The sequence below is a fragment of the Candidatus Skiveiella danica genome, assembly GCF_022705245.1.
In the GTDB taxonomy this organism is placed as follows: domain Bacteria; phylum Pseudomonadota; class Gammaproteobacteria; order Burkholderiales; family Burkholderiaceae_C; genus Skiveiella; species Skiveiella danica.
This window is the reverse complement of the sequence record NZ_JAKJEW010000025.1, coordinates 1-56,694: the sequence shown is the minus strand read 5'-3', so window position 1 is coordinate 56,694 and position 56,694 is coordinate 1. Positions and strand designations below refer to the sequence as shown.

General features: G+C 66.1%; 48 protein-coding genes, 1 other RNA gene and 2 pseudogenes. 25 read left to right on the top strand and 26 right to left on the bottom strand.

Going from position 1 to position 56,694, the window contains the following annotated elements; all coding sequences use genetic code 11:
• Window positions 1-45 precede the first annotated feature (45 nt).
• A complete protein-coding gene (locus tag ACMUOY_RS14555) occupies window positions 46-2,256 on the top strand; it encodes a sodium-translocating pyrophosphatase (RefSeq protein ID WP_413893449.1) in 2,211 nt (736 codons plus the stop codon).
• 124 nt (window positions 2,257-2,380) lie between these two features.
• Here ACMUOY_RS14555 and ACMUOY_RS14550 read toward each other — a convergent pair whose 3' ends face one another.
• Together ACMUOY_RS14550 and ACMUOY_RS14545 are read right to left on the bottom strand one after the other, a co-directional pair.
• Complete coding sequence (locus tag ACMUOY_RS14550) at window positions 2,381-3,694, bottom strand: glycerate kinase type-2 family protein (RefSeq protein ID WP_413893448.1); 1,314 nt, start codon at window positions 3,692-3,694, stop codon at window positions 2,381-2,383.
• 116 nt (window positions 3,695-3,810) lie between these two features.
• Window positions 3,811-4,398 (bottom strand): TetR/AcrR family transcriptional regulator, encoded by a 588-nt coding sequence (locus ACMUOY_RS14545; protein WP_413893447.1) that lies wholly within the window; start codon window positions 4,396-4,398, stop codon window positions 3,811-3,813.
• A 158-nt stretch (window positions 4,399-4,556) separates the two neighbouring features.
• Here ACMUOY_RS14545 and ACMUOY_RS14540 point away from each other — a divergent pair, with 158 nt between their 5' ends.
• Window positions 4,557-5,381: a metal-dependent hydrolase gene (locus tag ACMUOY_RS14540; RefSeq protein ID WP_413893446.1), complete on the top strand. Its 825-nt coding sequence runs from the start codon at window positions 4,557-4,559 to the stop codon at window positions 5,379-5,381.
• A gap of 50 nt (window positions 5,382-5,431) precedes the next feature.
• Window positions 5,432-7,282: a YhgE/Pip domain-containing protein gene (locus ACMUOY_RS14535; RefSeq protein WP_413893445.1), complete on the top strand. Its 1,851-nt coding sequence runs from the start codon at window positions 5,432-5,434 to the stop codon at window positions 7,280-7,282.
• 11 nt (window positions 7,283-7,293) lie between these two features.
• Here the strand turns inward: ACMUOY_RS14535 and ACMUOY_RS14530 are convergent, their stop codons facing one another.
• Entirely contained in the window at window positions 7,294-8,517 is a 1,224-nt protein-coding gene (locus ACMUOY_RS14530) for an MFS transporter (protein ID WP_413893471.1), read from the bottom strand.
• A 99-nt stretch (window positions 8,518-8,616) separates the two neighbouring features.
• On the opposite strand from ACMUOY_RS14530, the gene ACMUOY_RS14525 reads away from it, so the two are divergent.
• From ACMUOY_RS14525 to mgtA, 7 genes are all read left to right on the top strand, one after another.
• Window positions 8,617-10,050, top strand: a complete 1,434-nt coding sequence (locus ACMUOY_RS14525) for an aldehyde dehydrogenase family protein (RefSeq protein WP_413893444.1) — start codon at window positions 8,617-8,619, stop codon at window positions 10,048-10,050.
• Window positions 10,051-10,167: 117 nt separating this feature from the next.
• Window positions 10,168-10,929: an SDR family oxidoreductase gene (locus ACMUOY_RS14520; protein WP_413893443.1), complete on the top strand. Its 762-nt coding sequence runs from the start codon at window positions 10,168-10,170 to the stop codon at window positions 10,927-10,929.
• A gap of 44 nt (window positions 10,930-10,973) precedes the next feature.
• A complete protein-coding gene (locus ACMUOY_RS14515; RefSeq protein ID WP_413893442.1) occupies window positions 10,974-11,537 on the top strand; it encodes a glutathione peroxidase in 564 nt (187 codons plus the stop codon).
• Between the two features lie 58 nt (window positions 11,538-11,595).
• The gene (moaA, locus tag ACMUOY_RS14510; protein WP_413893441.1) at window positions 11,596-12,750 is read left to right on the top strand and encodes a GTP 3',8-cyclase MoaA; all 1,155 of its coding nucleotides are present in this window, start codon (window positions 11,596-11,598) and stop codon (window positions 12,748-12,750) included.
• Between the two features lie 48 nt (window positions 12,751-12,798).
• Window positions 12,799-13,422, top strand: a complete 624-nt coding sequence (mobA, locus tag ACMUOY_RS14505; protein ID WP_413893440.1) for a molybdenum cofactor guanylyltransferase — start codon at window positions 12,799-12,801, stop codon at window positions 13,420-13,422.
• Window positions 13,419-14,759, top strand: a complete 1,341-nt coding sequence (gene glp / locus ACMUOY_RS14500; RefSeq protein WP_413893439.1) for a gephyrin-like molybdotransferase Glp — start codon at window positions 13,419-13,421, stop codon at window positions 14,757-14,759. Before mobA ends, glp begins: the two co-directional genes overlap by 4 nt.
• Window positions 14,760-14,851: 92 nt before the next feature.
• Window positions 14,852-17,605, top strand: coding sequence for a magnesium-translocating P-type ATPase (gene mgtA / locus ACMUOY_RS14495; RefSeq protein ID WP_413893438.1), 2,754 nt, complete (start codon window positions 14,852-14,854; stop codon window positions 17,603-17,605).
• A gap of 13 nt (window positions 17,606-17,618) precedes the next feature.
• On the opposite strand, the gene ACMUOY_RS14490 is transcribed toward mgtA, so the two are convergent.
• Complete coding sequence (locus ACMUOY_RS14490; RefSeq protein WP_413893437.1) at window positions 17,619-19,004, bottom strand: phenylacetate--CoA ligase family protein; 1,386 nt, start codon at window positions 19,002-19,004, stop codon at window positions 17,619-17,621.
• Window positions 19,005-19,218: 214 nt separating this feature from the next.
• On the opposite strand from ACMUOY_RS14490, the gene ACMUOY_RS14485 reads away from it, so the two are divergent.
• On the top strand, window positions 19,219-20,994 hold the full coding sequence (locus tag ACMUOY_RS14485) for a PHA/PHB synthase family protein (protein ID WP_413893436.1): 1,776 nt from the start codon (window positions 19,219-19,221) through the stop codon (window positions 20,992-20,994).
• Here ACMUOY_RS14485 and ACMUOY_RS14480 read toward each other — a convergent pair.
• The 4 genes from ACMUOY_RS14480 to ACMUOY_RS14465 all read right to left on the bottom strand — a co-directional run bounded on the left by ACMUOY_RS14480 (window position 20,982) and on the right by ACMUOY_RS14465 (window position 27,081).
• Window positions 20,982-24,185, bottom strand: a complete 3,204-nt coding sequence (locus ACMUOY_RS14480) for an efflux RND transporter permease subunit (RefSeq protein ID WP_413893435.1) — start codon at window positions 24,183-24,185, stop codon at window positions 20,982-20,984. The two genes, ACMUOY_RS14485 and ACMUOY_RS14480, sit on opposite strands and share 13 nt — an antisense overlap.
• A gap of 24 nt (window positions 24,186-24,209) precedes the next feature.
• Window positions 24,210-25,637 carry an efflux RND transporter periplasmic adaptor subunit gene (locus ACMUOY_RS14475; RefSeq protein ID WP_413893434.1) on the bottom strand — a complete coding sequence of 476 codons (1,428 nt, stop codon included), beginning with the start codon at window positions 25,635-25,637 and terminating at the stop codon, window positions 24,210-24,212.
• 171 nt (window positions 25,638-25,808) lie between these two features.
• Window positions 25,809-26,258, bottom strand: a complete 450-nt coding sequence (gene rnhA, locus ACMUOY_RS14470; protein WP_413893433.1) for a ribonuclease H family protein — start codon at window positions 26,256-26,258, stop codon at window positions 25,809-25,811.
• Window positions 26,245-27,081, bottom strand: coding sequence for a class I SAM-dependent methyltransferase (locus ACMUOY_RS14465; RefSeq protein ID WP_413893470.1), 837 nt, complete (start codon window positions 27,079-27,081; stop codon window positions 26,245-26,247). Before ACMUOY_RS14465 ends, rnhA begins: the two co-directional genes overlap by 14 nt.
• 31 nt (window positions 27,082-27,112) lie before the next feature.
• On the opposite strand from ACMUOY_RS14465, the gene gloB reads away from it, so the two are divergent.
• The gene (gloB, locus tag ACMUOY_RS14460; RefSeq protein ID WP_413893432.1) at window positions 27,113-27,883 is read left to right on the top strand and encodes a hydroxyacylglutathione hydrolase; all 771 of its coding nucleotides are present in this window, start codon (window positions 27,113-27,115) and stop codon (window positions 27,881-27,883) included.
• Between the two features lie 5 nt (window positions 27,884-27,888).
• Window positions 27,889-29,445, top strand: a complete 1,557-nt coding sequence (locus ACMUOY_RS14455; protein ID WP_413893469.1) for a transglycosylase SLT domain-containing protein — start codon at window positions 27,889-27,891, stop codon at window positions 29,443-29,445.
• A 46-nt stretch (window positions 29,446-29,491) separates the two neighbouring features.
• On the opposite strand, the gene ACMUOY_RS14450 is transcribed toward ACMUOY_RS14455, so the two are convergent.
• From ACMUOY_RS14450 to dnaX, 5 genes are all read right to left on the bottom strand, one after another.
• Complete coding sequence (locus ACMUOY_RS14450; protein WP_413893431.1) at window positions 29,492-30,541, bottom strand: ABC transporter substrate-binding protein; 1,050 nt, start codon at window positions 30,539-30,541, stop codon at window positions 29,492-29,494.
• Between the two features lie 130 nt (window positions 30,542-30,671).
• Complete coding sequence (locus tag ACMUOY_RS14445; protein WP_413893430.1) at window positions 30,672-31,097, bottom strand: MAPEG family protein; 426 nt, start codon at window positions 31,095-31,097, stop codon at window positions 30,672-30,674.
• Between the two features lie 90 nt (window positions 31,098-31,187).
• Window positions 31,188-31,778: a recombination mediator RecR gene (gene recR, locus ACMUOY_RS14440; protein WP_413893429.1), complete on the bottom strand. Its 591-nt coding sequence runs from the start codon at window positions 31,776-31,778 to the stop codon at window positions 31,188-31,190.
• Between the two features lie 139 nt (window positions 31,779-31,917).
• Window positions 31,918-32,250, bottom strand: coding sequence for a YbaB/EbfC family nucleoid-associated protein (locus ACMUOY_RS14435; protein ID WP_413893428.1), 333 nt, complete (start codon window positions 32,248-32,250; stop codon window positions 31,918-31,920).
• Between the two features lie 30 nt (window positions 32,251-32,280).
• On the bottom strand, window positions 32,281-34,152 hold the full coding sequence (dnaX, locus tag ACMUOY_RS14430; protein WP_413893427.1) for a DNA polymerase III subunit gamma/tau: 1,872 nt from the start codon (window positions 34,150-34,152) through the stop codon (window positions 32,281-32,283).
• A gap of 204 nt (window positions 34,153-34,356) precedes the next feature.
• On the opposite strand from dnaX, the gene ACMUOY_RS14425 reads away from it, so the two are divergent.
• The 4 genes from ACMUOY_RS14425 (at window position 34,357) to ACMUOY_RS14410 (ending at window position 37,009) form a co-directional block, all read left to right on the top strand.
• Entirely contained in the window at window positions 34,357-34,599 is a 243-nt protein-coding gene (locus ACMUOY_RS14425) for a hypothetical protein (protein WP_413893426.1), read from the top strand.
• A 5-nt stretch (window positions 34,600-34,604) separates the two neighbouring features.
• Window positions 34,605-34,701: signal recognition particle sRNA small type (gene ffs, locus ACMUOY_RS14420), an RNA gene on the top strand.
• Window positions 34,702-35,031: 330 nt separating this feature from the next.
• The gene (locus ACMUOY_RS14415; RefSeq protein ID WP_413893425.1) at window positions 35,032-36,474 is read left to right on the top strand and encodes a coniferyl aldehyde dehydrogenase; all 1,443 of its coding nucleotides are present in this window, start codon (window positions 35,032-35,034) and stop codon (window positions 36,472-36,474) included.
• A 154-nt stretch (window positions 36,475-36,628) separates the two neighbouring features.
• A complete protein-coding gene (locus ACMUOY_RS14410) occupies window positions 36,629-37,009 on the top strand; it encodes a hypothetical protein (RefSeq protein ID WP_413893424.1) in 381 nt (126 codons plus the stop codon).
• A gap of 73 nt (window positions 37,010-37,082) precedes the next feature.
• Here the strand turns inward: ACMUOY_RS14410 and ACMUOY_RS14405 are convergent, their stop codons facing one another.
• Window positions 37,083-37,778 carry a crotonase/enoyl-CoA hydratase family protein gene (locus ACMUOY_RS14405; RefSeq protein ID WP_413893423.1) on the bottom strand — a complete coding sequence of 232 codons (696 nt, stop codon included), beginning with the start codon at window positions 37,776-37,778 and terminating at the stop codon, window positions 37,083-37,085.
• Here ACMUOY_RS14405 and ACMUOY_RS14400 point away from each other — a divergent pair.
• From ACMUOY_RS14400 to ACMUOY_RS14385, 4 genes and pseudogenes are all read left to right on the top strand, one after another.
• Window positions 37,777-39,111, top strand: a pseudogene (locus ACMUOY_RS14400) (CaiB/BaiF CoA transferase family protein). The gene ACMUOY_RS14405 and the pseudogene ACMUOY_RS14400 overlap by 2 nt on opposite strands.
• Before the next feature lie 105 nt (window positions 39,112-39,216).
• The gene (gene folE, locus ACMUOY_RS14395) at window positions 39,217-39,843 is read left to right on the top strand and encodes a GTP cyclohydrolase I FolE (protein WP_413893422.1); all 627 of its coding nucleotides are present in this window, start codon (window positions 39,217-39,219) and stop codon (window positions 39,841-39,843) included.
• A gap of 67 nt (window positions 39,844-39,910) precedes the next feature.
• Entirely contained in the window at window positions 39,911-40,702 is a 792-nt protein-coding gene (locus ACMUOY_RS14390) for a glutathione S-transferase family protein (RefSeq protein ID WP_413893421.1), read from the top strand.
• 31 nt (window positions 40,703-40,733) lie between these two features.
• On the top strand, window positions 40,734-41,228 hold the full coding sequence (locus ACMUOY_RS14385) for a VOC family protein (RefSeq protein ID WP_413893420.1): 495 nt from the start codon (window positions 40,734-40,736) through the stop codon (window positions 41,226-41,228).
• 48 nt (window positions 41,229-41,276) lie between these two features.
• On the opposite strand, the gene ACMUOY_RS14380 is transcribed toward ACMUOY_RS14385, so the two are convergent.
• The 3 genes and pseudogenes from ACMUOY_RS14380 to ACMUOY_RS14370 form a co-directional block, all read right to left on the bottom strand.
• Window positions 41,277-42,101: a crotonase/enoyl-CoA hydratase family protein gene (locus tag ACMUOY_RS14380; protein WP_413893419.1), complete on the bottom strand. Its 825-nt coding sequence runs from the start codon at window positions 42,099-42,101 to the stop codon at window positions 41,277-41,279.
• Between the two features lie 72 nt (window positions 42,102-42,173).
• Window positions 42,174-42,554 carry a nuclear transport factor 2 family protein gene (locus ACMUOY_RS14375; protein WP_413893468.1) on the bottom strand — a complete coding sequence of 127 codons (381 nt, stop codon included), beginning with the start codon at window positions 42,552-42,554 and terminating at the stop codon, window positions 42,174-42,176.
• 96 nt (window positions 42,555-42,650) lie between these two features.
• Window positions 42,651-44,681, bottom strand: a pseudogene (locus ACMUOY_RS14370) (FAD-dependent oxidoreductase); the annotation flags it as partial.
• Window positions 44,682-44,812: 131 nt separating this feature from the next.
• On the opposite strand from ACMUOY_RS14370, the gene ACMUOY_RS14365 reads away from it, so the two are divergent.
• Window positions 44,813-45,379, top strand: coding sequence for a PadR family transcriptional regulator (locus tag ACMUOY_RS14365; RefSeq protein WP_413893418.1), 567 nt, complete (start codon window positions 44,813-44,815; stop codon window positions 45,377-45,379).
• Here the strand turns inward: ACMUOY_RS14365 and ACMUOY_RS14360 are convergent.
• From ACMUOY_RS14360 to ACMUOY_RS14345, 4 genes are all read right to left on the bottom strand, one after another.
• Window positions 45,352-46,539, bottom strand: a complete 1,188-nt coding sequence (locus ACMUOY_RS14360; protein ID WP_413893417.1) for a glutathione S-transferase family protein — start codon at window positions 46,537-46,539, stop codon at window positions 45,352-45,354. The two genes, ACMUOY_RS14365 and ACMUOY_RS14360, sit on opposite strands and share 28 nt — an antisense overlap.
• Window positions 46,536-46,745 (bottom strand): rubredoxin, encoded by a 210-nt coding sequence (locus tag ACMUOY_RS14355; RefSeq protein WP_413893416.1) that lies wholly within the window; start codon window positions 46,743-46,745, stop codon window positions 46,536-46,538. Before ACMUOY_RS14355 ends, ACMUOY_RS14360 begins: the two co-directional genes overlap by 4 nt.
• A complete protein-coding gene (locus ACMUOY_RS14350) occupies window positions 46,742-47,923 on the bottom strand; it encodes an alkane 1-monooxygenase (RefSeq protein ID WP_413893415.1) in 1,182 nt (393 codons plus the stop codon). Before ACMUOY_RS14350 ends, ACMUOY_RS14355 begins: the two co-directional genes overlap by 4 nt.
• Window positions 47,924-48,051: 128 nt before the next feature.
• Window positions 48,052-48,870: an enoyl-CoA hydratase/isomerase family protein gene (locus tag ACMUOY_RS14345; RefSeq protein WP_413893414.1), complete on the bottom strand. Its 819-nt coding sequence runs from the start codon at window positions 48,868-48,870 to the stop codon at window positions 48,052-48,054.
• 95 nt (window positions 48,871-48,965) lie between these two features.
• On the opposite strand from ACMUOY_RS14345, the gene ACMUOY_RS14340 reads away from it, so the two are divergent.
• Window positions 48,966-50,039: a helix-turn-helix domain-containing protein gene (locus ACMUOY_RS14340; protein ID WP_413893413.1), complete on the top strand. Its 1,074-nt coding sequence runs from the start codon at window positions 48,966-48,968 to the stop codon at window positions 50,037-50,039.
• Here ACMUOY_RS14340 and ACMUOY_RS14335 read toward each other — a convergent pair whose 3' ends face one another.
• The gene (locus tag ACMUOY_RS14335; RefSeq protein ID WP_413893412.1) at window positions 50,040-50,972 is read right to left on the bottom strand and encodes a Bug family tripartite tricarboxylate transporter substrate binding protein; all 933 of its coding nucleotides are present in this window, start codon (window positions 50,970-50,972) and stop codon (window positions 50,040-50,042) included.
• A gap of 323 nt (window positions 50,973-51,295) precedes the next feature.
• Between ACMUOY_RS14335 and ACMUOY_RS14330 the strand changes: the two genes are divergently transcribed.
• Both ACMUOY_RS14330 and ACMUOY_RS14325 read left to right on the top strand, forming a co-directional pair.
• Window positions 51,296-51,808, top strand: a complete 513-nt coding sequence (locus ACMUOY_RS14330) for a tetratricopeptide repeat protein (protein ID WP_413893411.1) — start codon at window positions 51,296-51,298, stop codon at window positions 51,806-51,808.
• A complete protein-coding gene (locus ACMUOY_RS14325) occupies window positions 51,727-52,059 on the top strand; it encodes a heme-binding protein (RefSeq protein ID WP_413893467.1) in 333 nt (110 codons plus the stop codon). Before ACMUOY_RS14330 ends, ACMUOY_RS14325 begins: the two co-directional genes overlap by 82 nt.
• Window positions 52,060-52,133: 74 nt before the next feature.
• Here ACMUOY_RS14325 and lpdA read toward each other — a convergent pair whose 3' ends face one another.
• The 4 genes from lpdA to ACMUOY_RS14305 all read right to left on the bottom strand — a co-directional run.
• Complete coding sequence (gene lpdA / locus ACMUOY_RS14320) at window positions 52,134-53,993, bottom strand: dihydrolipoyl dehydrogenase (protein ID WP_413893410.1); 1,860 nt, start codon at window positions 53,991-53,993, stop codon at window positions 52,134-52,136.
• Between the two features lie 36 nt (window positions 53,994-54,029).
• Window positions 54,030-54,614 carry an MFS transporter gene (locus ACMUOY_RS14315; RefSeq protein WP_413893409.1) on the bottom strand — a complete coding sequence of 195 codons (585 nt, stop codon included), beginning with the start codon at window positions 54,612-54,614 and terminating at the stop codon, window positions 54,030-54,032.
• The gene (gene aceF, locus ACMUOY_RS14310; protein WP_413893408.1) at window positions 54,611-56,278 is read right to left on the bottom strand and encodes a dihydrolipoyllysine-residue acetyltransferase; all 1,668 of its coding nucleotides are present in this window, start codon (window positions 56,276-56,278) and stop codon (window positions 54,611-54,613) included. The genes ACMUOY_RS14315 and aceF overlap by 4 nt, the downstream gene beginning before the upstream one ends.
• Before the next feature lie 18 nt (window positions 56,279-56,296).
• On the bottom strand, window positions 56,297-56,694 hold a 398-nt coding region (locus ACMUOY_RS14305), incomplete at its 5' end, for a transketolase-like TK C-terminal-containing protein (protein ID WP_413893407.1).

Sequence of the window (56,694 nt, the reverse complement as noted above, 5' to 3'; positions counted from 1 at the left end):
GCGTTGAGCCCCTTCCACGCGAAACAACGACTCGAGGAGTAATACATGACAGGCAACTCGGCGCTCATTCTGGCGCTTGTCTGCGGTCTCATTGCCGTGATTTACGGTTTCTGGGCCCGTGGATGGATTCTTTCCCAGGACGCGGGCAATGCCCGCATGCAGGAGATCGCGGCCGCCATCCAGGCCGGTGCGGCGGCCTACCTGGCCCGGCAGTACAAGACCATCTCCATGGTCGGCGTCGTGCTGGCGGTGCTGATCGGCGTCTTCCTGGACGGCAAGACCGCCGTGGGCTTCATCATCGGTGCGGTTCTGTCCGGCGCCTGCGGCTTCATCGGCATGAACGTCTCGGTGCGCGCCAACGTGCGCACCGCGCAGGCCGCCACCCGTGGCATCGGCCCGGCTCTGGACGTGGCCTTCCGCGGCGGCGCCATCACCGGGATGCTGGTGGTGGGCCTGGGCCTGCTGGGCGTGGCCGGTTTCTTCTGGTTCCTGGTCGGCAATGGCAACCTGACCCCGGACAAGAAACTCGCCGACCTGCTGAACCCGCTGATCGGCTTTGCCTTCGGCTCCTCGCTGATCTCGATCTTCGCGCGTCTGGGCGGCGGCATCTTCACCAAGGGCGCTGACGTCGGCGCCGACCTGGTGGGCAAGGTGGAAGCCGGCATCCCCGAGGACGATCCGCGCAACCCCGCCGTGATCGCTGACAACGTGGGCGACAACGTGGGCGACTGCGCCGGCATGGCTGCCGACCTGTTCGAAACCTACGCCGTGACACTGATCGCCACCATGGTGCTGGGCGCCCTGCTGGTGGCCACGAACCCGATGAGCGCCGTGATGTACCCGCTGGCGCTGGGCGGCGTGTCCATCATTGCCTCCATCATCGGCTGTTTCTTCGTCAAGGCCTCGCCGGGCATGACCAACGTGATGCCCGCCCTGTACAAGGGCCTGGCCGTGGCCGGCGTGCTGTCGCTGATCGCCTTCTACGGCGTGACGATGTGGATCATCCCCGACAACGCGATCACCGCCAGCGGCAGCCAGATCAAGCTGTTCGGCGCCTGCGCCGTCGGCCTGGTGCTGACGGCCGCCCTGGTCTGGATCACCGAGTTCTACACCGGCACGCAGTACTCGCCGGTGCAGCACATCGCCCAGGCCTCCACCACCGGTCACGGCACCAACATCATCGCCGGCCTGGGCGTGTCCATGCGCTCCACCGCCTGGCCCGTGCTGTTCGTCTGCATCGCCATCATCGCCGCCTATTCGCTGGCCGGCCTGTACGGCATCGCCGTGGCGGCCACCTCCATGCTGAGCATGGCCGGCATCGTCGTGGCGCTGGACGCCTACGGCCCGATCACCGACAACGCCGGCGGCATTGCCGAGATGGCCGAGATGCCCGCCAGCGTGCGCGACATCACCGACCCGCTGGATGCCGTGGGCAACACCACCAAGGCGGTGACCAAGGGCTACGCCATCGGCTCGGCCGGTCTGGCCGCACTGGTGCTGTTCGCCGACTACACCCACAAGCTGGAAAGCTACGGACGCGCGATCAGCTTCGACCTGAGCGACCCGATGGTGATCGTGGGCCTGTTCATCGGCGGCATGATCCCTTACCTGTTCGGCGCCATGGCCATGGAGGCCGTCGGCCGCGCTGCGGGATCGGTGGTGGTCGAAGTGCGCCGCCAGTTCCGCGAGATCAAGGGCATCATGGAAGGCACGGCCAAGCCCGAATACGGCGTGGCCGTGGACATGCTGACCAAGGCCGCGATCAAGGAAATGATGATCCCGTCGCTGCTGCCGGTGGTGGTGCCGATCCTGGTCGGCCTGATCCTCGGTCCGAAGGCGCTCGGTGGCCTGCTCATGGGCACCATCGTGACCGGCCTGTTCGTGGCGATCTCGATGTGTACCGGCGGCGGCGCCTGGGACAACGCCAAGAAGTACATTGAAGACGGCCACCACGGCGGCAAGGGCAGCGAGGCGCACAAGGCCGCCGTGACCGGCGACACCGTGGGTGACCCCTACAAGGACACCGCCGGCCCCGCCGTCAACCCGCTGATCAAGATCATCAACATCGTGGCGCTGCTGATCGTGCCGCTGGTGGTGAAGTTCCATTCGGGCGACGCGGCCGCCGCGCATGCCCCGGCGGTCGCAACGCCCCCGGCCGTGACCGCCCCGGCGCCCGCGGCCCCCGCTCCGGCCGCGGCACCCGCTGCCGCGCCGGCGGCCGACACCGCAGCGTCCGCTGCCTCGGCCGCGAAGTAATCCGGGCGCCGCGTGCGCCCCAACAAAAAAAGACCCGCTTCGGCGGGTCTTTTTGCTTCTGAATCCGGAGCAGTTACTGACCATCCCACGCCGGGATGGCCGGCTTCTGATGTGTGAGGCGGCCTCAGGGCTGCTGCGCCGGGCCACCTTCGCCACCTTCGATCAGAATGGCCCGGAAATCGTTCACGTTGGTCAGCGTCGGGCCGGTGATCACCGAATCGCCCAGCGCCTGGAAGAAGCCGTGGCCGTCGTTGGCGTCCAGGCTGGCGCCGGGGTTGATACCCGCCGCCCAGGCCCGCGCGAGCGTGTTGGGCGCCAGCACCGCACCGGCAATTTCTTCCGCCCCGTCCACGCCGTCGGTATCGCCGGCCAGCGCGTACACGCCGGCCAATCCGTCCAGCGCCACGCCGAGCGCCAGCAGGAATTCGACGTTGCGCCCGCCCCGCCCCTGGCCACGCAGGGTCACCGTGCTCTCGCCGCCGGACAACAGCACGCACGGCGCCTGGAACGGCTGGCCATGCACCGCCACCTGGCGCGCGATGCCGGCCAGCGCCTTGCCCAGGTCGCGCGCCTCGCCCTCCAGGCTGTCGCCCAGGATATAGGGCGTGATACCGGCCGCACGCGCCACCTGCGCAGCGGCTTCCAGCGCCATCTGGGGCGCGGTGATCATGCGGGTCTCGGCGCGCGCCAGCCTGGCATCGCCGGGCTTGACGCTCTCGCCCTCTGCGCGCTGCAGCAGCGCGCGCACGGCGGGTGGCAGCTCGATGCGGTAGCGGTCGATGATGGCCCGCGCGTTGGCGCAGGTGGTCGGGTCGGCCACGGTGGGGCCAGAGGCGATGTCGATCGGGTTGTCACCCGGCACATCGGAGATCAGCAGCGTCAGCACCACCGCCGGGTAGCAGGCGGCAGCCAGGCGCCCACCCTTGACCGCGGACAGGTGGCGTCGCACGCAGTTCATCTCCGAGATCGTCGCCCCGCTCTTCAGCAGCGCGGTGTTGACGGCCTGCTTGTCCTGCAGCGTGAGGCCGTCGCCCGGCGCCACCAGCAGCGAGGAGCCGCCCCCGGAGATCAGCGCAATCACCAGGTCGTCGGCCGTGAGGCCGCTGACGAGTTCCTGGATGCGCTGCGTGGCGCGCAGACCGGCCGCATCGGGCACCGGGTGCGCGGCCTGCACGATCTGAATGCGCTGACAGGGCACCTCGTATCCGTAGCGCGTGATGACCAGGCCCTCCAGCGGGCCGTCCCAGTGGTCCTCCAGGGCGCGGGCCATCGCGGCCGACGCCTTGCCCGCGCCGATGACGATCGTGCGGCCCTTGGGCCGGGTCGGCAGGTGCGGTGGCAGGCACAAGGCCGGCTGGGCCGCGGCGACAGCCGCGTCAAACAGGCTGCACAACAGGCCGCGGCGGTCAGCGGTGGAGGACGTGGCAGAGGCGGTCACGGTTGAAACCTTTCAAGAACGTTGGGCCGGCAGATTGCTTCAATAAACGTAGCAAACGAAGACCATTTTACGCTGGGAAAAGGCAACTAAAACGCTGAAATTGCGGCTGGTTCCGCTCAGGCGGCCCGCCCCTGCACTACCGCCAACAGCAGGCGCCCTGCGGCAGCCGACAAGTCCGGCAAGGCCTGTGCCCGATCCTGCTCGATGGCCTGCAGCACCAGCTCATGGATGCCGCCGACCACGGCCAGCGCCATCGGCCGCTCCAGGCGCGCGGGTTCGCGCCCGGCATTGATCACATCGAGCATGAAATCGGCCATCTGGTCGTGCACGCGGCGCCGCGCGGCCAGGCCGGTGGCCCCGAGGCCGAGAATCTCGACGAACAGCGTGCGCAGCAGCACCGGGTTCTGCGCCAGGCTGCCCAGGTAGGCGCTCAGTGCCTGGTCCACCTGGGTCTGCCAGTCGCGGGCCGGGTCTATGGATTCCCGCAGCACGCGCAGGCCGCGAAGGCTGGCGGATTCGTACAGCGCAATCAGGGCCGAGGGCTTGTCGTCGAACTGCTCGTAGAAAGTGCGGCGCGACACCCCCGCCTCACGCACGATGTCGGCAATGGTGGTGTCGGCATAGCCCTTGGTCGCCACGGATTGCGCAAGTCCCTGCAGCAGGCGGGTGCGGTGGTCGGTAACGGGCGAATCTTCGGTTTGCATGGCGCCTCGGTGCGCGTTTCGTGGGTTGAACCTGTAATGTGCCATGCGGGGCGCGGGTGCCGGCTGTTGACATGGGTCCGGTCTTGCAGGCCGGAATTGGTACGTTAAAGTACCATCCAGACTTGCCCCCCCCCCCTTGAACCGATCCGAAACACCCCATGACCGACCTTGTTGTCCGCCGCCTGCTGATCGATCTCGAATCCCCCGTGCAACGCCACTGGTGTGGCGGCGACGCGTTTCGCAGTGCCTTCTTCGGGGCGCTGTCGATGAGCTTTCCGATCGGCGAACAGTTCTTCATCGACTCGGTGCGCGCCGGCCTGAAGGCCCTGCCGCCCGAGCAGCAGGCACGTTTCAAGGACGAGGCGCAGGGCTTCATCGGCCAGGAGGCCACGCACCGGCGCATTCACGCCCTGTTCAACGAGCAGATTCAACAGCATGGCCTGGTCAATGACTGGGAGCCGCGCGCGCGAAAGCGGCTGGCCCTGATCACCAGCCTGGACCCCCGCCACGGGCTGGCCATCACCGCGGCCAACGAGCACTTCACCGCCCTGTTCGCCGAATGGATGCTCAGCCACCCCGAGTGCCTCGACGGCACCGAGCCCCGCCTGAAGACCCTGTGGCTGTGGCACAGCGCCGAGGAAGCCGAACACAAATGCACCGCCTTCGACCTCTACCAGGCGCTGGGCGGCAGCGAGCACTGGCGGCTGAAATGGATGCGCCGCGTCACGGTCATCTTCCTGTTCGATACGCTGCGCCAGACGCTGAACAACCTGCAGCGCGACGGCACGCTGTGGCGCTGGAGCACGTGGACGAGCGCGGCCCGTTTCCTGTTTGGCCCGCAAGGCATGATCCGCGCTAGCATCAAGCCCTGGCGCGCCTGGTTCCAGAACGGCTTCCATCCCGCGCAGCAGCACAGCACGCTGTCCGAGAACTGGCTGCGCGAGAACGCACCGAGCTATTCCGTGGTCGGCCAGCGCAGCTGAAGCCTCGCGCAGGCACGTACTAGACTCGGGCGAACCCCGGGTCACGCTTCATGCTCCATTTCTTCCTTGTCGCCCTGCGCGCAGTGCGCGCCGATCTGGCGTTGGTACGGGGTTCGCGCATGCTGCGGCTGGCGGTGCTGGGCGTTTCGATCGTGCCGGCGATCTACGCGTTGATCTACCTCTCCAGCGTCTGGGATCCCAACGCCAAGACGAGCGCATTGCCGGTGGCACTGGTCAATCTGGACGCGGGCATCCACTACCAGGGCCACGACATCAACGTCGGCTCGCAGCTCGGCGCGGTGTTGATCGGCAAACGCATGTTTGGCTGGCAGACCGGTACCGATGCCGAAGCGGCGCGCCAGGCCGTGGCCTCGGGCCAATTGGCTTTTGCCGTCATCATTCCCGCAGATTTCAGCGCGCAGGCCGTGCCGGGCGCTGTGGCGGGCGGCGGCAAAATCCGCGTGATCCTGTCCGAGGGCAACAACTACTCGTCGGCAGGCTTTGCCCGAAGATTTGCGGCAGAGCTGGGTCATCAGGTCAATGAAACCCTGAACGAAAAGCGCTGGGAGCTGGTGCTGTCCACCGCGCTCGGATCGCAGCAAAGCCTGGCGCGGCTGAAGTCGGGCATGGAGCAGGTGCGCAACGGCGCCAGGACGCTGGCGCAGGGCGCAGGCCAGTACAGTGCAGCCGCCGCTCAGGTTTCCGGCGGATTCAGCCAGGTCGCCTCCGGCGTGCGCACCCTGGAGACCCGCCTGCCCGCCGATGGGGACCTGAAGGCACTGGCTTCGGGCTCCAGGCAATTGCTGGCCGGCCAGCGTGAACTGGGCGCCGGCCTGGAGCAGTTGCAGGGTGGCGCGGCACGCCTGACGGACGGGGCACGCCTGCTGCAGACCCAGAGCGCCGACATCCCTTTCTACGGAAGCACGGTGGCCAAGGGTGCCGGCGATCTCGCCGCAGGCGCCAGCCTGCTCGGCGAGGGTCTGGGGCGCGCGCGGGATGCCAACAGCCAGCTGGTTCAAGGGGCCACGCAGCTGGACGCCGGCGTTGCCAGCCTGACCGATGGCCTGGCCGCCATGGGCGGCGGTGTGCGAACGATGGCGTCACGCCTGCCCGCCGACGACAAGCTTGACGCCTTCGCTGCGGGCGGAAAGACCCTGGCCAGCGGGGCCGACCATCTGTACGCCGGCATCAAGCTGCTCGACGCCGCCCTTCCTGCGACGATGGACAAGCTCGACGGCAGCGCGCGCGGACTGGCCGATTCGGTCGAACCCGAACTGGAGAACCTCGCCCCCGTGCCGAACAACGGCAGCGCATTCGCGCCCAACATGGTGGCCGTGGCGCTGTGGATCGGCGCGGTCATGGCCGCCTATCTGTTCAACCTCAACCTGGTGCCGGCCAGCCTGGCCCATGAACCGCGCCTGGCCCTGGCCGTCGGAAAATTTGTGGTGCCTGCCAGCGTCACCGTGCTCCAAACCGCGCTGGCCTACCTGATGCTGGTCTTCGGCCTGGGCGTGCAGGCGCCCTCGTCCGTCAACCTGCTGCTCACCATGGTGGTGGCGTCGTGGGTGTTCCTGGCCATGTTGTTCGCGCTGCTGCGCGTGTTCGGCGAGGCCAGCAAGCTCTTGGCGGTGCTGCTGCTGACCCTGCAGCTGGCCGCCGGCGGCGGCGTGATCCCGGTCGAACTCAGCGGCGGCCTGTTCCAGACGGTGCACCACTGGCTGCCGTTTACCTGGGTGGTGAAGGCTTTCCGGGTCAGCCTGTTTGGAGCCTACGACCATGGCTGGGCACAGGCCTGGGGCACGGTGATCCTGGCCGGTTGCGCCGCCCTGCTGCTGGCCGCCTTCGTGGGACGCTGGAAGGTCGTGCCGGACGCCGACTACCGCCCCGGCATCGAGATCTGATTACCGGGAATTCAGGCGGGCTGCAGCCGCCGGTGGCGCACCAGAAGGCCCGCCATCGCCAGCACACTGAAGGTCGCGCCCGCGCCGAAGGTGGTCGCTGCGCCAAACACCTCCCACAGCGCCCCCGCCACCACACTCGCTAGCAGCATGGCCAGGCCGCTCACCAGGTTGAAAAAGCCGTAGGCCGTGCCCCGCAGGTCGATCGGTGCCACGTCGGCCACCATGGCCGCCAGCAGGCCCTGCGTCATGCCCATGTGCACGCCCCAGAGGCCCACGCCCACCAGCATCACCGCCCAGTGCGTGCTGGCCGCCAGCACGGCGTCGGCCGCCACCAGCACCGCCAGGCCCGCCAGCAGCAGCCGCGTGTGCGACATGCGGTCTGACAGCTTGCCGAACGGATAGGCGCTGGCCGCGTACACCAAGTTCATCGCCACCATCACCAGGGGCACCAGCGCCACGGCCACGCCGGTCTGCTGCGCCCGCAGCACCAGGAACGCCTCAGAAAAGCGCGCCAATGTGAACACCGCTCCGATTCCCACCACCCACCAGTAGGCCGGACTCAGGCGTTTGAGGTTGGCGCGTGAAATCGGGTTGACCCGTGGCGCCCCCGGCGCGCGCTGCGGCTCACGCACACCCACCACCAGCAGCAGCACGGCCAGCGCCGCCGGGATCACCGCGACGGCGAACACCGCCCGGTAGTCATTGGCCCACAGCAACATCAGGCCCACCGCCATCAAAGGGCCGACGAAGGCCCCGACCGTGTCCAGCGCCTGGCGCAGGCCGAATGCGGCGCCCCGCTGCTCGGGCGGCGTGATATCGGCCACCAGAGCATCCCGGGGCGCACCGCGAATCCCCTTGCCGACCCGGTCCAGCATGCGCGCCGAAAATATCAGCCCCGGGCCAGTGGCCAGCGCAAACAGCGGCTTGGTCAGCGCGCCCAGCCCGTAGCCGATCACCGCGAGCACCTTGCGCTTGCCGACATAGTCGCTGATGACGCCGGAGAACACCTTGGTGATCAAGGCCGTGGCCTCGGCCAGACCCTCGATCAGCCCGACCACGGCCACGCTCACGCCGAGCGAGCCCACCATGAACAACGGCAACAGGCTGTGCACCATCTCGGACGATACGTCCATCAGCAGGCTGACAAAGCCCAGCGCCCAGATGCTGGCCGGCAAGCGGCTCAGGACAACGGGTTGTCCGGGCGGGCCATCTGGCGACGAATGGGGGGAAGGCATGCTCATGAGAGAGTCCGCAAACCTGGCGGCCGCTCATGCTAACCCGTTGTGGTCACCCGGCACACCGCCGACCGGGCGGGATTGCGTCAAAATGAAGCCATGCAGCTCAATTACATCGCCAACGCCTCCACGCCCTCCTCGTCCGGCCGCACGATCCCGGTGATCGACCCCTCCGACGGGCAGGTTTTCGACGAGATCCAGCGCAGCAACGCCCAGGACATCGATGACGCGGTCCACGCCGCGCGCCAGTGTTTTGATGCCGTCTGGCGCAAGGTCAGCGCCGCCGAGCGCGGGCGATTGCTGATGAAGCTCTCCGCCAAGGTGGCCGAGCACGCCGACGAACTTGCGGCCATCGAGCAGCGCGACTGCGGCAAACCCACCAAGCAAGCCAAGGCCGATGCGCTGGCACTGGTGCGCTACTTCGAGTACTACGCCGGCGCCTGCGACAAGCTGCACGGCGAGACCATCCCCTACCAGGACGGCTACAGCGTGCTGACCTGGCGCGAACCGCACGGTGTCACCGGCCACATCATTCCGTGGAACTACCCGATGCAGATCTTCGGACGCAGCGTGGGCGGCGCGCTGGCCGCCGGCAACGTCAGCGTGGTCAAGCCCGCGGAAGACGCCTGCCTGAGTCTGATCCGCGTGGCGCAACTCGCGGCCGAGGTGGGATTCCCCGCCGGCGCCATCAACATCGTCACCGGCTACGGCCATGAGGTCGGCGACGCCTTGGCGCGCCACCCTGGAATCGACCACATCAGCTTCACCGGCAGCCCCGGCGTGGGCACGATCATCCAGCAGGTGGCGGCGGAACGCCACTGCCCGGTCACGCTGGAACTCGGCGGCAAGAGCCCGCAGATCATCTTCGCCGATGCCGACCTGGACGCCGCCATTCCGATGGTCATCAACGCCATCGTGCAGAACGCCGGGCAGACTTGCAGCGCCGGCTCGCGCGTGCTGATCGACGAGCTGATCTACGAGCCCCTCCTGGAGCGCCTGGGAAAGGCCTTTGAGAAGCTGCGTGTGGGCCCGGCCATCCTGGATCTGGACGTCGGCCCGCTGATCCGCCAGAGCCAGCAGCAGCGCGTCTGGGATTTTCTGAGTGATGCTCAGGTGGCCGGCATCCCGATGGTGGCGCAAGGCCAGATCGTCGACGAGGCACCCGAGACCGGCTTCTACCAGGCGCCCACCCTGCTGCGTGATGTGCCGGTGAATCACCGCCTGGCGCAGGACGAAGTTTTCGGCCCGGTGCTGTCGGCCATGCGCTTTCGCGATGAAGACCATGCCGTGGAACTGGCCAACGCCACGAGGTTCGGGCTGGTCGCCGGCGTCTGGACGCGCGACGGCGCGCGCCAGTTCCGCATGGCCAAACGCGTGCGCAGCGGCCAGGTCTTCATCAACAACTACGGCGCCGGCGGCGGCGTGGAACTGCCCTTTGGCGGGGTGAAGTCATCGGGCTACGGGCGCGAGAAAGGGTTCGAGGCGCTGTTGGGGTTCACCACGCTGAAGACCGTGGCAATAAGGCACGGCTGAGCGCTCCAGACACCCTTTGGCGCCTTCCCGGGCAGTAATTTGAATCAAACTGGCCTTTTCCCAGCGTGGATGGGTCATTTTCAGCTATCACTTCAGAAGCAAACAGGAGATTCCAGCATGCGAGTCAAGAACAAATCCATCATCGTCACGGGCGCCGGCGGCGGCATTGGCGAGGGCATCGCGCTGCGGCTGGCGGCCGAAGGCGCGCGCGTCATCGTCAATGACATCAACGAAGCGCTGGGCAACAAGGTGGTCGAGGAAATCCTGCGCGCCGGTGGCGACGCGGCCTTCTTCAAGGCCGACGTAACGAAATCCGCTGAGGTCAAGGCGCTGGTGAACGCCGCTGTGCAGCGCCACGGCAAGCTCGACGCGATGGTCAACAACGCTGGCTGGACGCACCGCAACCGCCCGGCGCTGGAGGTCAGCGAGGACGAGTTCGACCGCTGCTACGCGGTCAACGTGAAGAGCATCTATCTGTCCACCATTCACGCCGTGCCCGCCTTCAGGGCCAACGGGGGCGGCAGCTTCATCAACATCGCCTCCACCGCTGGCGTGCGCCCGCGCCCGGGCCTGACCTGGTACAACGGCTCCAAGGGCGCTGTCATCACCACCAGCAAGTCGCTGGCCGCCGAACTGGGGCCGGACAACATCCGCGTGAACTGCATCAACCCGGTGTTCAACCCGACCACGGGGCTGGCCACGGAGTTTGCCGGCGGCGAGCTCACCGAGGAACGCATGGCGAAGTTCCGCGCCACCATTCCGTTGGGGCGTTTTTCCACGTCGCTGGACGTGGCCAACGCCGCGCTGTACCTGGCCAGCGACGAGGCGTCCTTCATCAGTGGCGTGTGCATCGAGGTGGACGGCGCTCGCTGCGTATGACATGCCTGCGGGCAGGGCTTCTGGCGGTGCCCTACAGTGCCAGCATGAACCGCGCACCCACCCTCGCCCTTCCCCTGGCCGCCTGGCTGCTGCTGGCACCCGGCGGCGCCCAGGCCGCCGGCTTCTGCGCCGGGCTCGACAGCTACAAGGTCAACCCGATCGTCGGCGGTGCGCCGATCGATCTGTGCCGGCTAGACGCCAAGGCGGTGCTGCTGGTCAACACCGCCAGCGCATGCGGCTTCACCCCGCAGTACGAAGGCCTGGAGAAGCTGAACCAGCGCTACGCCCGTGACGGCCTGCGCATCGTCGGCCTGCCGGCGAACGACTTCGGTGCCCAGGAGCGCGGCAGCAACCAGCAGATTGCCGAGTTCTGCCAGGTGAACTACGGTGTGACCTTCACGGTCGGCGAAAAGCTCGCCGTGCCGATCCGGCGCGACCCGCTGTACGCCCAGCTGGTGCGCATCTCGGGCAAGGCCCCGCAGTGGAACTTCCACAAATACTTGCTCAGTGCCGACGGCCGGGTGCAGAGCTTCGACTCGAATGTCACACCGCAAAGCCGCGAGCTGGTTCAGGCGATCGAGGTCGCGCTGAAGCCTGCCGCCCGCTGAGCCGGCAGGGCAAATCCCCCTGCCGGTCAGGGGCAAGTGCCCCGGCATAATTGTCCGCATGTCCGAACGCGTCATCCCTCTGGTCGACCAGCGCATCGCCTCGCTGGCGGCGCCCGTGCCTGCGCAGCCCATCGTTGCCGACGGCCTGCTCAGCGACGCCTTGGGCCGCCCCCTGAGCGACCTGCGCATCAGCGTCACCGACCGCTGCAACTTCCGCTGCAACTACTGCATGCCCAAGGAGGTGTTCGACAAGGACTACCCCTACCTGCCACACGGCGCGCTGCTGAGCTTCGAGGAAATCACCCGCACGGCGAAACTGTTCGTCGCCCACGGTGTGCGCAAGATCCGTCTGACCGGCGGCGAGCCGCTGCTGCGCAAGAACATCGAGGTGCTGATCGAGCAGCTGGCCGCGCTGCGCACGCCGGATGGCCAGCCGCTGGACCTGACACTCACCACCAACGGCTCGCTGCTGGCGCGCAAGGCGAAGTCGCTCAAGGCGGCCGGGTTGAAGCGGGTGACCGTGAGCCTGGACGGGCTGGACGACGCGGTGTTCCGCGCGATGAACGACGTGGACTTTCCCGTGGCCGACGTGCTGGAAGGCATCGAGGCCGCGCGCGCAGCAGGGCTGGGTTCGGGTGAGCCCGGCCACAGCCTGAAGATCAACATGGTGGTCAAGCGCGGCACCAACGAGCATGAGATCCTGCGCATGGCGCGGCATTTCCGCGGCACCGGCATCGTGCTGCGCTTCATCGAGTACATGGACGTGGGCGCCACCAACGGCTGGCGCATGGACGAGGTGCTGCCCAGCGCCGACGTCGTGAAGATGATCCGTGCCGAGCTGCCGCTGGTGCAGCTCGACCCCTCGGTCCCGGGAGAAACCGCCGAGCGCTGGGGCTACGCCGACGCCCGCGGCCGGCACGACCCGGCGCTGGGCGAGATCGGCGTGATCAGCAGCGTGACCCAGGCCTTCTGCCGAGACTGCAACCGGGCGCGCCTGTCCACCGAGGGCAAGTTGTACCTGTGCCTGTTCGCCGGTCAGGGCTACGACCTGCGCGCGCTGATTCGCGGCGGCGCCAGCGACGAGGACATCGCCTCGGCCATCGGCGCCATCTGGCAGGGCCGCAGCGACCGGTACTCCGAACTGCGCAGCACGCTGACACCCGACACCGGCCCGGCGACGCGTCGCGTCGAGATGAGCTACATCGGTGGTTGAACGGGCAGCGGCCAATGGTGCACACGACATCTTAGAAGCGGGAATTGAATGATCAACGCACACGACATCACCGCGCTGGTCCTGGCCGGCGGCCGCGGCACGCGCATGGGGGGAGTGGACAAGGGGCTGCAGACGTTCAATGGCACCCCGCTGGCGTTGCACACGCTGTTGCGCCTGCAGATGCAGCAAGGCGACCTGATTGGCGAGGTGATGATCAACGCGAACCGCAATCTGGCTGCCTACGAGGCGTTCGGCGCACCGGTCTGGCCCGACTCGCTGCCCGACTACGCGGGTCCGCTGGCCGGCTTCATGACCGGACTGGAGCGCTGCGAAACCCCTTTCCTGATGACCGTGCCTTGCGACACGCCCCTGTTTCCGCCCGACCTGGCGGTGCGCCTGGCCGATGCGCTGGGGCGCGAAAACGCCGACATTGCGATGGCAGCAGCCCGCGAGGAGGATGGCCAGATCCGCACCCAGCCGGTGTTCTGCCTGCTGCGCGCCGAGTTGCTGGAGAGCCTGGTGGCCTTCACCCACGAGGGCGGGCGCAAGATCGACCGCTGGACCGCGCTGAACAAGACCGTGACCGTGCCTTTTGATCAGCCCAATGACGATCCCCGGGCCTTCTTCAACGCCAACACCCTGGCCGAACTGCATTCGCTGGAAACCCGATGAAGACGCTTGAACAGATCGGCGCGGAACTTCAGGGCTACGACCCGCAGGCCCTGCGCGCCAGCGACGTGAATGCATTCCTCGCAAAGCTGGTTGAACCGGTGACGCAGACCGAAACGGTCAGCATCTTTGCTGCGCTCGACCGCGTGCTGGCGCAGGACGTGGTCTCACCGATCAGCGTGCCCCCGCACGACAACTCGGCGATGGACGGCTTTGCCTTTGTTGGCGCGCAATTGCGCAAAGATGCACCGCTGGCATTGAAAGTTATCGGCACCGCCTTCGCCGGCAAGGCCTGGCAGGGCGCCGTGGGCCCGGGCGAGTGCGTGAAGATCATGACCGGCGCCATCATGCCCACCGGGCTGGACACGGTGGTGCCGCAGGAGTTCACCACGGTTGCGGGCGACCGCGTCACCATCCCGGCAAAGCTGCTGCAGCGTGGCGACAACCGGCGTGCACTCGGCGAAGACCTGATGGCCGGGCGCGCAGCCCTGTCCCAAGGCACGCGCCTGTCGCCGGCGGCCTGCGGCCTGCTGGCCAGCCTGGGCATCGCGACGGTGCCGGTCTTCCGCCGGCTCAAGGTGGCCTATTTTTCGACGGGCGACGAGATCCTGAGCCTGGGCGAGCCGCCGCGCGAAGGCGCGGTGTACGACAGCAACCGCTACACGGTCTTCGGGCTGCTGACGCGCCTGGGCTGCGAGGTGATCGACCTGGGCGTGGTGCGCGACGAGCCCGCGCTGCTGGAGGCGGCCTTCACCCGGGCGGCGCAGCAGGCCGACGCCATCATCACCAGCGGCGGCGTGAGCGTGGGCGAGGCGGACTTCACCAAGACCATGATGAAGCAGTTGGGCGACGTCGCGTTCTGGCGCATTGCCATGCGCCCGGGCCGTCCGATGGCTGTGGGACGCATTTCAGGCAACAAATTGGCATCACCCCAGCGTGAAATGGTCGCAAACAGCTATCCAAACGATAGCAATCTGCCTCCCTCTTCAGCCATCCTGTTCGGACTGCCCGGCAACCCGGTGGCGGTGATGGTCACCTTCCTGGCCTTCGTGCGCCCTGCCCTGCTGTGCATGATGGGCAACACCTCGGCACCATCGCCGCTACTGAAGGCGCGAAGCCTGGAGTCGATCCGCAAGAAGCCGGGCCGCACCGAGTACCAGCGCGGCACCGTCAGCACCGCGGCCGACGGCACGCTTCAAGTGCGCACCACCGGCAACCAGGGCTCGGGCGTGCTGAGTTCCATGGTGCAGGGCAACGGCCTGATCGTGCTGCACCACGATCAGGGCAGCGTGGCAATTGGCGACGAGGTCGACGTGATGATGTTCGACGGTGTGATCTAGCGCCCTGACAGATTCATACTGTCGGTGTATGGTGGGCACAAGGCCGCAGATGAAGCGGCCCCACCGGGCCGACCGGCCCTTTCAGGCCACCCATGAACCGCGCCAGACATCCCGGCTTCTTCGCTCGTTTCCTGCACACACGGGCCATCCACCGGCTGTTCCGGCGCATGGCGATGCTGGAGTCGCTGGCCGGCACCTCCATCAGCCGGGAGATGCCGGACGTCCTCGGCAAGACGTTGACCGAGGCGGCCCGCGCCGAACCCGCCGACGTCCTGCGTTCGCTGGCCAGCCACGCCGACGGGCTGACCGAACCGGAAGCCCGCGCCGCATTGCGCCGCTGTGGCCCGAATGAGGTCGAACACGAGAAACCCCTGCCGTGGTGGCAGCACCTCTGGCACTGCTACCGCAACCCGTTCAACCTGCTGCTGACCGTGCTGGCTGCGATCTCCTGGGCGACGGATGACATCAAGGCTGCCACCGTCATCACGGCCATGGTCGTGCTGTCCACCGGTCTGCGTTTCTGGCAGGAAAGCCGATCCCACGAGGCCGCCGACAAGCTCAAGTCCATGGTGAGCAGCACCGCCACCGTGCTGCGGCGTGCCCAGGGCGACGCCCCGGCGGCGGGCCAGGCAACCGGCGCCAGCGCAGCCGGGCCGCGCCGGATCGAGGTGCCCATCCGCCGGCTGGTTCCCGGTGAGGTGCTGGTGCTGTCGGCCGGCGATATGATTCCGGCCGACCTGCGGCTGCTTTCGGCCAAGGACCTGTTCGTCGGCCAGTCCGCGATGACCGGCGAATCCATGCCGGTCGAGAAATTCCCCGCTCAGCGCGATGCGAAAACGATCAACCCGCTGGAGCTCGACAACATCCTGTTCATGGGCACCAACGTGGTGTCAGGTTCGGCCACTGCCGTGGTTCTGGCCACTGGCAAGCAGACCTATTTCGGCGCGCTGGCGCAGCGGGTATCCAGCACCGACCGCTCGCCGACCTCCTTCCAGACCGGGGTGAACCGCGTCAGCTGGCTGCTGATCCGCTTCATGGCGATCATGGTGCCGCTGGTGCTGCTGCTCAACGGCTTCACCAAGGGTGACTGGCTGCAGGCGATGCTGTTCGCGCTGTCGATCGCCGTGGGCATGACACCGGAAATGCTGCCGATGATCGTGACCTCCACGCTGGCGCGCGGTGCGGTGTTCCTGTCGCGCAAGAAGGTGATCGTGAAGCGGCTGGACGCGATCCAGAACTTCGGCGCGATGGACGTGCTGTGCACCGACAAGACGGGCACGCTGACGCAGGACCGGATCGTGCTGGCGCAGCACCCCGACGCCTGGGGCAACGAGTCGGCGCAGGTGCTGAAGATGGCCTACCTGAACAGCTACTACCAGACCGGCCTGAAAAACCTGCTCGACGTGGCGGTGCTCAAGCACGCGGACGTCCACCGCGAGATGAATGTGGCCCAGGACTACGCGATGGTGGACGAGATGCCCTTCGACTTCAGGCGCAGGCGCATGTCGGTGGTGGTGGCCGAGCGCGACCAGCGCCATCTCCTGGTCTGCAAGGGTGCGGTCGAGGAGGTGCTGGCCGCGTGCACGCAGGTGCAGCGCGCAACGGCCAGCGAGCCATTGACGCCGGAGTTGCTCGCCCGGCAGCAGTCGCTCACCGGCGCGCTCAACGCCCAGGGGCTGCGCGTGGTGGCCGTTGCGGTGAGGGAGCTTCCTCCTGAAAAAACAGACTATGGCGTCGCTGACGAATCGGCTTTGACGCTGGTCGGCTACGTGGCCTTCCTCGATCCGCCCAAGGAAACCACGGCCCCGGCACTGGCCGCGCTGGCCAGCCATGGCATCACCGTGAAGATTCTCACCGGCGACAACGAAGCCGTCACCGCCAAGATCTGCCACGACGTGGGCCTGGCACCGGGCAAGGTGCTGCTGGGTTCGGACATCGAGGCACTGGACGATGCGCGGCTCGCCGCCGTCGCCGAGACCACCACGGTGTTCGCCAAGCTGACGCCCGCGCACAAGGAGCGCATCGTGCGCCTGCTCAAGGGCAACGGCCATGTGGTCGGGTACCTCGGCGACGGCATCAACGACGCTGCGGCGCTGCATGTCGCGGACATCGGCATCTCGGTGGACACGGCCGTGGACATTGCCAAGGAGGCCGCCGACATCATCCTGCTGGAGAAGAACCTCATGGTGCTGGACCAGGGCGTGCTGGAGGGCCGGCGCACCTTCGTCAACATGCTCAAGTACATCCGCATGACGGCCAGCTCCAATTTCGGCAACGTGCTGTCGGTGCTGCTGGCCAGCGCCTTCATCCCCTTCCTGCCGATGCTGCCGATGCACCTGCTGGTGCAGAACCTGCTTTATGACGTGTCGCAGGCGGCCATCCCGTTCGACAACGTGGATGAAGAGTTGGTGACCCGGCCGCTGCACTGGCAACCCGCCGCCATCGGGCGCTTCATGTTGTTCTTCGGTCCGGTCAGTTCGGTGTTCGACCTGGCGCTGTTCGCGCTGATGTGGTTCGGCTTCGGCGCCAGCAGCATCGCGCAACAGACCCTGTTCCAGTCCGGCTGGTTCGTGTTCGGCGTGCTGACCCAGACGCTGGTGGTGCACCTGCTGCGCACGCCGCGCATGCCCTTCGTCCAAAGCCGCGCTGCCCCGCCGCTGCTGGTGATGACGCTGGTGATCGCGGCGGCTGGCGTGTTTCTGCCCATGGGCCCGCTGGCGCCCTATTTCAAGCTGCAGGCTTTGCCGCCGCTTTACTTCGTCTGGCTGGTGGTGCTGCTTTGTGGTTATGCGGCACTCACCCAGGTCATGAAGACATGGTACGGCCGGCGTTTCGGCTGGCTCTGATGCGTCCCAAGGTTCAGTGGCCGCCGGCAATCACGCGACAGGCCTTGCCGCTGCGCCCACGCCGCACGGGCTTCCCTGTTTCTTCCAGCAGCCGCAGGCCTTTCACACCCTGCGTGGCGGCGAAGGCGAGCAGCGCGGCCCGGCAGCGGGCCATCGCGGCGGCCGCTGCCTCGTCGTCGCCGGGCAGGCGCAGGGCAAGCGTGCGGGCATCGACCTGGCGCAGCTGAAAGTCATACACGCCCGCCTGCTCCTCGATCACGGTGGTCAGCGCCATCGGCAGGAGGGTCACGGACCGGCCATCGGGTCCGGCCATCACCACGGGGTCGTCGCGTCGTCCCTGCACCTCGATCACCGGCATGGAGGAGCCACAGGCGCAGGGGGCATCGACGACAGTGACCTGGTCACCAAGGTCGTAGCGGATCAGCGGCTGCACGGTATTCGCGAGGTGGGTCAGCAGGGTCGAACATGAGGGCTGCCCCGGAGGGACCGCGCATCCGTGCTCGTCGACTGGCTCGAGGATGAGCCAATCGGCATTCAGATGCATGTGGCCGTGGCCACATTCCCAGCCCATCGTGAGGAACTCGGAGGCGCCATAGCTGTTGCGCACCGTGCCGCCCAGTGCCTGTTCGATCCGCCGGCGCACCGCCGGCCCCAGCGTCTCGCCACCGGTCCAGAGTTCGCGTGGCCTGAACCTGAGGGCGCCGCGCCGGGCCTCGTCAGCCAGCAACACCGCCACTGTCGGATAGGTGGCGATCACCGTGGGCGCATAGCTGTTGAGCGCTTCGACCAGTTCGGCAACCGGCTGCAGGATGGAGAAACTGCGGAAACTGCGGCGCATCCACGGATTGAGCTGGCGCAGGCGCTCGATCGACACATGGCTGGCAAAGTGGCCGCCCAGGACCCCCACGAAGGCCAGACGCTCGCTCAGGTACAGCGGATCGCTCCAGCGCTGCGTCGAGAGCGGCGCGCTGCGGCGCAGCGCCTCCAGGGCGTCGTACACGGCCATCGTTGCCGCATCCTGCACGAAGACGCCCGGCTGATGGCTGGTGCCCGAGCTCTCCCAGACGACGTAGCGACCCAGGTAGGCCTGGCCGATCGCATCGGGATCAGCGGTAAAGGCCTTCAGGTCGGCCAACCGGAGCTGCGGGTCCGTGACCCAGTCATCGAACCGCGCCATCAGCGCCTGGCGGGTCACCGGTGGCAGTTCCGCCAGCGGGACCTCCGGCCCGATGCCCGCCAGATGCTCGCGGTAAAAGCGGGACGCACGGACGATGGTCTCACGCAAGCGTGCCAGGCGGGCGCGCTGTCGCGCTGCAAGGGCACCCGGCCCAGCCCGGCCCGCCGCCAGCACATCCAGCGACACCGAAGCCAGCCGATAAGGATCGAACACGGGGGCCATGGGCTCATGCTAGGACGGCGGGAAACACCGACCTTGCGCTGGATCAACGTCGCGCGATCCCCGGCGGGACAGGACCGCCGCTTTGCTTGGCCGACAATCGATCGGGTCTTGACCCGCATCAACAGCACAGGGCGCCAAGGATTTCAAAATCGGCTCAGGCACGCGCCAGAGACACCCGGTGGGTGTACACATCACATCCGCGCGGCCCCATGCCATGACACGCTCCAACACCCAAGTCGCACCCCATGTCTCCCCGCCCCGCGTCGAAGAGACGCCCACCCAGCGCCTGGACCGTCTGGTCCACGCGGCTGCCGCCCCTGTGAGCGGATCACTTTCTCCGATTTCGCTGGCTTTGGCGATGGCCGATTGGGCCTGGCATCTCGGCGTATCGCCCGGACGGCAGATGGAACTGGCCGCGCTCGCCACTCAGCTGACCCGCGACGCGCTGAACACCCAAGCCCGTGACGAGGCCGACGCAGCCGCTGATGATGATCCGCGTTTTCGCCACGAGGCCTGGGGCCATTGGCCCTTCAGCCAGATGCGCGCCGGCTTCCGCAACACGGAGGCGTTCTGGCGCGAAGCCACCCGGGTTCCCGGAATGACCGCGCATCATGCCGACCTCGCCCGTTTCTTTGCCCGGCAATGGCTGGGCGTGATGGCTCCCGCCAACTGGCTGGCCACGAACCCCGTGGTGCTGCAGGACGTGGCCCAGTCCAATGGCGCTCACCTGCTCAAGGGCCTGCACAACTGGATGGCCGACGTCAGCGGCGTGCCCACACCGGATGACCTGGCGCAGCAGGACCGCTTCAAGGTCGGGCGCGATGTGGCGGTGACGCCGGGCAAGGTCGTGCACCGCAACCGCCTGGTCGAACTGATCCGCTACGACGCCCAGACGGCCACCGTGCATCCCGAGCCGATCCTCATCATCCCGTCGTGGATCATGAAGTTCTACATCCTGGACCTGTCGCCGGAAAACTCGATGGTGCGCTACCTCGTGAGCCAGGGGCACACCGTCTACATGCTGTCGTGGCGCAATCCGGATGCGTCCGACCACGACCTGACCATGGACGACTACCTGAAGCTCGGCGTGCTCGATGTGTTGCAGGCCATCGGCCACCTGCAGGACAAGCCCGCACCGGTGCATGCCATGGGCTATTGCCTGGGCGGCACATTGCTTGCCATCGCGGCGGCAGCCCTCGCGAAGGCCGGCCGGCACGGTGTCATGGGCTATGCCGGACTTCCTCCGCTCAAGACGCTCACCTTGCTGGCCGCGCAGACGGACTTCTCGGAACCCGGAGAACTGGGCCTGTTCATCGACGAAAGCCAGATCGGATTCCTGGACAACATCACGCTCGGCCAGGGCTACCTGAGCGGCAAGCAGATGGCCGGTTCGTTCCAGTTCCTGCATTCGCGCGACCTGGTGTGGACCCGGCGCATGCGCGAATACCTGATGGGCGAGCGCGAGCAGCCGAACGACCTGATGGCCTGGAACGCCGACGCCACCCGCATGCCGGCGCGCATGCACCACGAGTACCTGACCTCGCTGTACCTGAACAACGCGCTGGCCACCAGCAGCTACCGCGTGGACGGACGCGCCGTCTCGCTGGCCGACCTGCGCCTGCCGGTGTTCATGGTCGGCACCGAGCGCGACCACATCTCGCCGTGGCGTTCGGTCTACAAGCTGCACCACCTGTGCGACGCCGAGATGACCTTCGTGCTGACCAGCGGCGGCCACAACGCCGGCATCATTTCCGAGCCGGGCCATGCCCACCGCAGCTACCGGATCGCCGCGCGCCCGGCGCACGGGCCCTGGGTCGAACCTGAAGAATGGGCGGCCCAAGCCATTCCGCATGAAGGCTCCTGGTGGCCGGCCTGGCACCAGTGGCTCGCAAAACAGTCATCCCGTAAACAGGCAGCGCGGGCAACTCCGGCACACGCGGTGCTGGGCGAAGCGCCCGGCGAATACGTGCTGCAGCGTTACGCCGACTGAGTGCCGGCGCCACCGGGATGACCGAGGCGGGTCGTCCCCGCGCCGTCCGTTCCAGGCTCGGCCAGCTGACCATCCTTGGCTTCGGCCGTGATCGGCCCGGGCACCGCTTTGCGCGCCAGCAGGGTGTAGATCGTCGGGACGACGAAGATGGTCAGCAAGGTGCCCAGCGACATGCCCCCCACGATCACCCAGCCGATCTGCTGCCGGCTCTCGGACCCGGCGCCATGCGCCAGCGCCAGCGGAATCGCGCCCAGCACCATCGCGCCGGTGGTCATGAGAATCGGCCGCAAGCGCTGTGACGCGCCCTTGACCACGGCCGCCGTCATGTCCATTCCGTGCTCGCGCAGCTGGTTGGTGAATTCGACGATCAGGATCCCGTGTTTGGTAATCAACCCCACCAGGGTGATCAGGCCGATCTGTGAATAGACGTTCAGCGAGCCCCCGGACCATTTCAGGGCCAGCAACGCGCCGATCATCGACAGCGGCACCGACAGCATGATCACCAGCGGATCGACAAAGCTCTCGAACTGCGCCGCCAGCACCAGGAAGATGAACAGCAGCGCCAGCACAAACACGATGCCCAGCGCACCCTGCGAATTGCGGAACTCGCGCGACGTTCCGTTGAGGTCGGTGGTGTAGCCGGGCTTGAGCAGCTTGGCCGCTGTGGCGTCCAGGAAGTCCAGCGCCTGGCCCAGCGAATAATCCGGCGCAAGGTTGGCCGTGATCGACACGGAACGGCGCTGGCTGAAATGGTTCAGTTCGCGGGGTGCCACCGATTCGCGCACGGTGACGAGTGATGCCAGCGGAATCATCGTGTCGTTGCGCCCGCGCACGAAGATCTTCTCCACGTCGTCGGGCGTATCGCGGCCCGAGGCCTGCGTCTGCACGATCACGTCGAACTGGTCGCCCTCGCGTTTGTAGCGGGTCACCTGCCGGCCGCCCAGCATGGTCTCGATCGCCCGGGCCACGACGTCGACGCTGACACCCAGGTCCGCCGCTTTTTCCCGGTTGACATCGATCTTGAGCTCGGGCTTGTTCAGGCGCAGGTCGATATCGGCGCTGACGATGCCAGGGTTCTTGGCAATCTCGTCCATGAACTGGCGCGTCACGGCTGCCAGATTCTGGTAACTGTCGGTGGTGATCAGCACGAAATTGACGGGCCGCTCCCGAAACCCCTGCCCCAGCGAAGGCGGCGTGATCGGGAAAGCCGTCACCCCGGCCAGTCCGGCCATCTTGGGTTGCAGCTCGCGCGCGACGTCGAGCACGGAGCGGCTGCGCTGGTCCCAGTCGATGGCGCGGAAGAACACATTGGCCTGGGACACCGTGGGGTTGCCGGAGGAGACGAAGATCCGGTCAAACTCCTTGTAGGGCTGGCCCATGCGTTCGATGGCACCGACATAGCGATTGGTGTAGTCCAGCGTGGCGCCATCTGGTGCGGTGACCACCGCCAGCACCTGCCCCCGGTCCTCCAGCGGCGACAGTTCGCGTTTCATGCCGGGCAGCACGATCGCGATACCGATGCCCGAGAGCACCATCACCGCGATCACGATCCAGCGTGCATCCATCATCATCCTGCGCAACGAATGACCAGCACCCACCTGAGACCGGCTGCGGTCGTAGCGTGTGGTCACCAGCCAGGTCAGCACCCGCTGGTAACCCGCGGTCAGGGCATTGAGCCAGCGCTCCATGTGGCTGTCGAACCAGCTCGGATTCGGGTTGTGCTTCAGCAGCAGCGAACACATCATCGGCGACAGCGTCAGGGCAATGAAGCCCGACACGGCCACCGCCCCGGCCAGCGCGAGGGCAAACTCGATGAACAGGCGACCGGTGCGCCCCGGCGTGAACGCCAGCGGCGCATACACCGCCACCAGCGTCAGCGTCATGGCCACGACTGCGAAGCCAACCTCCCGCACCCCCTTGATCGAGGCCGAGAACGGATCCATGCCTTCCTCGATGTGCCGGTAAATGTTCTCAAGCACCACGATCGCATCGTCGACCACCAGGCCGATCGCCAGCACCAGTGCCAACAGGGTCAGCGTGTTGATGGTGAAACCGGCCAGCGCCATGAGCGCAAAGGTGCCGATCAGACACACCGGGATGGTGATGATCGGGATGATGGAGGCGCGAACGGTGCGCAGGAAGACAAAGATCACCAAGGCCACCAGCACGATCGCCTCGACAATGGTCTGGAACACACTCTGGATCGACTTTTCGATGAACACCGAGTTGTCGTTGGCGACATCGATCGAAATGCCGGGCGGCAGGTCGGCCTTGAGCTTGGGGATCATGGCGCGCACGCCGCGGCTCAGCTCCAATGGGTTGGCCGTGGCCTGACGAATCACCCCGACCGTGATGGCCACCTTGCCGTTGAGGCGTGAGCCGCTGCGCTCGTCAGCGGCTGCTTCCTGCACGCGTCCCACGTCGCGGATGCGGACCGGGAAGCCGTTGGCATTCTTGATGATGATGTCGGAAAACTGGGACGGCCGCGTCAGGTCGGTCTGTGAGGTCACGCTGAACTCGCGCTGGGTGGACTCGATGCGTCCCGCCGGCACCTCCAGGTTGCTGCGCCGGATGGCATCCTCGGCGTCTTGGGTGGTCAGCTTGTAGGCGGCCAGCTTGTCGGGGTCGAGCCAGACGCGCATGGCGTACTTGCGCTCGCCGAAGATGCGCACATCGGCTGCACCGGTCACCGTCTGCAGGCGCGGCTTGACAATGCGGCTGACCAGGTCGTTGATCTGCAAGCCGCTCAAGGTGTCACTGGTGAAGGACAGCCAGATCACCGGGAACGCATCGGCTTCGACCTTGGCGATGACCGGCTCGTCAATGGCTTGCGGCAGCCGGTTGCGCACGCGGGAGGTCCGGTCGCGCACCTCGGCCGCCGCCGAATCGGCGTCCTTCTCCAGGCGGAAGCGCACCGTGATCTGCGCCTGTTCCGCACGGCTGATGGAGGTGATCACGTCCACCGCATCGATGCCGGCGATGGAGTCTTCCAGCGGCTTGGTGACCTGCGACTCCATGACCTCGGCCGATGCGCCCGCGTACTTCACGCTGACGGTGACGACCGGTTCGTCGATCTTCGGGTACTCGCGGATCGACAGCTTGGTAAAGCTCACCATCCCGATCAGCAAGACCAGCAGCGACAGCACCGTCGCAAAGACGGGGCGGCGAATGGAAACTTCAGAGAGCTTCATGGCATCACCTAAGAGATGGCCCGTTCAGGACCGGGCCGGCGCAGCACGCATCTCACCTTTGCGTCCTAATCCATCGCCCGAGCGCCCCGAACCACCTTCACCCCGGGGCGCACCGCCGCCGACTTCCACGAGACAGGGATTCGGCCCCTGCGGCGCCTTGGCCGCTGCGGCCAGCCGCGCAGGCAGTGGCGGCGCAGATCCGGTCGCCGCCGGCGCCGATGCGGGAGCCGTTGCAGCCGGGGCACCCATCGCAGGCGGCTGTCCCGCGCCCGCCGCACTGGCCGCAACCGCAGGCGCACCCTCCCCGCGGGGGCGATTGATGTCCAGAACACGCAGTGCCGAGCCGTCCTTCTGGATCCGCTGCTGGCCGGCGATGACCACCGTGTCGCCCTCCCTCAGCCCTTCGACGATCTCCACCTTGCCCGGACGCCGGATGCCGACCCTCACCTCCACGCGTTGCGACACCTTGCTGTCCTTTTCAGCGCCATCGACCACCTTGATCACATACGCCTTCTGTCCCTGGGGCACCACGGCCTCTTCGGGGACGACGATTGCGTTCTCACGCTCGCCGAAGACGGGCGTGACCCGCGCAAACATGCCGGGACGCAGCTGCAGCTGGCGGTTGTCAATGCAGGCACGCACCCCGACCGAGCGGCCGTTGGTATCGAGCAAGGGATCCACCGCCTGGATGACGGCCGTGAATTTGCGTCCCGGCAGCGCGTCCAGATCGACCTGGGCGCGCTGGCCTTTCCTGACCTTGGACTGGAAACGCTCGGGCAAGCGGAAATCGACGAAGACGGCATCGATATCCTCGATATTGACAATGTCGGCGCCATCCTTGAGGTAGTCGCCCTGGTTGACCAGGCGGATGCCGGCAATGCCGTCGAAGGGCGCCTTCACCTTCAGGCGTTCCAGCGTGGCCTGCGCCAGCGCCACTTTCGCCTGGGCCACCTCCAGGTTGGCCGCGCTCTCCTCGACCGACCGCTGGCTGACGAACTTCTGTGCGAGCAGGTCCTGGTTACGCTTGTGATTGGCCGCAGCGATGGACTGCTCGGCCAGGCTCTGCTTGAGCTGGGCGGCGGGCAACTGATCGTCGAACTGGACCAGCAACTGGCCCTTGCTCACCCGCTCGCCGTCGCGAAAGTTGAGCTGCGTGATGCGTCCGCTGACCTCTGGGCGCAACACAACACCCTGGCGCGAACGCAGGCTGCCCACCGCCTGCGTATCGTCGATCAGTCGCATGACCTCGACACGCGCCACCTCCACCGCAGCCGGTCGTGCCGGCCCGGCCGCACTGGCACCGGTCTGGGGAGCTGCGGCGCCAGGCGATCCGCCCGCCGAACTCGGGCCTGCACCGCCGGTCGAGGGTTTGTTCTGGTACCACCAGGCCGCACCCGAAGCCGCGGCGATGCCGACGACCGCGACCACGGTGTAAAGAACTTTGGATGCCATGAAATGAACAGTTGGAATGGTCAGGAACCAAGGCGCAAGCGGCCTGGAGCGCAAGTCGCTGCAATGTAGCACCCGCGGGACAGGCCAGCGAACGGCAGGGTCGCAGGATCAGTACAAACCCGTAGCGCAGCCCGGACGATTTACCTGACCTTTACATCGGCCCGCCGACTGTCAGCGACGCCCAAGCACCTGATCGACGCCCCGATTGGCGAGCGCGTCGGCGCGCTCGTTGCCCGGATCTCCGGTGTGGCCGCGGACCCAGTGCCACTCGATGTGGTGCCCGGCCGTGGCAACCAGTTCGTCCAGTCGCTGCCACAGCTCTACATTCTTGACCGGCTGCTTCGAAGCGGTGCGCCAGCCCCGGGCCTTCCAGCCGTGGATCCATTCCGTGATGCCTTTGCGAACGTACTCGCTGTCCAGATACAAGGACACCTTGCAGGGGCGCTTGAGCGCCGCCAGCGCCTCGATCACGGCGGTCAGCTCCATGCGATTGTTGGTGGTGGCCAGTTCGCCGCCGAACAGTTCCTTCTCGGTGTGCCCTGATCGCAGCAAGACGCCCCAGCCGCCGGGGCCCGGATTGCCCTTGCAGGCGCCATCGGTGTGGATTTCAATGTGATTCAATGCTTTTTTCCGTTGATCCCAGCTCCGGCTGGTGATAGTTTGCTATGGAAACAGGATTTTTCGCGAGCGCCATCGTGGACTTCCATGCCGGGCTCATCAGGCGCATGCCATGGACCCGCTTGACGCCGATGATGAAATAGGCGGCACCGAAAATGGGCCACCACCGCTCGCCCAGGCGGTCCATCCACTCGAAGCGGGCCAGCCAGCGGGCGGACCGAACCGCCGGGCGGTAACAACCGAAACGGCTGGACTCCACCTCGAAACCGAGCAGACGCAGCCAGTCGCGCATGCGCCAGTAGCCGATGAATTCCCCGGTGTCGGGCAGGTAGGGCTCGCCGATCCCCAGGCGTCGCGTCAGGTTGGCGCGACGCTGCCTCAAGCCCCACAGACTGGCGGGATTAAGGCCACAGATCACCACCCGCCCCTCGGGAACCAGCACGCGGTCGACCTCGCGCAAGGTGGCATGGGGGTCGACGTTGAGTTCCAGCGTGTGCGGCAGAACCACCAGGTCCAGGCTGCGTTCGGGAAACGGCAGTGCCGCGTAATCCGCGCGCAGGGCGAGCCGGCTGGCCGCTGCCGTGTCGCCGACCTCACCCCGTGAACCGGTGGGCTCCACAGCCGCGGTGCCACTCGAAGCCGCAAAACCTGCCGCATCGAGAGCAAGCCACCGGTGGGGCATGCGGTTGCTGCCCAGCGCGTCGAGGTCGGGCATGCCGAGCTGCAACGCGTGATAGCCGAAGATGTCCGCAACCGCACGGTCGAACTGGGCGCGCTCCCACTCCAGGAGGTACCGACCCGGCGGCGTCTGGAACCATTCGTGCAAACCGGCGGTGCTTCCTATAATCTCGGGTTCCATGAACATCATTGCGCTGCCGGCCTTTTCCGACAACTACATCTGGCTGCTGCACGACGGGCGCCGCGCGCTGGTGGTCGATCCCGGCGACGCGCAGCCCGTCTTGAAGGCGTTGCATTCCACGGGACTTGATCTGGAGGCCATTCTAGTCACGCACCACCATCCGGACCACACCGCAGGCGTGTCCGAACTGCGTGAAGCCACGGGGGCCACCGTCTGGGGCCCGGCGCGCGAGGCCATCCCCGAGCCCTTCATCCCGCTGCACGATGGCGACACCGTGACCGCACTGGGCGTTGCATGGTCCGTGCTCGATGTCCCCGGACATACGGCAGGCCATATCGCTTTCTGGGCCAGCGACATCGATGGCGCACCCCTGCTGTTCTGCGGCGACACCTTGTTCTCGGGCGGCTGCGGCCGGCTCTTCGAGGGCACGCCGGCCCAGATGCTGGCCTCTCTCGACCGGCTGGCCGCCCTGCCGGGCAACACCCGGGTCTGCTGCACCCATGAGTACACCTTGTCGAACCTGCGTTTTGCCCGAGCGGTGGAGCCGGGCAACGCGGCCCTGCAGCAGTACGAGCAGGATTGCATGGCCCTTCGCCAGCGCGAACAACCGACCCTGCCCTCCACCCTTGCGACAGAGTTGCAGATCAACCCCTTCCTGCGCAGCCGCGAAGCCTCGGTCAAGGGCGCGGTGCAGGCATGGCGGAGCACCGCGGACGATGCCGCCGCCGTGTTTGCCTCGCTTCGGCAGTGGAAGAACGAATTCCGATGAATCCCGTGCGATGCCTGAAGGCCTTGTGCATGGCCGCAGCCCTCGTGCTGTCCGGTTGCGCCACGACCACCGGCGGCAGCGATTCGGCGTCCAAACCGGACGCGGGAAGCAGCGCGCAAACGGCCGCCCCGAAGCCTGCGACGCAGGCGCCCGACATCATGCAACCTCTGGCGGCGGCCGAAGCCAGTTCGCAAGCCGTGGCCATGCTGCGCCCGCCGAACGACCTGTGGGAACGCATCCGGCGCGGCTTTGCCATGCCGAATCTGGACACCGAACTGGTTCGCGACCGCGAACAGTGGTACGCCACCCGGCCCGACTACATGCTGCGCATGACCGAGCGCTCCCGCAAATACCTGTTCTACATCGTGGAGGAGCTGGAGCGGCGCAACATGCCCACCGAGATTGCACTGCTGCCGTTCATCGAAAGCGCCTTCAATCCCCAGGCCGTATCCAGCGCCAAGGCGGCCGGCATGTGGCAGTTCATGCCCGCCACCGGAAAATACTTCGAACTCAAGCAGAACGCGTTCCGCGATGACCGGCGCGATGTGCTCGAATCCACCCGGGCTGCGCTGGACTACCTGCAGAAGCTGTACGGCATGTTCGGCGACTGGGAGCTCGCGCTGGCGGCCTACAACTGGGGAGAAGGCAGCGTCAGCCGCGCCCTGGCGCGAAACAAGGCCGCCGGCCTGGGCCTGAGCTATAGCGAGCTCAACATGCCGGCCGAGACGCGGTACTACGTGCCCAAGTTGCAGGCGGTGAAGAACATCATCGCCTCGCCTGATGGTTTCCGCGCCAAATTGCCCGACATCGGCAACCATCCTTACTTTGATACCGTCACCATCACCCGTGACATCGACGTCGCGCTGGCCGCGCAACTGGCGGAAGTCCCGCTGGACGACTTCAAGGCCCTGAACCCGTCGATGAACCGCCCCGTCATCATGGCTGCGGGCACGCCCCAGATCCTGCTGCCGTGGGACAACGCCGCCACCTTTCAGCGCAATCTGGACGCCTACAACGGCGCACGCCTGGCCAGCTGGACGGCCTGGGTGGCGCCTTCGACGATGAAACCCAGCGATGCGGCCCGGCGCGTGGGAATGGTCGAATCCGACTTTCGCAGCATCAACAGCATTCCGCCCAATATGCTGATCAAGGCCGGTTCGTCGCTGCTCGTCACGCGCTCGACCCTTCTGGACGCCGACGTCGCCCCCAGTGTGGCCGATCATGGCCAGATGTCCCTGGCCCCCGACGTGGTGCTCAAGCGCAGCGTGGTCCAGGCCCGCAAGGGCGACACGTCGGCCAGCCTGTCCCAGCGCTATGGCGTCAGCGCTACCAACCTGGCGGAGTGGAACCCGGGGCTTGCGGCGGGCGGCCTGCGAAAGGGACAGTCGGTCGTGCTGTTCCTGCCCTCGCGTTCAGCCGCACCCCGCGCGCAGGCCCGCACACCGGCACCGGCTGCTGGCGCGCGCGCGCCGGCGCGCCCCAGTACGACCAAAGGCGCGCCGCGCACCAGCAGCCCGTCCACCAAAGCGGCTGCCAAACCCGCCGCGAAGGCGAAGCGCTGACGGCGTTGGGCACGGGTGCCAGCGCCTGACCGGCGCACCGCGGCGTTCAGGCCTTGAAACGATCCTTGGCCACGCGGGCGAAGGTGTTGGTGTAGGTCTGCCCGAGATTGACCCGGTCGGCTCGAACCGAAACGTCCCCGTCCTGCAGCACGCGCAACGCGGTGCGGGCCCCGTCCTGCGGCATCAGGCCGTCCAGCGAGAACGCCTCGATCACCTTGGCCAGTGACAGGAGGTACAGGCCGCGGTCGCCCAGCAAGTATTCCTCGGGCACGGTCCGAACGATGTCGCCGGGGCCGGCGGTGCGCAGCCATTTCAACGCCCGGACGATCGCATGGGCCAGGGCCTGGCAGGTGGCGGGATGCTTCTGGACGTACTCGGTCGATGCACAGAGGCAGCCCGCGGGCATTGGGCCACCCAGGATATCCTGTGCGCCAGCGAGCGAGCGCGTATCGGCAAGGATCCGCACGTCCCCCCGATGCTCCAGCATGGTCATGACCGGCTCCACGTTGCTGATCGCGTCGATCTGGCCGGAACGCAGCGCATTCAACGCGCCAGCGCCCATGCCCACACTGACAAGGCTCACGTCGGCCGGTGTCAGTCCACCGCGGCGCAGCAGAATGCCCAGCACGCTCTGGGTCGCCGACTCCGATGCGGAGACCCCGATCCGGCGGCCCCGCAGGTCCGCCACGCCGCGGTAGCCTGACATCGTGCGAGTGGAGATGCCGACGGCAATCTGGGGCGTGCGGCCCTGCAGCACGAAGGACTGCAGGGCGGGACCGCGGGCCTGCAGCCGGATGGTGTGCTCGTAGGTGCAGCTGGCCACATCGGCCGCGCCAGCGCCCAGCGCCTGCAGCGCACCGGCTTCGTCGGGAAGATCGATCAGCCTGACATCAAGCCCTTCTGCCCTGAAATAACCCAGCTGCGCGGCGATCGTCAACGGCAGGTAGGAAACGGTGCTTCGTGCGCCGACTGCAATCGCAACCCGCCCCTCTTCCGGACGGATCTGCGCCAAGCTGCCGCGCACCGCAGCACCGGATGCCAGCAGCGCGGCAGCCGCCGCCAGCGAACGTCGTCGAATCGGATCGGGAAGCGGCACGATGGGCCCTCGCCTGTCATTGTTGTTGTGATGACAAGCGTATCCAAAGCGGCCCGCGCAGGCATCGGGAACATCCCGAGCGGGTTTTCACTTAAGCCCGCGCTTGCAGCCACCAGGCCGCAGGGGCCTTTCAACGGTAGCCGATGAACAGGATGCCGATGTTCACCAGCAGGGCCAGCGTCCAGACCGCGGAACGGACTGTCGGAATACCGGCCACGTACATCATGATGTAGAGCACGCGCAGCACGATGAACAACAGCGCCAGCACATCCAGGCGCGCCTGGTTGGCACCGAGCAGGTGCGCGATGATCACCGCGCCAATGAAGAAAGGCAGGGCCTCGAAGCTGTTCGCCTGGGCAGCGTTGGCGCGGGCGCGCCAATCGGTCTGGCGCGCCAGCCAGGCGCGCGGATCGCCATTGTCATAGCCGCCCTCGCGGCGCGGCTTGTTGAACTGGCCCCATTTGGCGATCGCCGCGCAAACAATCGGCAACAGCGCAGCGATCAAGACACATCCGTAGGCCACGGTAAAGCGGGCCGCCATCAGGCTGTTGTTCATTTCAATGATCCTTTCCCGCTTTTCCCAGCGTCAAATGGTCACAATCCGCTACAAAAACACGAGCAATCAGGCTGCCGCGCCCGGAGCCTTTCAGCGCCGGTCCACCATGGCATGGGCAATGGTGCCCAGATCCACGTATTCCAGTTCACTGCCAGCGGGAACGCCGCGCGCCAGGCGTGTCACCTGCAGGCCGCGCAGGCGCAGTCCCTCACCGATCACATGCGCGGTGGCCTCGCCTTCGGCCGTGAAGTTGGTCGCCAGGATCACCTCGCGCACCGTGCCGTCGGTGGCCCGATCAAACAGCTTCTGCAGACCGATTTCTTTGGGGCCGATCCCGTCCAACGGGCTGAGTTTGCCCATGAGGACAAAGTACAGACCGCGAAAGGCGGCCGTACGCTCCACGGCCGACTGGTCGGCCGGCGTCTCGACGACGCACAGCTTGCTGTGATCGCGCCGGGCGTCGAGGCAGGTGCTGCACACCTCGGCCTCGGTAAACGTGTGGCACATCGCGCAGTGGCGGATTCGCTGGGTCGCTTCCTCCAGCGAGCGCGCCAGCGCACGCGCGCCGTCGCGGTCATGCTGCAGCAGGTGAAACGCCATGCGGGAAGCCGACTTCACGCCCACGCCCGGCAGGCGGCGCAGCGACTGGATCAGCGCGTCAAGGGCATTGGTATCGGACATGGCAATGGCGACAGCGACAAGGCGAAGGGTGCAAGCTCCGGCACGGACAGGCCAGGCCACAAGGGCGAACGCGGATCGGCAACCGGGGAACCTGGTGACCGAGCCCCCGATGGCACCTCTTGCACGGACAGCGCGCGGCTCAAAAGGGGAACTTCATGCCGCCTGGCAGGCCTGGCATCCCGGCCGTGAGCTTGCCCATCTTTTCCTGGGAGGTCTCCTCGGCCTTGCGCACAGCCGCATTGAAAGCAGCGGCCACCAGATCCTCCAGCATGTCCTTGTCGTCGGCCAGCAGACTGGGGTCGATCGTGACGCGCTTGACGTCGTGCTTGCACGTCATCAGCACTTTGACCAGGCCGGCGCCGGACTCGCCCTCGACTTCGATGAATGCGAGTTCGTCCTGCGCCTTCTTGAGGTTGTCCTGCATGGCCTGGGCCTGCTTCATGAGGCCGGCAAGTTGTCCTTTGTTGAACATGGGATTCCTGATGGTGTTGGATGAATGAAATCAGACAGGTTTGATGCTTCCGGGCACGATTTTCGCGCCAAAGTCCCGCATCATCGCCTGAACGAAGGGATCGGCATGAATCACCGCCTCGGCTTCGCGCATTTTCTCGGCCACGGCCTGTGCGTTGCGCCGCCCCGGGCTGTCGGTCACGCGCCCGACTTCGATGGCCAGGCGCGCCGGATGACCCGCCGCCTTCAGCGCCTGCTGCAGGCGATCACGGGCTGCCGGCTGGTTCAGGGATTCCCGCTCGATGCGCAGCAGCCAGTCTTCGCCGTCGCGCGCCACCAGCTGCGACTGCAATGCCAGTTCCCGCGTGAGTGCTGCCACCGCCTCGGCACTGATCAGCTGGCGCACCAGGGCGTACCAGAAATCACCGTCGTTGTCCGCCCGAATGTCCGCCGGCACGGCGGCGAGGTCCGCCCCGTCAGCCGCACCCGTCGAAAGCGCCGGTTCGGGTTCGGGTTCGGCTTGCACCCGCACCGGAACCGCTACGATATCCGTAGCGGACTTCGACCTTTCCACGCTGGGTTTTTGGCTATTTACTTCGAAAACGGCAGATACAGGCGCCGAATCGATCACGGGCAGCACCTGCCCCGGCGGCAATGGGGTGACGGGTACCGGTTGTCCCGCCTGCGGGGATTGCTGTGGCGCGACAGGGGCTGCTGCGGCGGCTACCTGCGGTGCCACTGAGTGCGCCGCACGCGCTGGCCTTTCAGCGGGCCGGCTGGCCGGATTCAGAGTTTTTTTTTCAGCCGGCGCCCGCTGCGCGTCGGGCTTGAACGCCAGCAGGCGCAGCAGCACCATCGTCAGCGCGGCATATTCATCCGGCCCCAGGCCGAGCTCGCCACGCCCGTGCAGGCACAGGCTGTAAAGCAGCTGGGTCTCGTCAGGAGGCATCAGCGCCGCCAGCCGCGCGGTTTCCGCCGCGTCGGGGTCGGCCGCGTCATCGGCCACCAGGCCCGGCACCGCCTGCAGCACCGCCATGCGCTGCAGCACCGTGCTCATTTCTTCCAGCGTCGAAGCCGCATTCAAACCGTTGATGCGCAGAGTCTCTGAGACATCCACCACGGTCCGGCCATCGGCGCGCGCCAGCGCATCGATGAGTTGGAAGACATAGGTGCGGTCCACGCTGCCCAGCATCTGGCGCACCGTGGCTTCCTGCAACTGGCCGGAGCCGAAGGCGATGGCCTGATCGGTCAGGCTCAGGGCGTCGCGCATCGAGCCCCGGGCGGCACGGGCAATCAGGCGCAAGGCCTGCACGTCCGCCGGCACCTGCTCGTTGAGGAGCACCGTCTGCAGGTGCTCCAGTACGGTCTCCGGCGCCATCGGGCGCAGGTTGAACTGCAGGCAGCGGCTCAGCACCGTCACCGGCACCTTCTGCGGATCGGTGGTGGCCAGCACGAATTTCAGGTACTCCGGCGGCTCCTCCAGCGTCTTGAGCATGGAGTTGAAGGCGTGATTGGTCAACATGTGCACTTCGTCGATCATGAAGACCTTGAAGCGCCCCTGCACGGGCTTGTACACAGCTTGCTCCAGCAGGGCCTGCACTTCGTCGACCCCGCGGTTCGAGGCGGCGTCGAGTTCGGTGTAGTCAATGAAGCGGCCGGCATCGATGTCCTGACAAGCCTGGCACACGCCACAAGGCGTCGCCGTGATGCCGCCTTGCCCGTCAGGACCCTGGCAATTGAGCGACTTGGCCAGAATCCGCGATACCGTTGTCTTGCCCACGCCGCGCGTCCCGGTAAAAAGGTAGGCGTGGTGCAGGCGCTGCGTGGCCAGTGCATTGCTCAAGGCCAGCACCACATGCTCCTGGCCGACCATTTCGGCGAAATTCCGGGGCCGGTATTTGCGGGCAAGCACGAGGTAAGACATGAACCGATTCTACGGGCCGACGTCCGCAACCGGCCGCAAAGCCCGAATTAGAGACCTGCTTCCAGAATGACCAGATGTCGCGTGGGGTTCACCTTCTGTCAGTCAATCGAGAGTATGCTGCAACGCACAATAACTTGAGATCCGGTTCGCCCGGCACGGTGTGCCACCCCCGCTGACTCAGCAGGCCCGAACCGCCTTCCACCCATGCTGCAACACATCGACAGCCAGGATTTCGCTCTTGCCGACACGGTACTGGCCGACGCCGACCCTGAGACGGCCGTGCTGGTTCAGGCTTTGGCGGGTTGCTGCCATCCGAAGGCCGGCCGCCTGCTGGCACGCTTGGGTGCACACCCAGACGCCGACGCCCGCGCCGCCCTGCGAGCGGACGTGTTGCAGTTGCTGACCCTCACCTTCGGACGCGCGGAAGCCTTGCGTCGCCTACAATAGCGGTTGACGGGCCTTCCCGCATGGTGAAGCGGCCAACCGGGTCAGGTGGGGAACCAAGCAGCCCTAACTGTGGAGCCAGTGCCGGGGTCAAGGCTCGTCAACCTCTTTCTCGCCAGAACCGGCTTCGACCCCGTCCTTGCGGTCCATATCAGTCAATTCCCAGCGCCGGCTGGTGATCCTTTGCTACAGATTGCGAAGTGATCTCGATCCAGAGGGCAGACTGCCAGCCCTGTGACGCATCACCGCCCGCGGCGGCCCCGTGAAAACCCTCGATTGTCGGATGCCTGACAGTCGCGGCCCCGTCTCGGCCTTAGTCTCATGCGCCTGCCCGGATGGCATCCTGCCATCGGCACGCCAGAGGGGCATGCCCCTTCGTCTTTCCGAACCCGTAGCGACGGTATAGGATTTCCGCTCCGAACAACGAGGTACCCCATGTCCGCCATTCCCCTGTTTGCCGAGACGCCCGTCGAAGTGATCCGCAATGAACTGGAGCAAACCCTCCAGTTGCAGCGTGATGCCTACCTGGCACACCCCTATCCCGATCTGGAGCAACGCAAGGCCGACCTGCGCAAGCTGCAGACCTTCCTGCGCGACCACCGTGAAGCCATCCTGGATGCGATCAGCGCCGACTACGGCAACCGCTCGCGTCACGAGACCCTGTTTGCCGAGTTTTACGGTGTCATCGACGGCGTGGACCATGCGATCAGCCACCTGAGGAAGTGGATGAAGCCGCAACGGCGCAGCGTGGACCTGAAGAACTTCTTCGGCGCCAGCAACCGTGTGATTCCACAGCCCGTGGGCGTGGTCGGGCACATCGTGCCGTGGAATTTCCCGATCTTCCTGTGCTTTGGTGGCCTGACGTCGGCTTTCGCCGCGGGCAACCGCTGCATGGTCAAGATGTCGGAGAACTCGCGCCGCCTGGCACAACTGCTGATCGACAAGGCGCCTGCCTACTTCCCCAAGGACAAGCTGGCCTTCTTTGACGAAACCGGCGGCGTCGGCATCGAGTTCTCCAAGCTCAAGTTCGACCATATCCTGTTCACGGGCTCCGGGCTGACCGGGCGCGCCGTGATGGCGGCGGCATCAACCAACCTCTGCCCAGTGACCCTGGAACTTGGCGGCAAGGCCCCGGCTCTGGTCTGCGACGATTTCCCGTTGCAGAAGGCCACCGAGCGGATCACGTTTTTCAAATACTTCAACGCCGGCCAGATCTGCACCACGGCCGACCATGTCTTTGTGCCACAGCACAAGGTCAGCGAGTTCGTCGAGATTGCGCGCCGCACCGTGTCGGCCCGCTACCCCTCGCTGGACAGCCCGGATTTCACCTCGGTCATCGACGAGCGTGCGTTCAACCGCATCACCCGTGCCCTCGAAGAAGCGCAGGAGCGCGGCGCGACCCTGGTGCAACTCGTGCCCGGCCCGAAATGGGATGCGGCCACGCGCAAGATCGCGCCGCATATCGTCCTGAACGCGCCTGCCGACTGCGAACTGCGCACGCGCGAGATCTTCGGACCGGTGCTGCCGGTCATCCCGTACACCTCGGTCGACGAGGTGGTGAACGCCATCAACGCCGGCCCGCGCCCGCTGGCTTTCTACCCCTTCAGCAATGACAAGCGGCTGATTCACGATCTGATCCATCGCGTCATGTCGGGCGGCGTCACCGTCAACGACATCGTGCTGCACACGGGGCAGCACGACATGCCCTTCGGCGGCATTGGTGACAGCGGCATGGGTCACTACCACGGCTATGAAGGCTTCGTGACCTTCTCCAAGCTGCGGCCGGTGTTCTACCAGGCCCCCTTCAGCGCCATCAAGTTTCTGTGGCCCCCCTACGGAAAATTCGCGACCAAGTACCTCGATTTCCTGACACGGTGAACCTTCGGGGCGCGCGACGGGCCCCGGGCGGTGTCCGGACCGAAGCCGCCCGCACCCGCATTCGACAAGACGGGTCAATCGGGTTGACAATAGGGGGGCGTCTGGCAGGTCCGTCGGCACGCCAGACGATGGAATGCGAAGGAGGATGGAGCTTATGAAGAAACTGCTTGCACTGGCCACCAGCTGCGTTCTTTGCGCCAGCGCGTCAGCGGCCTGCTACACCGTGATGGGCAAGGACGGCAAGACCCTCTACCAGTCCGACACCACCCCGGTCAACCTGTCTTACCCCCTGCACGAAACCGTGCCGGCCCGCTTCGGCGAAGGCGCGACCATGGTGTTTTCGATCGAAACCCTTTCCAGCGACTGCATCCCGGTCGGCGGCCGCAAGGAATCCGAGGTGGCGCGCGGCGACAACGTGATGTCGACGATCTTTGCCAACGTGCGGACCTTCGAGCGGCCATCCGCCAATTCCGCCGTTCCTGCAAAGACCATCCCCCCGACCAGCCTTCCCGGATATTCGCCGACCGGGCGCTGACCCTCGCAGAACCCCGGACAGGCGCAGGTCCTGGTCCGAACAGGGCCAGCCCGCAGCGGCACAAAGGCGGCGCTCAGCCGACCACGCTGGTGCGGCCGTCCGTCACGATGGCGCTGTCCAGCGCCTCCAGCAAAGCTTTTCGGGCCTTGAGCTTGGTATGGCGGTGCGCCCCGGGGTTGAGCTTCTTCATCTGCTGCGCTACGTCCAGCGCGGCGGCCATCAGCTGATCCGGCGCCACCACCCGGTCCAGGAAGCCCGCGGCCAGCGCGGCCTGCGGGGTGAACATCTCGGCATTGATCACACTGCGCTGAAACATCGCGGGGCTCAGGCGGTCACGCGCCAGCAGGATCCCGACGTGGTGCATCGTCATGCCGATCTGCACCTCGTTCAGACCAATGAGGAATTCCCCTTCCACACCCAGCCGGTAGTCCGAGGCCAGCAGGAGGAACGCCCCTTTTGCCACCGCGTGACCGCCGCAGGCCACGATGATCGGCTGGGGGTGGGCCAGCATGCGCCGCGTCAGCGCGGAGCCGGCCGTGACCAAGGCGATCGCTTGCTCCGGCCCCTTCATCATGACCTTGAGGTCATAGCCACCCGACAGGATGCCCGGCTGTCCGGTCAGGACCACGATGGCGCCGGCCTCCTGTGCGCGGTCCAGGGCCTCATTGAGGGCCACGATGACCTCGGGCGACAGCGCATTGACTTTGCCATTGTTCAGAGTCAGCACGGCGATGCCGTCATTCAGCTCGTAGGTCACCAGTTCGCTCATGGGGGAATCCTGTTGTGGGATGGGACTGACGAGTTTACCCACGCCTCCTTTGCCGGGGATCCGTCGAAGAGTCCCCCGTGGACGCGCGCGCGACAGGAGGCCGCAGGGACACTCCCCTAGACTTTGCGCCAACCCTCTTCACCGCCATCTCATGAGTCTCCTGCAAGGCATCCGCGTCCTCGACTTCGGTCGCTTCATCGCCGGCCCCTACTGCGCTGCCCTGCTGGGCGACCACGGCGCCGACGTGATCCGCATCGAGCGCATCGAAGGTGGCGAAGACCGGTTCGTGCCCAACGTGGCCGACACCGGCGAAGGCGGCCTGTACCTGCAGATGAACCGCAACAAACGCTGCCTCACCTTGGATCTGGCCAGCGACGATGGCCGGCGCATCGTGCGCGAACTGATCGCCGGCGCTGACGTGATCGTGGCGAACCTGCCGCCCGCCACGCTGCGCAACCTCGGGCTGGACTGGGACACCGTGTCGGCCCTCAACCCGCGCGCGGTGCTGACGGTGGCCACCGCCTACGGATCCGTTGGTCCTTACAGCCCGCTACCGGGCTTCGACTCGGTGGGCCAGGCCATGAGCGGCGCCATGTACATGTCCGGACTGCCCGACGCACCGGTGCGCGCCACGGTCAACTACGTGGATGTCTCCACCGCACAGGCCTGCGCGATGGGCACTCTGGCCGCACTCTGGGCCCGGGAACGCAGCGGCCGCGGCCAGCTGGTCGAAGGTTCACTGCTGCGCTCCGGCCTGATCCACACCAACTCCATCCTGATCGAGCAGGCGGTGCGCGCACCCGACCGCGTGCCGCAAGGCAATCGTGGCTACCTGGCCGCGCCGGGCGACCTGTTTCGAACCCGCACCGGCTGGCTGGTGGTGCAGTCGGTGGGGCAGGCCATGTTCGAGCGCTGGTGCGACATGGTGGGACGCGTCGACCTCAAGGCCGATCCCCGGCTGGCAAGCGACGCCCTGCGCGGGTAGAACAGTTCCATGGTCAGCACCGTGATGGCGCACTGGTGTGAAAGCCGCACGCGCGACGAAGTCCTCGCGGCGCTGGCAAAGGCCAAGATACCGGCCGGGCCGGTCTACAGCCCGCAGGAAGCGCTGGACGACCCGCATATTCAGGCCAGCGACATGTTGCCGATGCGCCAGTTTGCGGGCATGGCGGCCAGCTATCCGCTGGCGCCGCACCCGGTCGACCTGTCGGACACGCCTGCCGGCTTTCACCGCAGCGCACCCGTGCTGGGCGAACACACTGATGAAATCCTGAGGGAACTGGGTTACGCTGCCGAGGCAATCAGGCAGCTCCACGCGTCTGGCGTGGTGTAGGTTGAAACGAGGCCGGCGCCCGTGGCCTGCACGGGAAGCCGGGGCACCGGGCACCGGACGCGGCTAGACTGGCGCAACAGTGTCGGGGCAAAGGAGCGAACCAACATGAGTCATTGCGACGATCACCACCCGCCAGCCGGCTGCGCCGTCGGCGTCGGCATCGCGCGCAGCAAGGCCTTCGATCCCGTCGCCTTTGAGTCCGCGGTGACCGATCTGCTGGCGGCCTGCGGAATCGCACCCGACATGGCCCACATGGGACGCACGGCCCAACGGGTTCGGGAACTCTGGCAAAAGCGCCTGCTCGGCGGCTATGACCTGGATCCCGCCGCTGCGCTGGGGGATGGCTTTCCGGATGCCCGCACCGACATGGTCGTGATCCGCGGCATCGCGATCCACGGTGTCTGCCCGCACCATCTGGTGCCTTTCCGGGGCGTCGCCCATGTGGCCTACATTCCTGGCGGGCGCCTGCACGGCTTTGGCCGCATCGCGCGCATGGTCGATGCCATCGGCCATCGCTTTACCTACCAGGAATGGATGACCCGCGACATCGCCGACGCACTGGTCACCCATGGCCTTGCCGCCGGCGGCGCCTGCATCATCGAGGCGGAGCAACTCTGCCTCTTGCTGGGCGAGGACCGGCGCGGCGACGAGCGGGTGGTGACGCAGGCCTTCGCGGGCTGTTTTGAGACGTCCGACCAGCTGCGGAACGAGTTCCTGAGAGCCTTGAAATAACCGGATCCCTGCAGGCTCAGCGCTGGCCAGTGGCTGATGCGCGAGCCAGACCCGCAGGCATCTGGAAATGCGAGTCGCCCCTGACAGGGCCGGCGGTCGAGTCTGGCCAGACCTCGGCGTTGACAGGGAAATCGAAATTCGTGCCCAATCTCCTTCCCCATTTTTTCTTCCTGAAGGAATTTCAATGAAGCTCTACATGCACCCTGTCTCCATGACCAGCCGTCCGGTGAGGCTCTTCGTTGCCGAGAACAACATCCCCATGGACGAACAGGTTGTGGATTTGATGACGGGGGAGCACTATGGCGCGGACTTCACCGGGATCAACCCCAGCCGGCAGGTCCCCGTGCTGGAGGATGGAGACTTCCGCCTGACTGAGTCCTCGGCCATCCTGAAATACCTGGCCGACAAGTTCAATCTGCCCGCCTATCCCAAGGACCTGCAGAAGCGCGCCAAAGTCAACGAAATGATGGACTGGCTCAACACCGGCTTCTACCGCGACTACGGATACGGAGTGGCCTACCCTCAGATCTTTCCGCATCACAAGCGCCCGACCCCCGAGGTGCAGGCCGCCACCATTGCCTGGGGCAAAGAACGCGCGGCCAACTGGCTTTCCGTTCTCGACAAGCATTACATCGGTCCGGACAATACCTACCTTTGCGGCAACGACATCACCATCGCTGACTACCTCGGCATCGGCCTCGTCACGCTGGGCGAAATCATCAAATGCGATTTCACGCCTTACCCCAACGTGCAGCGATGGATGGCCAACATGAAGAAGCTTCCCAATTGGGACAAGGTGAATGAAGTCTTCAATGGCTTCGCCAGTTCCGTCAAGGACGTTCCGTTCGAAGCCCTGTAACGCCGGCTCCTTGCATCCACCGGACACTGTCATGTTGAAACGACTGCACCACAACGCCTATCGCTGCCGCGACTCGGAAGAGACACGCAAGTTCTACAGCGACTTCCTCGGCCTGCCGCTGGTCAACGCGTTCCAGATCAGCGAAACCAAGAGCGGCCGAGCAACCCGGACGCTGCATTCCTTCTATCAGATGGAGGACGGCTCTTCACTGGCCTTTTTCGAGGCGCCCGACATGCCGTTCACCTTTAAGCCGCAACATGACTTCGACCTGCATATTGCGCTGGAAGTGACCCAGGAAGACCTGCAGATGATGTTCGCCAAGGGCAAGGCTGGAGGAATCGAGACCCGGGGCATCTCGGACCACGGCTTCATCGACTCGATCTATTTTCGTGACCCGAACGGGTACGTGATCGAACTCACCGCCAAACGCGAGGGGCACGACGAGATCGTGGCCGCGGCCACTGAGACCGCTCGCCAGAAACTCGACGAATGGCAGCGCACCAAGCCGCCCGTGGTTTCGACCTGAAACCGGGGCGGCGCGGTGCATCCGCGAAACTTGCCGCCGGGCCCGGCTTCAATCTTTGAACGTCGGCGTCCTCTTTGCCAGGTTCGCCGTCATCGCCTCGGTCAGATCCTTGCTCATGAGCATGGCCGCGTTCCAGGTGGCGATGTAGTTCAGTCCGTCAGCCACGCTGTGCTCGCGCGCGTACGTGATCATCTCCTTGGTGCCGCGGATCGACAGGGGTGACTTGGCCGCAATGGTGGCCGCGATCTCGCGAACCCCGGCCACCAACGCTTCGCGGCTGTCGAACACCCGGTTCACCAGGCCGATGCTTCGGGCCTCGGCCGCATCGAATGTGCGCCCGGTATAGGCCAGTTCACGCGTGATGCCTTCACCCACCAGTCGGGGCAAGCGCTGCAGGGTGCCCACGTCCGCGGTCATGCCGATGTCGATCTCCTTGATCGTGAAGCTGGCGTCCGCGCTGCAATACCGAATGTCGGCGCAGGTGATGAGGTCGATACCCCCGCCGATGCAGCCGCCATGAATGGCCGCGAGCACCGGCTTGCGGCAGCGCTCCAGGCTGGTCAGGGTGTCCTGCATGTCCAGGATGACCCGGCGCAGCGCCTCGCGGGTGCGGCCGTCGCATTCATTGGCAATCTGCGGCCCGAGCCCCATCATCAGCTGCAGGTCGATGCCCGCCGTGAAATACCGGCCTTCACCCTGCAGCACGGCGACGCGGGCCTCGGGCGTGGCGTCCACCCACTGGAAGGCCTGGCGGATCTCCTGCCACATGGCGGCGTTCATGGCGTTGGCCTTTTCGGGGCGATTCAGGCGCACCGTGGCAATGTGATCTTCCAAGGTGACGATCAGGGTTTCAAAAGAGGGTGTGGTATTCATGATTTCAAGCCTTTCTTGCTCTTTCCCAGCGTGAACGGGTCATAGTACGCTATTAATAATATAGTATCCAGATCAGGCCCGGCCACCTTTCATGGCCGCCAGGTAGGGAGCCAGCCGTTTGGCCATCTCGTCGCCGAGAGCCTGCAGGCCGCTCATCGGACGCACCATGACCTCGAAGTCCACGATCTTGCCATCCTCATCGAAACGGATCAGGTCGATGCCCTTGAGCTCCTTGCCATTGACGGTGGCACTGAACTCCAGCACCACGCTCAGGCCGTCCGCGCTGGCCAGCTGGCGGTGGTAGGTGAAGTCCTGGAAAACATGCATCACCGTGCCCAGGATCAGCTGCACCACCTGGGCACCGGGGTATGGCGTATGGGCCATCGGAGAACGGAACACCGCCTTGGGATGCAGGATGGAAGGCAGCTCACCCAGATTGACCGCGGCCACCATCTCATGCCACTTCGCCAGGCTCTCGGCCACCTGCGGCGTGATGCGCTGCTCAAACGCCGCCCCCGCCGGAACGACTGCTTTGGCGGCACCGGGATCCAGCGTCAACGCCAGTTCGGTCCCCTGTTTGATGGCCCGCTTGGCGTCCAGCTCCGCCGCCTTGTCGGCACCGCCGATCAGGTGAACCGTCACGCCGGCCGCCTGCAGCTCGGCCTGCAGCTCGCGCTGGGGGTCCTGCCCGGCACAGACGACCACGTTGTCCACCGGCAGCACCATCTCTTTATCGCCCACGGTGATGTGCAGACCCGCATCGTCCACCTTTCGGTAGGTGACGCCGGCGATCATTTCGACCCCGCGGTTCTTGAGGGCGGTGCGATGGATCCAGCCCGTGGTCTTGCCCAGGCCGTCGCCGACCTTGCTGACCTTGCGCTGCAACAGGTAGACCTTGCGCGGAACCGAGCCGACGTGCGCCTCGGCCAGCCCGCCGCGGGATGCGCCGGTGGCGTCCACGCCCCACTCGGCAAAGAACTTGGCCGTGTCCAGGCTCGGGCTGGTGCCTTCGGCCAACAGGAACTCGGCCACATCGAAGCCGATGCCCCCGGCCCCGATGAGCGCCACCGTCTTGCCGACCGGCTTCTTGTCACGCAGCACCTCCAGGTAGCCCAACACCTTGGGGTGGCCGATGCCCTCGATGTCCGGCAGGCGCGGATTGACACCGGTGGCCAGCACCACGTGCCGGTAGCCCTCGCCCACGAGGTCCTGGGCGCTGACCTTGCGGCCCAGTTGCAGCTTCACGCCGGTCAGCTCGATCTGCTTGCCGAAATAGCGCAGCGTCTCGAAAAACTCCTCCTTGCCCGGCACCTGCTTGGCCACATTGAACTGCCCGCCGATCTCAATGGCGGCATCGATCAGCGTCACGTCGAACCCGCGCCGGGCGGCCTCCGTCGAGAACGCCAGCCCGGCCGGTCCTGCACCCACCACGGCGATGCGCTCTTTCTGTGCCAGGGGCCTGGACACCAGCAAAGTCTCATGACAGGCGCGCGGGTTCACCAGGCAGGACGTGATCTTGCCGCCGAAGGTGTGGTCCAGGCAGGCCTGGTTGCAGCCGATGCAGGTGTTGATCTCATCGGCTCTGCCCGAAGCGGCCTTGGCCACAAAGTCGGGGTCAGCCAGGAAGGGGCGCGCCATGCTCACCATGTCGGCGTTGCCCTCGGCCAGCACGCCCTCGGCGACCTCGGGCGTATTGATGCGGTTGGTGGCCACCAGCGGGATGCCCACCTTGCCCTTGAGCTGTTTCGTCACCCAGGCAAACGCGGCACGCGGCACCTTGGTGGCGATGGTGGGAATGCGCGCCTCGTGCCAGCCAATCCCGGTGTTCAGGATCGTGACGCCAGCCTGTTCCAGCGCCTGCGCCAGGCGGACCACCTCGTCGGTGGTCGAACCGCCATCGACCAGGTCGAGCATCGAGAGGCGGAAGATGAGGATGAAGTTGGTGCCCACCCGTTCGCGGGTGCGGCGCACGATCTCCAGTGGAAAGCGGATGCGGTTTTCGTAGCTGCCGCCCCATTCGTCATCGCGGTGGTTGGTGTGGGCGGCGATGAATTCGTTGATCAGGTAGCCCTCGGAGCCCATGATCTCCACGCCGTCATAGCCGGCACTTTGGGCCAGCGCGGCGGCATTGGCGTAGTCGTCGATCGTCTGCTCAACCTCGGCACCGGTCAGCGCGTGGGGTCTAAACGGGCTGATCGGCGCCTTCACCGCACTCGGCGCCACCAGCTCGGGGTGGTAGGCATAGCGGCCGAAGTGCAGGATCTGCATACAGATCTTGCCTCCGGCCTCGTGCACGGCCTGCGTGACCACCTTGTGTTTTTCCGCCTCGGCCGGGGTCGTCATCGCCGCGCCGCCGGGCATGGGGCGCGCTCGCTCGTTCGGGGCGATGCCGCCGGTCACGATCAGGCCCACGCCGCCACGGGCACGCTCGGCATAGAACGCGGCCATGCGCGCGAAGCCATCCTTGGCCTCTTCGAGCCCCACGTGCATGGAACCCATGAGCACACGATTCTTCAGGGTGGTGAAACCCAGGTCCAGGGGCGCGAGCAGGTGGGGGTAGGGTGAGGCGACAGCGGACATGGCAACTCCTTGGAATGGCGGAAATTCGGACAACGGCGCAACTATGCAACCAGTTGCACAAAAGTGTAGTGGGCTTTGGTTTTTTATGCAACTGGTTGCATAGTTGGGCCACCCTGCGTAGACTTCCACCCATGTCGCTCGCCCACGCCGTGCTCACCTCGCTGCTTGAAAAAGCCTCGTCCGGCTACGACCTGGCGCGCCGGTTTGACAAGTCCATCGGCTACTTCTGGCACGCCACCCACCAGCAGATCTACCGCGAACTCGCGCGCATGGAGGCGGTTGGCTGGATCGAGTCCAGCGTTCCTGCCGATGCCGGCAATACCCGCAAGAAGGAATACCGCGTGCTCCCCGCAGGCCGTCTGGAACTGAAGCGCTGGACCCAGACAACCGCGCAGCCCATGGATTTGCGCGACGAGTTCACTGTGAAGCTGCGCGCCGAGGCCGTGCTCGGCGAGGTGGACCTCAGCCCCGAACTGCGCCGCCACATCGCCCTGCACGAGGAGCGGCTGGTGCAGTACCGCGCCATCGAGCAGCGCGACTTTGCCGCCGGCAAGCCGCTGAGCCGCGCCCAGCAGATCCAGTCCATGATCCTGAAAAAAGGCATCCTCTACGAGACCGGCGAGGTGGCCTGGGGCCAGGAGCTGCTGGCGGTGCTGCAGGCGCCCGCCGATCAGGACGGCCCGATCACCAACCCGTAGTGGCGCCGCTCAATGTGCCGCACCAGCTTGAGCGCGCAGGCCTCTCGTCCGCCGGCCTGCTCCAGCACCATCACCAGTCGGTCGCGGGCCTCACCGTCGCAGGCCGCCAGCTGCTGCTGAAAGCGGCCGAAATGCCAGAGCGTCTGCGGCGCACTGACGCGCTCCACCGTGCAGCCCCGCCAGCGGTAGGCGATGGGCCCCACGTGCGGGTGCACGCGCTTCTTGCCGTCCAGGGCCACGAACGCGCCGTCGGCCAGATCCGGATGCGCCGTCGCCCAGGCGTTGAAGGCCTGTGCGTTGGCCAGCAGCTCGGGCGTCCAGTCGCGGAAGATCAGCGCCAGCAGCGGCAACAAGGTGGGCGGCACGCGATCGTCGGCGTCGAAAGCAGCCGGGATGTCCGGGAATTCGCCATCCGGGATCACCGCCAGGTTCATGCGCTCGATCCAGCGCGCCACATTGGGTGCGCGCAGGCGCAGGCGCTGCGACGGTGAGGGGTCACGCCCCAGGTGTGCGTACAGCGGCGCCATGAAGCCGAAGTCCGCCAGGCTGGGGTGGCCACCCAACAGGTAGGGCCAGTGCTGGAAATGCTCATCGAGCACGTCCAGCAGGTCGAGGAATTCCGTCTCGATGGCGCCGGCCGTATGCGCGTTGGAGCCCAGCGGCCCCAGCATGCTGCTGAAGTAGCTCACCATGCGGGCACCGGCCTGGTCGCGCGCGGCCTTGTCGGTGCCGAGGTAGGAGGCGCGGCCGAACTCGGCCTGCAGAAAGCTGCGCTGCATTGAGATGTGCGGCTCGGCCCAGCGAAAGTGCATGGCCATGGCCAGCAGGTGCTCGCTGGCGAAGGCATCGAGCAGCCAGGCCAGCGCCCGCAGCACCGGCGTCTCCGGAATCATGGGGCGCTCGGGCAGGCGCCGTTCCATCGCCTCGATGATCTCGGTGGAGTCCTGCAGGATGTCCCCCTCGGGTGTTTCCAGCACCGGCGTCACCCCCAGGCCGACCACCGGCCGGATGCGGGCCTGGAAGTCGGGATGCGAGGCATAGAACTCGCGGTAGGGCACGCCCTTCTTGATCAGGTAGGACCGCACCTTGCCCGTGTACAACGACAGTGCGCCTCCCCACAACGTGCAGACGCCGGCACCGGGCCGCGTGTCCGTCATCATTCGAACAGGTCCACGGGTTTGAAATCTGCCTTGGGCTGTCCGCAGTCGGGGCAGCCCCAGCCATCAGGAATGTCCGCCCAGCGAGTGCCCGGCCCGAAGCCCTCCGGCGGACATCCCTGGGCTTCGTCATAGGTGAAGCCACACAGCTCACAGTGCCAGACCGTGGCCGCGTCCGGGGCACCCGCCAAGGCGATCGTCTCGCTCATGCCGCCACCTCTTGCGCGTTCTGCAGTCCGAAGCGCTGCCGGAGTTTGTCTTCCTTGCCCGGCTGAAAGCTGATGCGAGACGCATCGCCGCCCACCGCGCGCACCAGGCGCCGGTCCATCAGGGCGTACCACAACGGCGGGATGTAGCAGACGATGAACATACCCATGTAGCCATTGGGCAGCTCCGGCAGGTTCTCGAAATGGCGCAGCGACTGGTAGCGCCGGGTGGGGTGCGCATGGTGATCCGAGTGCCGCTGCAGGTGGAACACGACCCAGTTGGAGAACACGTGGTTCCTGTTCCAGGAATGGTGCGGCTGGCAGCGTTCCACCCGACCGTCCGCCCCGGTGCGGCGCAACAAGCCGTAGTGCTCGATGTAGTTGGCCGAGGTGAGCTGAAAGTTGGCCCAGAAGGCGATCAGCACGCAGAACACCAGCGCCTTGGGCCCGAACGCCAGCACCAGCGCAGTCCAGAGCACCAGCGTCATCACGGCCGGCTGAAGGATTTCGTTGTGCAGGGACCAGACCGGCTGGCCCGTGCGCTGCAGGCGATCACGCTCCAGACCCCAGGCCCGTTTGAGCGCGCCCGGCATCTCGCGCCAGACAAAGGTGTAGATGCTCTCGCCCATGCGCGAAGAAGCCGGATCCGCAGGCGTGGCCACATCCCGGTGGTGACCGCGGTTGTGTTCGATGAAGAAATGCCCGTAACCGGTTGGCGCTAGCGCAATCTTGGCCAGCCAGCGCTCCAGCGCATTGTTCTTGTGGCCGAGTTCATGGCCGAGGTTGATGCCGAAGCCGCCACACAGTCCGGCACCGAGGATCAACGCCAGCTGCGTGTGCCAGGGCAGATCATGGGTGCACAGGTAGGCCACCGTGCCGGCGAACACCAGCCAGAGGATGGGTACCACGGCGTAGGTGATGTACCGGTAGTACCGGTCAGCCTCGAGTGCCGGAACGGCCGACTCGGGCGGGTTGCTTCGGTCTTCGCCGAGGATCAGGTCGAGCACCGGGACCAACAGGTAGAGGAACGCAACCGGCAGCCAGGCCCACGCGTTGTGGCCGGTCCATTCGATCAGCAGCGGGCCGCTGCCCACCAAGAAAGGAACAAAGACCGACAGCAGCCAGGCATAGCGCTTGCGGTCCACATAAGGCTCTGCCTGGGGCAGTGTTTGGGTCGTCATGGGTTTCTCCTGTGTGTTTGTGTTGCCAGTTTCGTCGCATCCCGCCCGAAGCGCCATGGCGGAAAGCGGCGATGTTTCGTCATTAAGTGACACCTCGTTCACAGACCGACTGATTGACGCGCAGGGCATCAACCGCCGGCAAATACGGGCTTTCGTTTCGCAAGAAAGGCTGCGAATCCCTCTTGCTGCTCGCGGGTGCCGGCACAGCGAAGCACCGCCCGGCGCTCCTCGGCCAGCGCATCCTGAAGGCTGGCCGCACCGGCACCGACCACGCAGCGCAGGATGCCGGCCACCGCCAGCGGCGGCATCGCAGCCAGTTCCCGCGCCAGCGCGTTCGCGGCCGCCTTGAGTTGCGCCAACGGATGCACGCTGTGGACCAGGCCGATCTTCAGCGCTTCATGCCCATCGATCTTTCGCGCCCGCAGCATCAGGTCCAACGCGTGGTTGCGCCCGACGCACCGGGTCAGGCGCGCCGTTCCGCCCCACGCCGGCACCACCCCAAGTTCCACCTCGGGCAGGCCAATTGACGCGCCGGTGTCAGCGGCCAGGCGAAAGTGGCAGGCCAGCGGAAGTTCCAGCCCGCCGCCCAGGCAGTACCCGAACAGCGTGGCGATCGACGGCTTCTCCATCGATTCGATCATGGCGAGCACGCGCATGCGCTGGTCCAGGAGCTGTTCAAGGGCCTGGGTATCGGCCATCCGCTCGGCGATCTGCTTCAGGTCCATCCCGACCGAGAAGTTCTCGTCGCCCTGCGCGGTGAAAACCAGGACCCGCACCTGCGGATCACTGACCGCCTCACGCACCGCCTGCTCGACCGCGTCCATGTAGTCCAGGCTCATGCGGTTCCAGGGCGCGTCGGTGTTGGTGAGCGTGAGCACGCCCGCCTCCAGGCTGACGTAAAGCGGCGGCGGGCGCGTGACGGGCCCATCAAGGGACGTTGGATTCATCGGAAAAGTCCTCCTGACGGCAGTCTCGCCGCCAAACGTCCCCTGCGCCACGCCTTAAAGCGGCACAATTTCGTCTTGAAGTGACAAAGGCCGCCATGACTTCCTTCGATCTGGGCATCGACGCACCGGTGCTGCAGCCCGCGTACGTGCGGCTGCTGTGCGAGGTGCTGCGCAAGAAAGGCATCGACCTGTCTGCGACGCTGCGCGACGTCGGACTGGGTGACTGGGCAGCCTTGCAAGCTCGGGACGAGCTGTTGTCGGTGCGCCAGATCAACCAGGTGGTCGCCGCCGCTGCGGCGGCTGGATTCGACGACCGGCTGGCGCTGGAGGTGGGCGCACTGCTGCAGGTGTCCGTCCACGGCCCGCTGGGCTATGCGGTCGTGGCCAGTCCGCACCTGCTGGCCGCGCTGGAAGCCGTGCACCGCTACGCCTCCATCCGCAACGCCGCGATGCAGTTCGTCTTTCGCAACGGGCCGTCACACGGCATTCTGGGCGTGCGCGAACGGGTGGATCTCGGTGCCTCGCGCACCTTCCTGCTCCCCTGCGTGGCGATCACCATCGCGCAGGTGGCCGCTGCCGTGCATGCGGGTGAGAGCGGCCTGCAAGCGGTCACCCTGCCCTTTCCCCGCCCGGTGTGGGCCGAGCAGCTGGAAGCCCGCATGCGCTGCCCCTGCCAGTTCGACGCGGCCCACCTGGGCTTTCGCTGGACGGCCGAGGACCTGGCCCGGCCGAACTCGACCGCCGATGCTCAGGCCTACGGCGATGCGCTGCGCACCTGCGAGCAGCAACTTGGCGCCCTGCAGTCGCAGACCCTGACGCAGCAAGTGCGCGCCTACCTGCTGGCCCGGGAAAGCAGCTGGCCCGAGCTGCAGGACGTGGCCCGGCATCATCTGATGTCGCCACGCACGCTGATTCGGCGCCTCAAGGACGAGGGCACCCACTTTCAGGCGCTGAGGGACGAGTTGCGGGCGCAGCGGGCCGAGTTCTACCTGACCCGCACGAGCCTGCCGATCGAAGAGATCGCGCACCGGCTGGGCTACCAGGACACCAGCAATTTCAGCCGCAGCTTCCGGCGCTGGTTCACCATGACGCCGGGCGGCCTGCGTCAGGCTGCCCGCGCGCAGAGCCATCCGAGAGATCCGCTTGGCGTCAATCAGGAAACCCGGTGATCAATCCAGCTTGACCCCCAGATCCACGGCGACCTTGATCCACACGGGGACGTCACGTGCCCACTCGCGCCGGGTTTCGGCCAGGTTCTTGGGCTTGTTGGGGATCGCAAAGGTCTCGCGCAATTTCGCCGCCCGCTCGGTATTGGCGCCTTCCACCACCACGTTGGACAGCAGTTTGAGCACGGCTTCCGGGGTGCCGGCAGGCGCCATCAAAGGCAGTCCGCCCTCCAGCCCCACCAGCGTTCCCGGAATGCCTTGCTCCACCAGTGTCGGGACATCCAGCAGTTTGGGTGAGCGATACGGGCCTGTGACTCCGATCGGTCGCACGCCCCGGCCTGCAACGGTGTTGAACGCCTGATAGCTGCCAATGGCAATTTGCACCTGACCTGAAGCCACGTCCACCCACATCGGAGATTCGCCGCGGTAGTGCACCGAAAGGATCTTCGTGCCTTCGTTGCGGTTGGTCTGGTCGGCCACCATATGGGGGTACGACCCAGGGGCATAGGTTCCCATTGACGTGGTGTTGCTCTTGGCGAACTCGATGAATTCACGCATGTTCCGAGCGGGCACCTTTTCGGACACACCGACCACCAGAGGCCCTGACGGAAAGACGGCAATCGGCGTGAGGTCCTTGTCAAGGTTGTACGGCAGTTTGGTGTAAAGCACCCGGTTCTGCCAGACCGTGCCCGAGGTGGTCATGAGGAGCGTGTAGCCGTCCGGGGGTGACTTGGCGACCGCGTCAATACCGATGATGGCCCCGCCACCAGGCTTGTTCTCCACGAAGGCCGGAACACCCAAACTGGCGGTGAGCTGCTCCGCGTACATGCGGGCATAGGCGTCGGTGAGGCCGCCCGGCGGAAACGTCACCACAATGCGAATCGGTTTGACCGGCCATTTCGAGGTCTGAGCCCCGGCATCTGGCAGCAATGCCATGGCGCCCAGCCCAAGCGAGGCTGATATGAACTTGCGACGCGAAGAGGGCCTTGAATGGGTCATGAAAGGGTTTCCTGAACGGCTGGCAGTGCCGGCCAGTCTAGCCACGGATCCAGTCTGCTGCGCAGGGTACTTACCCGCGTCGACCATGCCTGTTTGCGCCCGTCAAGCACGAACGGTTTGCTCGGTGCGACCGCCTACAACGGGGATATCTGTTGCCGTGGCAAGCTTGGCGGGTCGAGACATCACGCGCAGCCCCGAGGTTCCACGGGCAGAATGAAGTTCCTTGACCCTGCCGGCTTCCCTCAACCCAGGATACTCCCATGCCCAACCGCTTCCACCTGCGCAGACTTGCAGGATTCGTGCTCGCCGCGTGCGCCGTGGGGAGCACCGCTTTTGTCCGGGCCGCGGACACGCCCAGTGAGACACCGTCCGTCAAACCGACCGGCCCCGGTGTCAAGGAACGTCTGAGCATCGCACGCACGGCGATTGACGCGAAGGACTGGAACAAGGCCCTGAGCGAGTTGAATCTGGCTGCCAAGGAAGATCCTCGCAATGCGGATGTGCAAAACCTGCTGGGCTACAGCTATCGCAAGCGCAGCAATCCGGACCTGGCGAAGGCTTTCGAGCACTACAAAGAGGCGCTGAGGTTGAATCCGAATCACAAGGGCGCCCACGAATACATCGGTGAGGCCTACCTGATGGACAAGAAACCGGCTGAAGCGCAGAAACACCTGGTCCAGCTCGAAGCCATCTGCGGCAACAAGACCAGCGAGGAATACGCCGATCTTGCCAAGTCGATCGCAGAGTACAACGCCCGGGCTGCCACGAAGTAGACCTTCGGACCACCGAAACCAGGAAGCGGCCCCTTCGGGTCGTCCCGGCGAGACGCGTGGCGGTGTTCCGCTATTCCGGGTACTGCTCGGATTCCAACTCCAACGATCGCCTGGTCGGGTTGCAGGCTGCATTGAGCGCGGCCAAGCTGATCCCCACCAGGCAGCTCGTGTATGCGCGCTACGACCCGCCCATCACGCCATGGTTCATGCGGCGCAATGAAATCTGGCTGCACCTGAAGGACCCGCCCTGATCCGCAAAGTGCCGATCGGCCAGTCAGTTTCGTGGCGGGCCTTCGTGGTGGCGGATGGGCCTGGGGCGCATCGCTTATTTCCGCGCCGGCGGCACATCCGTGCAGCTGCCATGCGCCACTTCCGCCGCCATGCCGATGCTCTCGCCCAGCGTGGGGTGCGGGTGAATGGTCTTGCCGATGTCAACGGCATCCGCCCCCATCTCGATCGCCAGGGCGATCTCGCCAATCATGTCGCCGGCATGCGTGCCCACCATGCCGCCACCCAGGATCTTGCCGTGGCCATGCGCCTCGGGTGAGTCATCAAACAGCAGCTTGGTGACGCCTTCGTCGCGGCCATTGGCGATGGCGCGGCCAGAGGCCGTCCATGGGAACAGGCCTTTCTTGACCTTGATGCCTTGGGCCTTGGCCTGGTCCTCGGTCAGGCCCACCCAGGCCACTTCGGGGTCGGTGTAGGCCACGCTGGGGATGACGCGGGCGTTGAAGGCGGCGCTGGCCAGTTCGGCATTGCCTTGCAGCTCACCGGCGATCACCTCGGCCGCCACATGCGCCTCGTGTACGGCCTTGTGCGCCAGCATGGGCTGGCCCACGATGTCGCCGATGGCAAAGATGTGCGGCACGTTGGTGCGCATCTGGATGTCGACGTTGATGAAGCCCCGGTCGGTCACGGCCACACCAGCCTTGTCGGCGGCGATCTTCTTGCCGTTGGGCGTGCGGCCCACGGCCTGCAGCACCAGGTCGTAGGTCTGCGGCGCGGGAGCGGTGCCACCCTCCTCGGCTGGTGCAAACGTGACCTCGATGCCTTCGGGCGTGGCCTTGGCGCCCACGGTCTTGGTCTTGAGCATGATGTGGTCGAAGCGCTTGGCGTTCATCTTCTGCCAGATCTTGACGAGGTCGCGGTCGGCACCCTGCATCAGGCCGTCGAGCATTTCCACCACATCCAGGCGCGCGCCCAGCGTGCTGTAGACGGTGCCCATCTCCAGGCCGATGATGCCGCCGCCCAGGATCAGCATGCGTTTGGGCACTTCCTTGAGCGCCAAGGCTCCGGTGGAGTCCACGACGCGCGGGTCGTTGGGCATGAAGGGCAAACGCACAGCTTGCGAGCCGGCCGCAATGATGGCGCGCTTGAATGCGATGACCTTCTTGGTGCCGGTCTTCTCTTGGGCCGTGCCGGAGGTTTCTTCCACTTCGAGGTGGTTGGCACCGACGAAGTTACCGTAGCCGCGGACGGTGGTGACCTTGCGCATCTTGGCCATGGCAGCCAGGCCGCCGGTCAGCTTGCCGATGACCTTTTCTTTGTGGCCGCGCAGCTTGTCGATGTTGACCACGGGCGCACCGAAGTCAACACCCAAGTCGGCCATGTGGCTGACTTCGTCCATGACGGCGGCCACGTGCAGCAAGGCCTTAGAGGGGATGCAACCCACGTTCAGGCACACGCCGCCCAGGGTCGCGTAACGCTCGACCACGATGACTTTGAGGCCCAAGTCTGCTGCGCGGAAGGCCGCGGAGTAGCCGCCGGGGCCGCCGCCGAGCACCAGCACGTCGCACTCCAGGTCCGCTGCGCCACCGAAACTGGCTGCAGCCGGCGCTGGAGACGCTTCAACATTGATAGCGCCTGGTGACGCAACGACGCCGGGGTTTGGCTGTTTTTGTTCCGAAACAGGGGCTGCGGGGGCTGCCGGGGCCGCCGATGCGGCGCCCGAGGCCTCCAGCAGCAGGACGACCGAGCCTTCGGCCACCTTGTCGCCGAGCTTGACCTTCAGCTCCTTGACCACGCCGGCATGGCTGGACGGAATCTCCATCGACGCCTTGTCGCTCTCCACCGTGATCAGGCTCTGCTCGGCCTTGATGGTGTCGCCGGGTTTGACCAGCAGCTCGATGACCGCCACCTCGGAAAAATCGCCGATGTCCGGCACTTTGATTTCAATCAGGCTCATGGTGTGTCTCCAGATGACGTGCAGGACCGTCCCGGGTCATGCTTTCAGTTTGATCGTGTACAGGTCCACCGGTCCGGCGGAGTTTCGGTCGAATTCGCAACCCGCATGCACGCCGGCCAGCGCCACTTCACGGGCCGAGCGGGCCTTGTCCCAGACCGCGTGCATGGCCCCGAGTGCAAAGCCGCGCCCGGAGCCGATGCCCCAGAACTCCTTGAACTCGAACACCTCGCGGTAGCTGTACAGGCCGAAGATGCCGCTCGCGTTGGCAATCACCACGCTGAACTGGCTCGACTCATAGGGGTCGTTGTCGTCTTCCTTGGTTTGAAGGAAGAAGGTCTCCTTCAGCAGCGGATGCAAGCGGACAAAAGTGTCGAACACCTCGTCGCGGCTGCCCAGCAGCAGCTGGTCTTTCGGCAGCGCGTTCATGGCCTTGCGCAACACCGGAAAGTGCGCCACGGTGCCGGCCATGCCGACCCAGCTCGGGCCGGCGGGCGTGTCCACCTTGAACAGCTTGCTGTTGGCCTCGTGGCGGTGCGACAGGCGCGTGTCGCCGAAGGTCACCAGCGTGTCGGCGGCAATCGCCACCTGACCCGCCTTCTTGACGACAACGACCGTCGTCACAACAGAACCCGGCGGAAGTCGCCCAGGATCTGGCCGAGGTAGACATTGAAGCGCGCGGCGGCCGCGCCGTCGATCACGCGGTGGTCCCAGGTCAGGGAGAGTGGCAGCATCAGGCGCGGCTGGAAGGCCTTGCCGTCCCACACTGGCTCGATGGTGGACTTGCAGACGCCCAGGATCGCCACCTCGGGCGCATTGATGATGGGCGTGAAGTAGCGCCCGCCAATGCCGCCCAGGCTGGAGATCGTGAAGCAGGCGCCCGACATCTCGGCCGGCGTCAGCTTGCCGTCGCGCGCCTTCTTGGCCAGCTCGCCCATTTCCTGGCTGATCTGCAGAATGCCCTTCTTGTCGGCGTCCTTGATCACCGGCACCACCAGCCCGTTGGGCGTGTCGGCCGCAAAGCCGATGTGGAAGTACTGCTTGTAGATCAGCGCGTCGCCGTCCAGCGAGCTGTTGAACTCGGGGTACTTCTTCAGCGCCGCCACGCAGGCCTTGATCAGGAAGGCCAGCATCGTCACCTTGACGCCGGACTTCTCGTTCTCCTTGTTGGTCGCCACACGGAAGGCTTCCAGGTCGGTGATGTCCGCGTCGTCATGGTTGGTGACGGCGGGAATCATGATCGCGTTGCGCAGCAGGTTGGCACCGCTGATCTTCTTGATGCGCGACAGCTCCTTGCGCTCGACGGGGCCGAACTTGGTGAAGTCGACCTTGGGCCAGGGGATCAGCCCCAGCTCGGACCCGCCGCCGCCGGCCGGTGCTGCGGGCGCCTTGGCCGCCTGGGCCTGGGTCTGCGTGGCACCCGCCATCACCGACCGGGTGAAGGCCAGCACGTCGGCTTCGGTGATGCGGCCCTTGGGCCCGCTGCCTTTGACCTCGTTCAGCGGCACGCCCAGTTCGCGCGCGAACTTGCGCACCGAGGGCGATGCATGCGGCAGCCCCACCGGCGCGCCGGTGGGGTTGTGGGCGGGCACAGCAGCAGCGGATGGCGCGGCCGGTGCAGCCACTGCGGGGGTCGCTGCGGTGGCGGCCGGCACCGGCGCCGCGGCAGCCGCGGCCGGTGCGACCGCGCCCCCGGTGCCTTCCAGAATGGCCAGCAGATCGCCGATGTTCACCGTGTCACCGAGCTTGACCTTCAGCTCGCGCACCACGCCGGCGGCCGACGACGGAATTTCCATCGACGCCTTGTCCGACTCCACCGTGATCAGGCTCTGCTCCAGCTTGACGGTGTCGCCGGGCTTGACGAACACCTCGATCACCGCAACGTCCTTGAAGTCGCCGATGTCGGGCACCCGCACCTCCACCGGGCCGGTGGCAGCGGCGGGCGCCGGCGCCGCAGCCGCTACCGATTCCGTAGCGGCTGATGACCCGGCGACGCTGGGTTGTGCCTGTTTTGGTTCTGAAACCGGGGCAGCGGGCGCTGCGGCGGCCCCTGCGGCCTCCAGCACCAGCACCACCGAGCCTTCGCTGACCTTGTCGCCCAACTTGACGCGCAGCTCTTTGACCACGCCCGCGGTGCTGGACGGAATCTCCATCGAGGCCTTGTCGGACTCGACCGTGATGAGGCTTTGCTCGGCCGCGACGGTGTCACCAGGCTTGACCAGCAGTTCAATGACGGCGACTTCATCGAAGTCCCCGATGTCCGGGACCTTTATTTCTACCAATGCCATGTGTGTCTCCGGAGGTTGTCAGGCGTACAGCGGGTTGATCTTGTCGGTCTTGATGCCGTACTTCTTGATGGCCTCGGCCACCTTGGCCATCGGGATCGTGCCCTCGTCAGCCAGCGAGCGCAGGGCGGCGACGACGATGAAGTGGCGGTTGACCTCGAAATGCTCGCGCAGCTTGCTGCGGAAGTCGCTGCGGCCAAAGCCGTCAGTGCCCAGCACGCGGTAGCTGCGGCCCTTGGGGATGAAGGGGCGGATCTGCTCGGCGTAGGCCTTCATGTAGTCGGTGGACGCGATGACCGGGCCGGCGTGGGCCGCCAGTTGCTGGCTGACGAAGGGCACACGCTGCTCCTCGGTCGGGTGCAGCAGGTTCCAGCGGTCGGCGTCCTGGCCGTCGCGGGTGAGCTCGTTGAAGCTTGGGC

Coding starts and splice junctions, on each gene's coding strand:
- ACMUOY_RS14555 (WP_413893449.1), top strand. CDS start 46: ATGACAGGCAACTCGGCGCTCATTCTGGCGCTTGTCTGCGGTCTCATT.
- ACMUOY_RS14545 (WP_413893447.1), bottom strand. CDS start 4,398: ATGCAAACCGAAGATTCGCCCGTTACCGACCACCGCACCCGCCTGCTG.
- ACMUOY_RS14540 (WP_413893446.1), top strand. CDS start 4,557: ATGACCGACCTTGTTGTCCGCCGCCTGCTGATCGATCTCGAATCCCCC.
- ACMUOY_RS14535 (WP_413893445.1), top strand. CDS start 5,432: ATGCTCCATTTCTTCCTTGTCGCCCTGCGCGCAGTGCGCGCCGATCTG.
- ACMUOY_RS14530 (WP_413893471.1), bottom strand. CDS start 8,517: ATGCCTTCCCCCCATTCGTCGCCAGATGGCCCGCCCGGACAACCCGTT.
- ACMUOY_RS14525 (WP_413893444.1), top strand. CDS start 8,617: ATGCAGCTCAATTACATCGCCAACGCCTCCACGCCCTCCTCGTCCGGC.
- ACMUOY_RS14520 (WP_413893443.1), top strand. CDS start 10,168: ATGCGAGTCAAGAACAAATCCATCATCGTCACGGGCGCCGGCGGCGGC.
- ACMUOY_RS14515 (WP_413893442.1), top strand. CDS start 10,974: ATGAACCGCGCACCCACCCTCGCCCTTCCCCTGGCCGCCTGGCTGCTG.
- moaA (WP_413893441.1), top strand. CDS start 11,596: ATGTCCGAACGCGTCATCCCTCTGGTCGACCAGCGCATCGCCTCGCTG.
- mobA (WP_413893440.1), top strand. CDS start 12,799: ATGATCAACGCACACGACATCACCGCGCTGGTCCTGGCCGGCGGCCGC.
- glp (WP_413893439.1), top strand. CDS start 13,419: ATGAAGACGCTTGAACAGATCGGCGCGGAACTTCAGGGCTACGACCCG.
- mgtA (WP_413893438.1), top strand. CDS start 14,852: ATGAACCGCGCCAGACATCCCGGCTTCTTCGCTCGTTTCCTGCACACA.
- ACMUOY_RS14490 (WP_413893437.1), bottom strand. CDS start 19,004: ATGGCCCCCGTGTTCGATCCTTATCGGCTGGCTTCGGTGTCGCTGGAT.
- ACMUOY_RS14485 (WP_413893436.1), top strand. CDS start 19,219: ATGACACGCTCCAACACCCAAGTCGCACCCCATGTCTCCCCGCCCCGC.
- ACMUOY_RS14480 (WP_413893435.1), bottom strand. CDS start 24,185: ATGAAGCTCTCTGAAGTTTCCATTCGCCGCCCCGTCTTTGCGACGGTG.
- ACMUOY_RS14475 (WP_413893434.1), bottom strand. CDS start 25,637: ATGGCATCCAAAGTTCTTTACACCGTGGTCGCGGTCGTCGGCATCGCC.
- gloB (WP_413893432.1), top strand. CDS start 27,113: ATGAACATCATTGCGCTGCCGGCCTTTTCCGACAACTACATCTGGCTG.
- ACMUOY_RS14445 (WP_413893430.1), bottom strand. CDS start 31,097: ATGAACAACAGCCTGATGGCGGCCCGCTTTACCGTGGCCTACGGATGT.
- recR (WP_413893429.1), bottom strand. CDS start 31,778: ATGTCCGATACCAATGCCCTTGACGCGCTGATCCAGTCGCTGCGCCGC.
- ACMUOY_RS14435 (WP_413893428.1), bottom strand. CDS start 32,250: ATGTTCAACAAAGGACAACTTGCCGGCCTCATGAAGCAGGCCCAGGCC.
- dnaX (WP_413893427.1), bottom strand. CDS start 34,152: ATGTCTTACCTCGTGCTTGCCCGCAAATACCGGCCCCGGAATTTCGCC.
- ACMUOY_RS14425 (WP_413893426.1), top strand. CDS start 34,357: ATGCTGCAACACATCGACAGCCAGGATTTCGCTCTTGCCGACACGGTA.
- ACMUOY_RS14415 (WP_413893425.1), top strand. CDS start 35,032: ATGTCCGCCATTCCCCTGTTTGCCGAGACGCCCGTCGAAGTGATCCGC.
- ACMUOY_RS14410 (WP_413893424.1), top strand. CDS start 36,629: ATGAAGAAACTGCTTGCACTGGCCACCAGCTGCGTTCTTTGCGCCAGC.
- ACMUOY_RS14405 (WP_413893423.1), bottom strand. CDS start 37,778: ATGAGCGAACTGGTGACCTACGAGCTGAATGACGGCATCGCCGTGCTG.
- folE (WP_413893422.1), top strand. CDS start 39,217: ATGAGTCATTGCGACGATCACCACCCGCCAGCCGGCTGCGCCGTCGGC.
- ACMUOY_RS14390 (WP_413893421.1), top strand. CDS start 39,911: ATGCGAGTCGCCCCTGACAGGGCCGGCGGTCGAGTCTGGCCAGACCTC.
- ACMUOY_RS14385 (WP_413893420.1), top strand. CDS start 40,734: ATGTTGAAACGACTGCACCACAACGCCTATCGCTGCCGCGACTCGGAA.
- ACMUOY_RS14380 (WP_413893419.1), bottom strand. CDS start 42,101: ATGAATACCACACCCTCTTTTGAAACCCTGATCGTCACCTTGGAAGAT.
- ACMUOY_RS14375 (WP_413893468.1), bottom strand. CDS start 42,554: ATGGTGGCCGCGGTCAATCTGGGTGAGCTGCCTTCCATCCTGCATCCC.
- ACMUOY_RS14365 (WP_413893418.1), top strand. CDS start 44,813: ATGTCGCTCGCCCACGCCGTGCTCACCTCGCTGCTTGAAAAAGCCTCG.
- ACMUOY_RS14360 (WP_413893417.1), bottom strand. CDS start 46,539: ATGATGACGGACACGCGGCCCGGTGCCGGCGTCTGCACGTTGTGGGGA.
- ACMUOY_RS14355 (WP_413893416.1), bottom strand. CDS start 46,745: ATGAGCGAGACGATCGCCTTGGCGGGTGCCCCGGACGCGGCCACGGTC.
- ACMUOY_RS14350 (WP_413893415.1), bottom strand. CDS start 47,923: ATGACGACCCAAACACTGCCCCAGGCAGAGCCTTATGTGGACCGCAAG.
- ACMUOY_RS14345 (WP_413893414.1), bottom strand. CDS start 48,870: ATGAATCCAACGTCCCTTGATGGGCCCGTCACGCGCCCGCCGCCGCTT.
- ACMUOY_RS14340 (WP_413893413.1), top strand. CDS start 48,966: ATGACTTCCTTCGATCTGGGCATCGACGCACCGGTGCTGCAGCCCGCG.
- ACMUOY_RS14335 (WP_413893412.1), bottom strand. CDS start 50,972: ATGGCATTGCTGCCAGATGCCGGGGCTCAGACCTCGAAATGGCCGGTC.
- ACMUOY_RS14330 (WP_413893411.1), top strand. CDS start 51,296: ATGCCCAACCGCTTCCACCTGCGCAGACTTGCAGGATTCGTGCTCGCC.
- lpdA (WP_413893410.1), bottom strand. CDS start 53,993: ATGAGCCTGATTGAAATCAAAGTGCCGGACATCGGCGATTTTTCCGAG.
- aceF (WP_413893408.1), bottom strand. CDS start 56,278: ATGGCATTGGTAGAAATAAAGGTCCCGGACATCGGGGACTTCGATGAA.